We start from the raw sequence: 57,671 nt of genomic DNA on the forward strand, positions 1-57,671 counted from the left end.
GTTCCGTCTGCGGATCTGCGACGGCGAAGGCTGGAACGAGCTGTGCGCTTTCCTGGGCAAGGATATTCCGGATCACCCGTTTCCTCACGCCCACAAAGACCCGTGAATTGCAGGGGCTGAGGTGCTTGCGCCTGCAATCAAACAAAAACCGGCCTGCCCCGAGTGAACGGGACAGGCCGGGCGGATGGATCATGACGAGGCCGGGGACACTATGCGCGGGCACAGCAGGAACGGCTGATCCGTCGGTACACCGATGCGCTACCCGGCAAGCAGCGACGGATCAGGGAATGCTCGCAGCAGGTGCGAGCAGGCGGTTGGGACGACGCCGGGTCGAGCGGCACGTCACGCAGCTGCTCGACGCTCTGAATGAAATTGCGAGCACCCCCTGACGGTTCTTCCACGCCAACCTTCGAAATAGCCGGCCTGTCGTCAGATTGCAGTCGCTGACCGGCAATGCGGGGGCGCGGGCCTTGTTGCCGCCGCAAGTCGTCATCGGCGAACTGAATTCGGTACTATATGACCGCCCCGGGCAACGATTTTCCGGGGCCAATGCCATGGATTCAGGCACCCAGGCCCGAAGATTTCATTCGGAAACCGTGACAGGGTCGTCAGGGCTGTATTTACTTGCCCAGTAATTGCAGGAGAAAGTCGTTTGCAGTACTCGATCGTCATCCCCACCTACAACCGCCCGTTTCATCTCAAGGCTTGCCTGGCGTCCATAGCCGAAATGGACACGGCGGGGATCTCATTCGAGGTGCTGATTGCTGACGACGGCAGCGATTATTGCGTCAAGAGCCTCGCAGAGAGCGTTGACTGTGCCTTCCCGGTATCGGTGGCTCGCGGCCAACATGGTGGAGTCTCCGCGGCCCGCAATCTGGGCGCGGAACACGCCCGCGGGACTTTTCTCATCTTTCTGGATGACGATTGCCGGCCCAGCAGAAACTGGCTCCGCAAGATTGATACCTGGACAGACCGATTCCCCGACTCCCTGATCGGAGGGCGCTTGCGCAACGGGCTGAAGGACAACATCTGCTCGGTCACCGCCCAGCTGATTCTGGACATGGTGTACCGGCGCAGCAACCGGGGGCGCCGATCCGCGAGATTTCTCGCTGGAGCCAACTGGGTGATGAAACGAAGCGCGTACCTGGAACTCGGAGGTTGTGACACGGAGTTCCCACCGTACGGAGCGGAGGATCGGGAGTTCTGTGACCGCTGGCTCGCATCGGGCCGCGCCATGCACTTCGCCGAAGATGCCTCGGTGGAGCACCACCATACTCTGAACATCAGGAGCTTCGCGAATATGTACTATTGTTACGGTCGCGGAGCCTACGTCTACCACATGCAGCGCCGGCAGAACGGGCTGTCCGGCATGTTCGACAAGTTCCTGTTCTATGCACACGTTCCGACCTTGCTCTCGCCCGTCTCCAGGGTGAAAGGCCTTTCCAGGAAGGCGAAAGTGTGCTTACTGATGGGGCTGTGGCAACTGGCCAATATTTACGGATACCTGCGTGAAGCGGCGCGTTGGAGGTATGGGAACCCCCGATCCTCGAGCGGGTAACTTTCCACCCATCGCGTTGCGGTAAACTGGTTCCGGCTTCCAGCCTCACTCAACACGAAGCCCTTCAAGGGACGATGCCGCCAGCGGTTCGCGACGTCACCAGAGCCCTTTTTCATTGGAAACATCATGGCTCCCTGCCCGCGGAAGACGTGTTTACCGTTGCGTGATGCATATGAAACTGACAACCAATCCGTTTTTTCAGACAGCCGCTTTCTCACTGCCTCGCGTTTTCCGCATCGGAAAGGCGCTTATCATATGCATCGTCCTGGGCCAAATCCTCTCCGCCCTGCTGGCCCCGGTCTCGGCCCTGTTGCTCGGAAAAATCGCAACCGTCGTCAAGGACATGCTTGCGAGCCCAACCTCTGATCTTGCCCCCCTCATTCCCTGGATCATCCTGGCGGCCGTTATCACCGTGCTCCTGGTGACCAGCAGCACAACCGTACGCTACTGCACCAACTGTTTGCGCGACCGTCTGCAAGCGGTCATGCAGCACGAAGTGGTGAGCCACATTTCCTCGCTCAATCTCGAGAGAATTGAAGATCGGCAGGTCCAGGACATCATCGAGCGGGGACAACAGTCCCCCGGAATGAACATGCTGCAATTCACAACCGGTGTGTTCACGGTCACATCCAGCCTGCTCAGCATCGCCGGCCTGATGGGCGTTCTGATCTGGGTCTCGCCGGGCTGGGCGACCGTCATCATGCTGGTCAGCATTCCGGCTCTCGTCGGTAATCGTTATCTCTCCCGGATCAACTTCAACATTCAGCGGAAGCAGACGACCGCCCGGCGGTGGAGCCGGTATTACACGTCGACCCTGACCAACCGGAGCATGATCCCTTCGGTCACGACGCTCGGAATCGCACCGCTTTTCCTGCAGCGATTCATGCAAACCATGGGGGAGATCAACCAGGTCAAAAGAGGCTTCTACCGCCTGCGCGCTTACGTCACGCTGGGTGCGACGCTGCTGGTCGTCGTCACGCTGATCGGAGCGATTCTGACGGTCGCCCGGGAGACCACGACCGGCGCCATCGAGATCGGAAAATTCACCGCCTTCTGGGTTGCCGCCTGGCGTATTCAGACGGCGCTGGCGAAGTTGGGTGCCGCTCTCTTTACGATTTCGGAGTCGGAATTCAATATTTTCAATCTGCGCGAACTTTTCGCTTTGAAAAACACGCTGCCACCAAGTGGAGATATTCAACCCAGGCGGGAACTGGGCGATATCGACATCAGGAATCTGAGCTTTACCTACCAGGGAACCACCTGGCCCGTTCTCAAGAACCTGTCGATGTCCATTCGCGAGGGAGAGACGGTGGCCATCGTCGGCCCCAACGGGTCGGGAAAAACCACGCTGGCAAAACTCATCGCCCAGCTCTACATGCCGACCGCCGGTCAGATCGAAATAGATCACCGCCCGGCTGTGGAATACGACCGCGAGCGGCTTTACAAGCACATTTCCTTCGTCACCCAGAATGCGGTTCAGTTCGAGGCCACCGTGCGGGAGAACATCGCCTTCGGCGACTGGGAAAGACTGCACGACGCCCCGGACGTCGTGGCCGAACTGGCTCACCAGGCTCAGATAGCCGAGATGATCGCCGGAATGCCGCAAGGCTTCGACACCCTGCTCGGGCGCAAATTCGGCGATTACGACATTTCCGGAGGACAGCGCCAGAACCTCGCGCTGACCCGGGCCCTGGCTTCGAACCCCGGCCTGGTCATTCTGGACGAACCCACATCGGCCCTGGATATCCGGGCCGAATTCAATCTCTACTCAAATATCAGAAACCTCACCCGCGACAAAACGACCATTCTGATTTCCCATCGCTTCACGACCGTGCGGATGGCAGACCGGATTTTTGTCCTTAATGAAGGCCGCATCACCGAATCGGGGACGCATGACGAACTGATCGTGCAAAACGGAATTTACGCCGCCATGTTCAGGATGTATGAAGAAATGAGTGGAGCCGGTTAGCTTCGATGGGGTCCCCGGCGGGAGACACCCGCACGGACTTTTGCCTGCAGCCTGCCGAGCAGACTTTGCGTTTTCTCCGCAGGACGGGGCACTTCAGGGGAGTGCTCCACGCCCCGCCACTTGCTCCAGACCTCGTCCACCGTGTAATGCTCCGCGAGCAATTCATAGTCCTTCGCGTAATAATCAACCAGCTTTTCGAGTTGCGATTTCGTCAGGTCCCGCACGGAGTATTTTTTTCCGCCGGTCTGTCTGCGCTCGAACTCGACCGCCTCGCCGGTCAGCGAGGAGAGGTCTTTGGCAAGCCTTCCGAGTTCTTCCATTTTATAGACGTGGGTGTAGTCTTCGAGATTCCGGCCTTCAAAAAAATCCACCATGGGCCGACAATGGTGAAAAATGGGTCTGATCAGCAGATAGTCATCGAAATGCTCGATGAACTGCCCCAGGCCCGGGGTGAAGTAAGGGATATCCCAGTAGTGGTGAGCAAAGTTTTCCCTGACAAACGCTTCAGACAACTCCTGGTGAAACAGAACTCTGTTCTTGTAGGCCGACAGGACCCGCTCAATCGGATCCCTGACCACGACAAATGTCTTCTCACAGGCTGAAATCTCGCCACGCTTGTTCCGCCGCATGTAGGTGTGGACGTGCATACCCAGCTTCTTGTGACAAAATGCCTCACCTTCTTCGAGTTGATAGATCGCGGCCTTGATGCTGGTGCTGGCAACCTTGGGCAGGTCCCGGTACCCCAAGCGGCCGTTCAGGAAAACAATATGTTTCATCCAACCCTCCTCCGATCGACAGCCCCGCACCGGCGATCTGTGTCCGCCTGTGGCGCGCCATGTTCGGACCGACGTGGCAGTTCGTGACCCGCGACCCAAGGTTATCGTAAATCCTTTTCAGTCAGAGACAACATCATGACGAAAACTTTCATTCTGGGAATTGGCGCCCAACGAACCGGGTCGACCTGGCTGCACGCCCAGCTGAGAAAGAACCGATCGATCAACATGGGCCTGTGCAAGGAATACCACGTGTTCGATGTGTTGTTCACCCCCTACCTGCCGAACTATCGACGTGGACTGACGGAGAAAATCAACCGGGGCCGGGAAGCCGGTGAGCAAGTCGCCCGGGAACTGAAGTTGCGCTCTTTCCTCGAAGATCCAGGCAACTATTTCAATTATTTCCACGACCTATACGAACGTAACGCCCAAACGCAGGCCGTAGGCGACTTCACGCCGAGCTATTCGATGCTGGATGCCGATGCGTTTCGGTTTATCCGCTCGGGGCTGAATGAACGGGGATTCCGGGTCAGGGTCATTTTCATGATGCGGGATCCGGTCGAGAGAGTCTGGTCCATGTTTCACCAGGCCGCAAAAGTCAGAAAAGCGCTGGAATCCAACCAGAAGAGAGTCGCCACGCTTGTTACCTTCACAAACCCGGAAGCCAGCATGAGAACGCGCTACGATCGCACCATCGCCGAGTTGGAAAAAGTTTTCCCGCCAGACGATATTTTCTATGACTTCTATGAGCGGTTCTTCACGCCCGGCTCGTACTCGAACCTGGGGCGATTTCTGGATATGGAATTGGAGAATCCGGATTTCGCGACCGTCAGGAACAAAAGCCTGGAGAAGTCGGAAGTACCCCCCGACCTGGCAAAACAGGCCGCCCGGCATTATGCGCAGACCTATCGGTTCATTCGCCACCGGTTCGGGGAGCAAATGGTCGACCTGTGGCCGGGTTATCGGGACCCGCCTAGGCAGTCACCGCCCGCCGTCCCCGGTTCGGTGGCCGGAATTCGAACAGGTCGCCGCTTGCACCCCGATACGTCTCGTTCAGCATTCTGTTCGAGGGGGCGAAGGCCGCGTAAATTCTCCGATAGTCCTCGACGGACGGCCTGTGCCCTTGCCCGGCGAAACACGACTCCACCAGCCGGACGATCTTTCGTCGGTTTGGCCTGATAGCGTTCCCGGCGCGGGGGTATCGGCGCATGAATCGGTTTACCGACAGGAGGATGCGTTGACCCGCGGTATTGATGGATGCATTTTGACGACCGACGTCCGTGTCCAGGATACCCACCAAAGAGGGGGAAAGGCAGGACAAGAACTCACGGGTCAGGCTCTCCCGCAAAGGATCGAACACCCTGACCTCGATACGACTCCTGCCAAAAACGGACGCCCAGGTATTGAGCATCGCGTAATAATTGAAGCGACGATTCTCCGGCACGCACTTCCTGAGGAAGTCCTGGAATCCGGATGTACCCCCGCCCCGCAACGACGTGGAGTAAAGCGAAACCGCCGCATCGCACTGCTCACGCACCCAACACAGGATTCGCACACCGGAGAACCGGGGCGCAATGAGCTCACGAAACCTGGCCACTTCCTCTTCCGTTTTCAGTCGCGTCGAAAATTGCTCGCTGGACGTGATCACTGTGTGAATATCTTCACCGAGTGCCGCGCATTCGTCATGGAAACGTGACCGAAACTTCTCTCTGAACAGGGCCCGTTGCTGAGGATTCGCACTCCGTCGTCGGCCAAAAAAGTCGTCGACACTCTGGTCATCGATACAGTAAGCGGGAACTGCCCGATTATTCTTCGGGCCGGCACACTGCAGAAAGTGAAACCCCTGAGCCCTCAGGGCTTCCCGGTTGGCGAACAGCATCTCCTGAACGGTCGTCGTCCCGGTTTTCGGGGTTCCGATGTGTGCTATCAAGTTCATGTGTCATCCATTGGGCCAGGTCCGCTTGCACGGGACTGAAATCGCCAGCACGGTGCAAGCGGTTCTTCACGCGCATGAAATTTCTGTACTCTCGCACCTTCCGGGGGCCTTTGAACCGGCTTGTTGACCAGTGAGCGAATTCATCGACGGCCGTGTCCTTTATCTCGAAAGCGCAGACCTCAGCCAGGCATGCGACCGGCAGGGGAAGATCCCACGTCAGCTGTTCCCATAACTCCCCCCCGATGAAGTAAACCAGCGATGAATTGGGAAAAACCCGGATTTCATCATTGATCTCGGCCACAGCTTCGTAGGCTCTATTCTCACCGTCGATGTAAACCGTTTGAACCGGGAAGCTACCCAGCGACAAACCTGTGCCGTCCGTAAACCGCGTCAACCACCGCCGAAACTTCGACCGGGACTCTGCCACCGGCGTCAGCAACATATCCGCATCCCACTTGCAGACCACGCTGTAATGGCACTGACCAAGGCACCAGTTGTAGTAATAGGCGAGATTGCGGACCGAGTTTTCAGGTGTCGAGGCGTGCTCCGGGCCACACCGCGCCACGCGGTGCGGGTAGGAAAGAATTCTTATTTTGTCGTAATCGCCTCCGCGCTCCCTCAGAGAGCGCACCACCTGGAGCGTGGCATCTTCACTCGCGTTGTCGATGACCACGACTTCGTCGAAGACATCGATAATGGATGAAAGGCACGCCTCGATTCGACGCTCTTCATTTTTCACCCGCAGCATGGCGCTCACGCCCGCCGTCTTGCGCCGCCTGGGAAGGCGGACCGGGTATTCCTCGAGCGACTCGAGATTTTCAAAATGCCGTTCTTTGCCGAAAACCGCCCAGAAAACACCGGATAATTTTCCGGACACTCTTCGCACCACGCTCTGGAACAACCTGAAAAACCGCTCCGCATACTGGATCATGAGTTTGCCGAAAGGCAGAAAAATGACCAGGTACCGGATCAGGCGAACGAGCCGATCCATCCTGGTGAAATCGGATGACAGGAAGTATCGGTGCAGCAGCCATCCCGGCAGGTGGTGGGGTTCGAGCCAGCTCATCGAATCAGGCTGCAGTTTCAGGAAGTTGTCTTGCGCGAAAAGATACAACTTCATCCGCTCAGCCCGGGGAAGTTCACGCGCGACCTTGGGACAAACGACTGAAACCCAGTACGTATAAAGCCTGCGAAAGAGGTAATCATGAAGAGCGTCTTCATGCTGGGAGAGATTATTCGCAATCAATCGGGCCGATGTTTCCTCCTCGATAAACCGATCCAGAGACCAGGTGTTTTTCATCATCCCTGAAGGACGAATCCGGTACGCGTAGTAACACGCCGAGGTAGAGGACACGCGATCGGCCCGAGTGAGGGCGGAGGACAGGAAGATTCCATCTTCTCCGATGCCGACTTCCGGAACGAACGACAGGGCTTCGCGGTCGATGAATTCCTTGCGGAAGAGATACAAAAACACCGACCGGTAACACCACAATTCCCGGTCGCGGTCAAAAGCCCCGTTGATGAGGTCCAGCTCATTGGTGATCAGAGACGTCAACCTGCCGGATTCGTAGTTGCGGCCGTTGAAGCGCAGAACATCACAAGCTTCCGACTCCGCAAATTCATACAGATCCTGCAACAGGTTGTCTTCGAGCCAGAAATCATCACTGTCCAGATGGATGATATATCGACCGTGAGCGACTCCAACACCGGAGTTCCGGGCCTCCGGCAAACCCTCGTTGACGGGCTTGTTGACGACGACGATGCGCTTATCGCGCTGCTGGTAACCACGCACCACATCGATTGAATGATCCGGCGAGCCATCGATGACCACCACGACTTCGATTTCCCGCAGAGTCTGGCCCAACACGGATTCGAGGCAATCCGGCAGGTATTCCGCGGTGTTGTACACCGGAATGATGACGCTTACTTTGGTGTCCGTTGCCATCATCCTCAGAACCCGGCGTTATTCCTGGACCGGCTGGACTTCTGAAACAGGGAAATACCCTCTCCCAGACTCTCGATTTCCTGCAGGTCGCTTTTGTATCTCGACCTCAACCGGTTCCGGACCGATTCACCAAAGGGCGAAAACTTTCCGCCAATTCCTTTTCTGTAAAAATGCCGTGACAAGGCTTCCAGCACCACCGGCGCTCTTGCTCGCGAACAAAACGGATGAACCACACCCATGATCTTCACCGCGAAATGATTCGCCGATTCGCGCGGCCTTTCTCCGCTCAGCAAGTCCCATCCGGTGTCGACTCCGGTCATGGCAGCCACCCAGTGCGGCAGCGTCTCACGATACGTCTCATAGGGAATGACGATAATCTTCGTCTGAGGGAAAATATCACGCAGGGTCAGGATAACCGGAACCCAGCTTTGCTCATACCGGCCTGAGAAAAAGCGACCGAAGCGCCTGATCCTGAAGTGAAGCAAGGCTTCGCAGTACAAGGCCGGAATAAACTCATCCATGCTCCGCACGGCTATCCATATCGTCGTATCCTCAAACCCCGACACGAACTCCTTCAACCGTCCGGCCCGTTTGCCCAGATGGCGGTACAAGCGCCGGGCACGATACGCGTCATTCGCTTCACCGAGAATATTCTCCTCGGAAATAATCAGGCTCCGGCTTTGCGTGCTTCCCAGCCGCACCAGGTAATCATCGACCGCTCCCCGACAACGCGGGTCCAGAAACCTCGAAGCCCGGGTCACGTTTGCCCTGAATTCATTCAATGGCACGTAATGTGCCGCATGTTCATACAATCGCCGATTGCACAACATGACGCGCTGAAAGTGAGTGGACGCAGTCTTGTGGGCGCCCAGGTGCAAGTGCAATTCCATCTACAGGTCCTCGCCGCACTCACGATACAGGGTTCCGACTGACGCAATACGCCGCATTGGGAGCCGTGAACCGTTGAAAAGGGCTTCGGTGGGCAACAGACAATGGCGGCCCGCCTCGAACCACGGTATCGACAACCCGGCGATTGCCGGATACTGGAAGCCCGGATCAGCGCATATTGGCATTGATGCTGTCCAGGCGGTTAAAGAGTTCGTAGTCCTCGGTGTAGAACTCGCGCAACTGGGAGAGAGTATCTCCCGATAGCTGCGCTTCGGTCACCCCGGGCTGGCTCACGTTCACGCGGGGTAGGCGAGCGGAAACACCCAGCGCCTTGCACACCTTGCGATAATGAGGTTCCAGCTCATGGTACGGAATAATGTAGTCGGCCAGGAGCTTTCCGTCGCTGGAAACAAAAAAGTCCCGTTGCAGCCGTTTTGTGCCGTCGGTTCGAATGAAGTTCCAGTCTTTGCGTTCCCAGAATGCGTCGAACGTCATCTTCCCGGGGAGCGCGTTGGGATTATTGCGGCGTTTCCGGTAACGAAACCAGGACAGAATCCAGCTGACCGGATCTCGCATCACGCCAAACTTGAAAAACCGGTGGAACCCCACTTCGCTGAACAGGGACTCAAATTCCACCCGGGCGTTTTCAAGATTGATATGTTTCCGGTCGGGCGACCCCTGGTAGACGACGTCTGCATGCCGCGACAGGGATTTCTCGATCGACGTCGAGGCCGCCTTGGAATTGGCAACGAAAACAAACCGCCTACTGATACTGATAAGCAAGCGAGAGCTCCGATTTCTGAAAACTTCGTCAGCTTCCCTGACGCCCAGGTTTCGACTCCGTGACCATTACGGAAACGGTTGGTCGAACGATGGGCAATATGCCAAAAACCAACCCGGGCGTATACCCCGAAGGCTGGAGCCAGAGTTGGCTCAGAGTCTAATTTTCCACCCTGAACAGACCGGGGCCGCGAATACCGCGGGCCCCGGAAGCTGGTGCCACTTCCATTGCTCAGTTATCCGATTGAATATCGAAGAGGTTCAACCGGGTAACCCAGTACTCGGTATCGGGCTGCGGAAAATCGAAGTACCGGGCATTGTTCACGTAAATCGAGTCACCGAAAATGCCACCACTGGCGACACCGTCGAGGCTGTCATCGGTGAGGAATCCCACGCGCTGACCGGTAAGCAGATCATCATCCAGCACGACGACCTGGACCATTTCCGGCTCGGGCCCGAACGAAGGCGTCATGATGAACAGGACGTTATCGTGCAGGGCGATTCCATCGAGAAACCCGCTGAGCGGGGGGTCGACGATGATTTCCACGGAATCCCCCGTCGCCGGATCCACTTTGAACAACTGGGCATTGTTGGAATGTCCCACAACCAGCGTTTTGCCATCGGGTGTGGAAACGATACCGTTACCGGCACAGCAGAAGGGGTCGGCGTTAATAAAGTCGTCGGACAAGGGAATCACGGTTGCCGCGTCCGCGTGCGCTGGCAGGCGTCCGCCGGGACCCAGGGGCAAGCGGTAGAGAAACGGCTGGAATGAATCCGTGAAGTAGACCGCATCGCGCGTAATCGTCAGATCATTGATCACCGTCGACAACTCCGGCGCCAGTTGATACTGCATGAGTTCTTCGCCACTGTCCGCATCGAACACGTAGGCATTGCCATTCTGGCATCCGGCGACGAAGAGGTAATTGCTGCGCCGGTCGACACGCATACCCAGCTTGTAGCAATCCGTGAACAGGTCGAAACCCGGTTCGGCCGGCACCAGGACCTCCCCTTCCCCGGATCGCAGGTTCATCTTGTAAATGGATCCATCGATCGATCCGTTATAAGCAGTGTGAGACCGGCCGATCGCGAAGCCTTCGGGTGGGGCGCCGTCCAATGCGGGTACGATCCCGGGAAAGGAATTTCCCCCTGCGAAGGCGGCATTCGTCATCAAGCTGAGGGCGAAATAGGTAAGCAATGAACGTACGGGTGACCTTGGCATGGAATCCTCCAACCGGCTGTGAATCGGTTTACAATGACTAGCGCGCCCGGTCTCGCGGCGCAGGCATCAGTGTTTCAGGGAGACTTCCGGATTACCTGATTCAGGGCTGATTTATTGCCGATGAATCGCTGATGCGCGCGAATATGACCGCGCACCGGACAGATTCTGTGCTTGTGAAACTCCATCGGGTCGTTTGCGGAAGCCGGCGGGTGGGCAGAAAAGGGAAACACGATTTTCAAGAGCGGAATGGACACTGGGCGACATTACCGGTTCGGGCAATGGCACTTCAACGCCAATACCGGCGACCTCGCCGACGCACAATCCACCACGCGTCTTGAACCCCAGGTTGGCAAGCTTCTCGAGTATTTCCTGGGTCACCAGGAACAGGTCATCAGCCGCGACGAACTGATCGCGCACGTGTGGGATAACCGGGTCGTCTCCGACGATGCCATCAACCGCTGCATATCAATCCTGCGGCAACTGCTGTCCCCGGACGACAAGTCGGCGTATATCGAAACGGTCATCCGCCGCGGTTACATCGCTCATTTTCCACCCGCTCCGGAAGCACGACGCGGCAGCATGCGTTTTTCCGGCAGACGCAAGTACCTGGCCCTGGCACTACTGGGAACGCTCGCTGTCGTCGGCATCCTTCTGTTGATCGGGCAGTCAAAGCAAACGCCCCCGAAGCGTTTCGGGGCGTCGCGCGAGGGCCCTCCCGTGGTCGCCGTCTTGCCGTTTTCAACATCCCACGAGGAAAGCGACGGAGCATTTTTCGCCGAAGGCGTGCACGATGACCTCCTCACCCAGCTGGCGCAACTTCAGGCCCTGCGGGTAATTTCACGCACCTCGGTGCTGGGCTATCGGTACAGCGAGAAGAACCTGCGCGAGATCGGGCGCGAGTTGGGCGCCGATGCCATCCTGGAAGGCCGTGTACAGACTGTCGACGACCAGATTCGCATCAACGTGCAGCTCATTGACGCCTCTAGCGACGAACACTTGTGGGCCCAGACCTTCGATCGTGAATTATCGCCAAAGAGCCTTTTCGCGATGCAATCGGAAATATCACGCGCCATCGCGGGCGCCATGCAAACCACGCTGACCGAACGGGAAACCTCGCAACTGTCCGCATTGCCGACCGACAACATGGCGGCTTACCGGGCCTATCACGGGGCGATGAAAATCCGGGATAGCGACAGCGTCCACAGCCCGGAGTACCTGGATAACCTGGAACGCGCCGTGGCTCTGGACCCGGACTTCGTCCGCGCCTGGGCCGAACTGGCCGGGCTGCTCAGTTTCGAGTACTTCAGCCACCCCGATCCCGCGTTGATCGAACGGGTGGAAACCATCCTCGAACAGATCCAATCGCTGGCCCCCGAGTCAGCCGAATTCCTGGTCGCCCAGGCGTATTACACCTATTACATACTCAGAGACTACGACCCGGCCTACCAGTTGATTTCGCAGGCACACGCCCTGCGGCCCGGAGATGTGCGCGTCCTGGAACTGAAATCGTGGATCGAGCGCCGCCTGGGAGACTACGAAGGCAAGATCAAGTCCGTGCGCCTGGCCCGCGCCATGGATCCATTGAACCCGCTCTGGCAGAGAACCCTGGTCTGGAGCCTGGTCACCTACCATCGTTACGATGAAGCCGATCGCGAAATCGACAACGCTGCCGTTCACGACTACTCGCTGGGAATCGTCAAACGCACGCTTCAGGTTCGCCAACACCGGAACTTCGACCGCTGGGCGACAGACATGGCTGCCCTTCAGGAAGAGTTCGAGGAGAACGCCAATCCGCTGTACCTGTGGGACGCACTCGTGGCCGCCCGACAATTCGCCGCCGCGGAGGCATTAGTGCGCTCCATGCCGGCCGACCAGGAACGTATTACGGGCACTACGCTTGGGGACCTGGACGACAAGGACTTGCACCGGATTCTGACCGACTGGCTATTGCAAAAAACCGACAGTCTCCGTGAGGTGCCACCCCGCCTGCAGAACAATGCGCAGCGGGACCTGGCATTCGTCGGCACGGGCCGTGCGACGGATTCGATTCTGGTGTCGGCCCTGCGGGCAGCAGTCGCGGGCGATACACGCGAAACCGAGCAGAAGCTCCGCCGCTGGCGCCGTGAAATAGCCAATGACCTCGCGCATCTTTCCGCGCAGAGACACTTTTCCTGCCGCGTTCTCGGCATGGCGGCCGCGGCCGCGGCGGCTGCCGAGTGTATTCGCGACGCGCTGGAGGAACCCAGCGGCGTCATGCCCTTCATCGAACCCCACCTGCCCTGGTACGACCCCGTTCGGGAACAACCGGAATTCATGCAGTTACTGGCGAATCTCGAATCGCCATAACCCGCCAGGCCGGGATCAGTCCGGGCCGGTAGCCGGAACCTGCACGGCGGCGGTATGACGGTGTCCGATCCAGAATCCTGCGGCCAGTGCCACCGCGGCCATCGCCCAGACGGCCACCGCACCCGTCGGCAGGTCGAAAATGGAGGATGCGACGATGCCACTGAAGTACGACACGGCACCGATACCGTATCCGAACCACAATCGCTTCGGCCCTTTTAGGCGCCGGGTAGCCAGCGCCGGCAGGATCAGGCTGGCGAAGACCAGATACACGCCCACGACCTGTACCGACGCCGTCACCGCGAACGCGAACACGCCGTAGAACCCGATCGTGCCCAGGCGCTCGCGAAACCCGAACCACAGAACGAGCAACACCGCGTACAGCAACGCGATCATGCCGAGCATGTACCAGGTGGTCCACAGGATCTGACCCACCAGCAATTCCTTGAGGTGTTCGCCGGCGTGCGGATTCTCTGCCAGAAGCAGGATGCTGCCGGTCGCCGCGAGCACGAACAGCGTGCCAATCAGTGCTTCCTGGGTGCGCGGCCAGCGTTTTTCGGTCCAGTTCATGGCGGTGGCGGCCACCAGAGCCGCACCCACCGCCGCGATCTGCACCAGCCAGGGATTCTGCTCCCAGCCGAACGCGCTCGCGGCAATCACGCCCGCGCCGGCAACCTGGGCGATTGCCAGGTCGATGAAAATGATGCCACGCTGCAGCACGACCTGGCCCAGCGGAACATGCGTGCTCAACACCAACAGACCGGCCACGACGGCCGGGCCGATAATGCTCCATTCGACCGCAACCCAGCTCACTGGACAGCCCTCAACAGGCGGTCGATCATGTCGTCGAACAGGCTGAACAGATCGGTCGCCTCGTCGCTTCCGCCGACCGTGGTCGGCAGCAGCACGGCCGGAATGCCCGTCTTGCCCGACAGCCATTCGCTGGGCCGGGGGTTCTGGTACGCCTCGTGGATAATGAGATCCGCGCCGCTGCCGTCGGTGCCCAGCATCTCCAGCAGTTCCGCCAGATGTGAACTGGTGGGTGGAATGCCCGGCAGCGGTTCGAGCGTGGCCACTTCATTCAGTCCGAGCCAGGCTTCCAGGTAAGGAAAGCTCTTGTGGTGCGCCACCACACGTTTGCCGTCCAGAGCCTTTGCGCGCTCCTCCCAGCCGGCGACCGACTCATCCCAACGGGCCAGGAACGTCTGCAGCCGATCCGCGTAGAAATCCGCGTTTTCAGGATCGACGCGGGACAACCGCTCGGCCAGCCGTACCGCGACCGTGCGGATGTTACGCGGGTCCATCTGGATGTGCGGATTGCCCTGCACGTGAACATCCCCCTGCGAGCGGTCCACCCGGTCCGGCACCTCCAGCTTGCGCACGAAACTGCTGGCTTCGAACATTCCATCCTTGCCGGGCAGAACGTCCGGGTTGTTGGCCTTGCCGAGCAGCGCCGGCAACCAGCCGATCTCCAGTTGCGCACCGGTGCAGATCACGAGGTCCGCCCGGCGTACGCTGGCGATGAGGCTGGGGCGTGCCTGGATGTAATGCGGGTCCTGCCGGCCATGGGTGGCCGATCTCGCACTCACTTTCTTGCCCCCGAGTTCCTCAGCCAGTGACGCCCACTCGGGTTCGCAGGTAAACACGGACAATGCGGCGTGTACCGGGCCGCACAGCATAATGCCCGCGCCCAACACAAAGGTCATGAACGATGCTCGAATCATGTTGTTTTATCCTTAAAACGTGTGGGCGCCGTGGGCGCCGATGCTGTGGATGTACTGAAGGCCGAACTGGTCGTCGTCGTATGCGGCCGACTCGTCACGGTTGTACTGGAAGCGAAGCCGGCTGAACTCGCTGTTCGACCAGTCGACCATCATGCTGTAGCGCTTCGGGTCGCCGCTGCCCGGAAATAACGGGGTGTCCACCCAGTGGGCCGAAGGCAGATCGGTTTCCAACTGGTCGATACGGGCGCCAAATCGCCACTGGGGGAAGGGCTGAAACACGGCCTGTACGTACCAGCCACGCTGGCTCACGCGCCAGGGCGCGGCAAAACCGTCCGGCAGCGCGTAATCACCATCTTCATCGCGCCAGAGATACTCGGCCTGCAATTTGAAATTGCGCTCGCGCCAGTTGCCGTAGGGCGCCCACTTCCAGACGAAGCTGGCGATATAGAGATCGGTTTCACCATCGAATCCGAGGGGATCGTCCTCGTCGCCAGACTCACGGCCTTCGGCCTCGGCGTGGAGCCACGAAAACCCGGCCAGCCAGCTGTGGCTGATGCCGACATCGCCACCGCTCCTGGCCGAAAGCGTGTAGGCGCCCACCCCCGAGTTGACGGCTCCACCAGCGGGATACCGGTCGCCGCGAACCAACTCGCCACTGAGTTCCAGATAGACCGGCGTCGGAGCCAGCCAGCGCAACTGCAGGCCGTCATCGAGATACTGACCGCCGAGGAAGGCCTGATACGGCAGGGGCTGATCGGTGAAATCCCAGGAATGGGAATGCTGATTGTTGAGATAGCCGATATTGGAGTATGAACGGCCCAGGCGCAGCGACAGGCCGGCAGGCAGCGCAAGCGTTTCGACCCATGCTTCTTCGATCTCCACCGCGGCTTCGCCGTCCTCGTACACGACCGGCAGTGTCAGCCAGGCCGTGAACTTGTCGTCGACGTTGGCCGAGATGTTCAGCTCCGTCTCGGCCAGCGAAAAGCCCTCGGGTACCGGGCCGGCCTCGCCGCCCAACGGAAAACCGGGCACGGCGTAGCTTTCCGGATCCTCGCCGTACGCCCAGGCCTGCCCCTGGAAGATCACGCCAATCGCCGGATTGAAGGAATTGTCGGGTGCAACCGATACGCCGGAGGCCCGGCTCGCGGGAGCTGACAGAGCGCTACTGGCGGCCTCTTCTTTCGCCTCCCGTGCCTCATTCTGCGCCAGTTCCGCGGCGTTGTTCGCTTCGCGTGCCGACTGTTCGGCCACATTCAGTCGGCGTTCGAGATCCGCGATGCGGGTCTCGTATTCGTTCCTGAGTTCGTTCAGTTCCTCACGCAGAACCTGAACGTCGTTTGGCTGCGGCTCCGCCGCGAATGTGCTGGTCCCGGTCATGGCGACACAGGCCAGCAACACTGATTGCAATAAGCACTTCAAGGTCGTACTCCCGCTTGAAAGACAGACCAATCCATACCGTGGCGGTATGGACGGCGAATCGTCCGGCTTCAGGGGGAGACAGGCGGCGCTCTCGATCGCTTGTTGACGACCCGCGCGCACGCGACCGGCAATGGCAGGGGGCCGTCCGGGGTCAGCACCTGACCGGCTTCGACAACGACGCCTGGATCGGCCGGCAGCGGTGCGGACACCGGGCGCTCCTGGCAGACGCACCAATCGCAGCCGGCCGGAGGGGAATACAGATGCGCGGAGACATGACCCGCGAACACCAGGTTGCTCGCAACGAGCAACAGTGCGAACACCAGTGAGCGGATTCGGATGTTGTACAACACAACTTACAGTCTAGCCAATTTTTCGTAACACGCACTTGATCCAGGTACGCTCGCGCCGCACCAGGCCTCCGAGGGTCAAAAACTTCTGACCCGCCCACCCACGATCGTCATCTCCACCCGGGTGTCACGGATGGCGTCTTCGGGCACCGTCAGCAGATCCTGTGACAGCACGACGATATCCGCGTACTTGCCGGGCTCGAGACTGCCTTTGACGTCTTCCTCGAACGCGCCGTAGGCGGCGTTGATAGTGTAGCTGGCCAACGCCTCTTCGCGGGTCATCACCTGCCCCGCGACAAAGGACTGGCCATTGTTCATTTGCCGGGTGATGGCCGCATGGATGTTCGCGATGGGGTCGATCAGCTCCACCGGCACGTCGGTGCCGTTCATGACGGTGGCGCCGGAGTCGATCAGGTCACGCCACAGGTGAGTGATTCGTTCGGCGCGCTCCACACCCAAACGGGCATAAGTCCAGGGGCCGTCGGACGTCGCATGCACGGTCTGCACCGATGCGATCACGCCGAGCCCGGCGAAGCGTGGCACATCCGTGGGATCGGTATGCTGCACGTGCTCGATGCGCCAACGCAGGCCCGCGCCATCCTGCACGCCGGCGCGCCGCCAGGCGCGCTGGTAGAGATCCAGGGTCTCGCGATTGGCGCGGTCGCCGATCGCGTGCGTGTTCACCTGAAATCCGTGCTGGATGGCGAGGTCGCCCGTCCGCTCGATCGACTCCACGGTCTCGACGACCAGACCGACGGTGTCCGGCTTGTCCGCGTAGGGCTCCAGCATCCAGGCGCCGTGCGCGCCCAGGGCTCCGTCGATCATCCGCTTGATGGCCCGCACGGTCAGATAGTCGTTCCCCTCCGAAACCATCCGATAGTCAGGCAGCCGCTCGGCCATCGACTCGTTGGTCTCGGATCCAACCATCACGTACAAACGCACCGGCAATGCCCCCTCGGCCTCCAGCCTGCGCAGGAAGTCGATGGTCTCGAAACTCGAACCGGCATCCTGGAAGGACGTGACGCCATTTCTCAGCGCGGTTTCCGAAGCCAGCCGAACCCGCTCGCGGCCGACCCGCTCACGCTCGCTGTCGGGCAACGCGGCCTCGTATTGTTCGATCAGAGGTGTGAGGAGCCCCTGCGCGGTCTCCCGCATCAGGCCGGTGGCATCACCCCGCGCATCGCGAACGATGGTGCCACCCGGTGGATCGGCCGTTTCCCGGTCGATGCCGGCCAGCGCGAGGGCATGGTCGTTGTAGTAGGCGGCGTGACCGCTGGCGTGCTGGAGCTGCACCGGATGATCGGGGGAAACGGCGCTGAGGCCGTCGTTCGACGGCACCCCGTCCACGGACCCGAACGGCGTCTCGTCCCACTTCTCCTGATGCCAGCCGGTGCCGAAGATCCACGCCCCCGGCGGTGCGGTCTCGGCGGCCCGCGCCACCTTCCCGACGATCTCGTCCCAGCTCCGGGCATCCCGAAGATCCAGAACCTGCATGGCCCGACCGAGGTACATGAAGTGACCATGCCCCTCGATGAATCCCGGCATGACGAAGTGGCCGTCGAGTTCGATCACGCGCGTTTCCGGCCCCACCAGCGCCTCGATCTCATCCCGATCGCCGACAGCCTGAATTCGATAGCCCCCGATGGCGAGGCTGTCGGCGATGGTCCGCTCCGAATCCATCGTAGCGATCTTGCCACCCAGCAGCACCAGGTCGGCGGCGGGTGGCGAAGACTCTGCCGGCCCGGCTTCCGCCGGTGACGGATCCCGCCCGCAGCCGGCCACCAGCACACTGGCCAATATGCCCAGCAACGCGCCCTTCAAAACCGGGCCGGGCGGATTACGAAACAATCGGTCTTTCGTCTCTGCTGGGTTCATGCGCGCTTCCTCGGCAACACCGGCACCAAGACAATTCTGGGCTCAGAGTAAGGAGACAGAGTAAACCGGGAAAGCGTCTCGCGAAACACGCCGACGAAGGTTTCTGCACCGGGTGCTTCCGAGCTAGCTGCATCAGCTGTGTCCTCTGCCCCTTTATTCTGACTCCGAAAATTCCGCCTTTTTCGCTGCCTGCGGAAAGGGGATCCGAGATGTCTGTTCTGAGCGCGGAGTTTCGATCCGGCCGCCCGCCTGCCAGCCTCCTTTGGAACCCATATCGCCGAACTCTGGTACGGTTGGTCGCCGGGACATAGGATGAGGAGACAACGATGGCGCAGACCCGCGCGGGGCTATCTTTCGTGGTGGCTCTGGCCACCGCGCTCTACGGCGCGACCGTTCCGGCCGGCAACTCCGATCCGGCACCCACCCGTTACCCGATCGCGTTCACAACCTCGGTGACCGGAACAGCGGATTTGTCGACCTGGTCGGATGCGGGTGGACAGACAGGCACCGCGGCCGCCGATGCGATCTGCCAGGCAAGGGCGACGGCGGCGGGACTGGCCAACCCGCAGAATTTCGTGGCCTGGCTGTCGACCAGCACCGACGACGCCTACTGCCGCGCCCGGCAGGCGACGGGCAAAAAAGCCGTGTGTGAGTCAGACCCGAACAATCCGGACGCCGGCCCCTGGCAACGCACCGACGGAGTCCTGGCGGCCGGAGTACTCGACGACATGGTCAGCGACCACGTATACGTTCCACTGATCGTCGATGAGTTCGCCAACGATATCGCCGGATTCCCCGCGGCCTGGATCGCCACGCAGCCACCTGGTGTGCTTCAGGGGACGACCTGCGACGACTGGTCCGATGCCGCCGGCGGCTCCGCCAGACTGGTGTCCGTGTTCAACACGACCTGGACCACAACCGGCTCGGGGGACTGCGCGTTGGAACGCCATTTGATTTGCCTGGAATCCGGTCGATCTGCCCCGCCGCCCGAGCTTCCGCCCCCCGCGGACAAGCGCATCGCCTTCATTACCAGTTCACCCGGCAACGGAGAACTGGGCAGCTGGCCGCAAGTCGATGGCGGCGCTGCGGGTATGGCGGCGGGTGACTCTATCTGCAACACGTTCGCCCAGGACGCATCCCTGCCACACGCGGGCTCCTACAAGGCCTGGCTTTCGGACGGCACCACGGACGCCCGCGACCGCTTCGTCAACGACGGACCCATCCATCGCGTGGACGGGTTCCGGGTGGCCTACAGCATGGCGGACCTGACCAAGGGCACCATCGAGACGACCATCCACCAGTCGCAGGCGGGTGACTACCTGCGCAACCGGGCCGTGTGGACCGGCACCATGGCCGACGGCACCGCGGCCGACGATCACTGCGCGGGCTGGACCACCACCGAAGCGCAGGGCCGCAGGGGCACCAGCTACAGCACGACGCAGAACTGGACCCAGGGGCCGATTTCCGTCTGCGCGTCCACCAACGGCTACCTCTATTGCATCGCCGATGTTCCTGTCGACAACTTTTTCGACGACGGGCTGGAAACCGGGAACTTCTGAACCGAACGCGGCCCGGAGCATGACCCGCTGTGGGTCTGGCCGCCTGTCCCGCCAGGCGGTATCGAATCGCCATTCAGGCGCCGTGCGACATCAGATCCACGCCCCCGGCGGTGCGGCCAGAAAGGCAACACATGCGATGATCAGCACCACGCCCGACCACTGTTGCCAGTTCATTCGTTCCTTCAGGAAAACCCGCCCCAACACCACGGTGACGCCCCCGAAACAGGAGCCGACCACCGCCGTGATCTCCGGGTTGGCCGTCAGGCCACCGGCCAGCGTCGCCAGGAATGCACCACTGTCCAGCACGCCTTGAGCGGCAACCAACGGCCACCACTTGCGGGGCAGGCTGAACTTGCTGCGCGGCGATGCCAGGATCAGTACGATCAGCGCGGCCAGGCTGATGAGCCGGGCCATCCAGGTCGTTTGCAGATGACCAAAGGTGCTGGCCACCTGCTGACCGGTGATGATGGAAACCGCCAGACACACAGCCGCAAGCAGGGCGATCGTTACCGTTCCCCCCGGGAACGGTGTGGAGGGAATTTTGTCCGCGGCGCCCTGTGCCTCCGCAACATGGAAGAGTGAAATCACCAGCACTCCTCCCATCACCCCCAGGATCGCCAGCCATTCCAGGGGATTCGGAATTTCCCCGGCGAACACCGCAGCGACAACAACCAGTGCCGGATAACTGGAGATGATCGGCGCAGCCACCACGATGGGACCCATGGCAACGGCCTGGTAAACGAACAGGGTGCCGAACATGGCGGCGACACCGCTCGCCACCACCAACGGCATTCCTGCCTGGCCATAGACCAACGGGTCTGCGTCCAGCAGAATCCCCAGGGTCAACACCAGGCTCCCGGCACAGAGCATGCCCAGCAATGCGTTGTGCGCACCCAGGCTCCGACCGGAAAACCGGGCGGCGAAGTCCGCCACGCCCCAGCCGAATGCGGCCAGGAGGCCGAGAATCCCAGCGTTCATGGTTTGACCGAAGAAAGTGGATCAGTACGAATACGCCATCAGGAACCTGCCGAGCCATCTTGGGGCGCGCCATAGCTCACCGGATGTGCATGTTGCTCAATGACACGGTCCGGCACGCTTCGAACCCGATCGAAGTGATCGTGCCGCAACACAACGAAGAAACTGTCCCGGTCCACCAGGATCAGTCCAAAATCGACCAGCCAGTCGGCAACGTCTTCGATGATGGTTTGATGCCAGACCGGACGACCGGTGATGTGGGACAAGTCCCCGCGAGCGATACGAAAGGCGCCGCCGGTGGCGTGCCCTTCATCTCCGTACGACGAGTCGGTAAAGAGCTCGGCCAGCACGGCCGCGACCTCTTTGGGCGTTAGCATGGAAAATCTCCCTGGAACGTGGGGGTATCAAGCAGGTTGTATGTAGGCGGTTTTCACCTGAGTATAGAATTCCGCGGCATAGCGCCCCTGTTCACGTGGCCCGTAGCTGGAGTTCTTGATACCGCCGAATGGAACGTGGTAATCGACGCCCGCCGTAGGCAGGTTGACCATGACCATGCCAGCGCGGCTCTCGCGTTTGAAACGGGTGGCGGCTCCCAGTGACCGCGTGCAGATTCCCGCAGAAAGTCCAAACTCCGTATCGTTCGCCACGGAAATCGCCTCATCCAGATTGGCGACATCGATCACACTGGCCACCGGACCGAAAATCTCTTCCTGGTTGATGCGCATTTCATTGGAGGTGCCCGTGAACAGCGCCGGCGACAGATAGAAGCCCGGCGTGTCGCAGGAAACCCGCTCCCCGCCCGTGACCAGTTTGGCGCCCTCCGCTCGGCCGATTTCGATATAGTCGAGGCTCTGCTGCAGTTGCTGCTGATCGACCAACGGGCCGATCTGCACACCTTCCCCCAGCGCATGACCGACACGAATCCCTTGGAGCCGTTCAACGCAGGCCGCGACGAACTCATCCCGGATACCCGGGGTAACGATAAACCGTGAAGAGGCCGTGCAGCGCTGGCCGGTCGAGTAGTAGGCGCTGTTGACCGCGCACTCCACGGCCGTATCGAGATCGGCGTCATCGAGCACGACGAGCGGATTCTTCCCGCCCATTTCGAGCTGGAATTTCGCCCCCCGGCGGCTGCAGTCTGTCGCGACCCGCTGGCCGGTTGCCACCGATCCGGTGAAGGAAACGCCATTCACCCGACCATCGTTCAACAGGGCCGAACCCACGACGCTGCCGGCACCCATCACCAGATTGAACACACCGTCGGGAAAACCGGCCCGGCTGATGATTTCGGCAAGTGCCCAGGCACTGCCCGGCGCATTGCTCGCCGGTTTGAAAACCACGGTATTGCCGAACGCCAGCGCCGGTGCGATTTTCCAGGCGGGAATCGCAATCGGAAAATTCCAGGGCGTGATGATGCCGACGACCCCCACGGGCTCACGGGTGACTTCCACCTGAATTCCCGGACGGACGGAGGGAATCAAATCACCACCGGCCCGCAGAGCCTCACCGGAAAAAAACTTGAAAATCTGGCCAGCGCGCACCACTTCACCCGTCGCCTCGGGAAGAATCTTTCCCTCTTCCCGGGCCAGCAGCCTGCCCAGCTCGTCCTTGCGCGCCAGGATTTCGCTGCCGACCACATCGAGCGCGTCTGCGCGTTGCTGGATGCCGCCTGTCGACCAGCTTTCAAATGCCCTGGACGCGGCTTCGATGGCCGACTCGGTCTGGTTCGAATCGGCTTGAGCATACGCTCCAATCACGTCGTCCGTATCCGAAGGGTTGATGTTCTGATTGCGCTGGTCGGAATCGATCCAGGCGCCATCGATAAAATTGTGATAATCCGTCATGGTCATCTTCTCGTCGAGGTCGGTTGCGTGGCAGTCCGCCGCTCGTTCACAGGCGCGGCCGAGACTTGATCGTACTTTCGATGGTTTGCTCTACCATCCGCCGCTCCGCTCCTTCCAGGGTGAGGCGGGGGCGCCGAACCCATTCACTGCCTGTTCCGGCCAACTGATTGGCGAGTTTGATGTACTGCACGAGCTTGACCGCGACATCGAGATGAAGCGACGGCATGAACCAGCGGTAGATGTCGACCGCTTCGTCGACACGCCCCTGGCTGGCCTTCTCGAACAGCGCCACACTCTCCCGGGGAAACGTATTGGCCATGCCGCTGACCCAGCCACTGGCGCCAAACAGCAGGTTTTCGAGCGCCAGATCGTCAACGCCGCAGAACAACCGGTAGCGGTCGCCGCAGGCATTGATCATGTCCGTCATCCGGCGGCTGTCGTGGGATGACTCCTTGACCGCGACGATGCTCTCGTATTGCGCGAGTTCTTGAAAATCCTCCGGCGAGAGATCCACTTTGTAAGCCAGCGGATTGTTGTAGATCATGATGGGCAGGTCCGTGGCGCCCGCCACCGTGGCGAAATGCTGGATCGCTTCGCGGGAATCCTGCTCGTAAACCATGCATGGCAGAACCATCAGGCCGTCACAGCCCGCCTTCGCCGCCCGATCGCAATGCTCCACCGCGAGATCGGTCGTGTATTCAGCGACGCCACTGAGCACGGGCACCCGTCCGTTGACGGTCTCGACCGCCTGCCGCAGAACCGCCTCCTTCTCGTGGGGCAGCAGGGAGCTGTTTTCTCCCAGCGTTCCCAGCATGACGAATCCCGCAACGCCCTGTTCGAGGCAAACCTCGATATGCCGTGCGGTGGCATCGAGATCGAGGCTTTCGTCCCGGTTCATCTCCGTCATCAATGCGGGCATCACGCCCTGCCAAGCAACTTCCATCGTCACATCCTCTCTCAGTTTCACGAATACCGCTCAGCCCGGACCGACGGATTTCAACTCCGCACTCACACATGCCCGAACCGAATTGACACGAAATTAATATTGTATAAAATATATCATCATTGCAGCGCACGGGCAAACTGAACGATCGCTGCTTTCGCGATTCAACTTCATCTTTCGGCATCAACTGCGGATGGGGCGAAGCCGCTGGCAGCAGGCGCCCATGCGCCGGCACACTATGGTCTGGACAGCTGAGGAAAATTGAAATGTCTAAAACGAAGTACGGTTTCGGGTTGGTGGGAATTGGCATGGGTGGCGTGACCCACGCGACCCAGTTCGCGGAAATGGATGATGTCGAATTCGTCGCGTGCTACGGCCGCAAGGCGGAGAAAGCCAAAGCGTTTGCCGACAAATACGGCGCACGCAACTGGTATGACGATTTTGACGAATTCTGCGCCGACCCCGACCTGGACTTCGTCGTGGTCTGCACACCCAACGGCACACACGCCCAGCACGCCATTCCGCTGGCCAGGGCCGGCAAGAACGTCATCGTCGAAAAGCCTCTCGAAATCACCCGCGACAAAGCGCATAGCATCATCGATGCATGCCGCGAGCACGATGTTTCGCTGTCCATCATCTACCAGATGCGATTCGGCGAGGCCGCCAGGAAAGTGAAGGATGCGGTGGCCAGCGGCCTGTTCGGCGAGATTCTTCAGGTCGATGCGTACGACAAGGCGTTTCGCGAGGTCTCCTACTACCGGGACGATGCCTGGCGCGGCACCCGCGAATTCGAAGGCGGTGGGACGCTCACCACCCAGACCACCCACCTGATCGATCTGATGCAGTGGATCGCGGGGCCAGTGAAATCCGTGTTCGCCAACTGCCGTACGGCATACCACGACATTGAAGTGGAAGACCTGGCGAACGCCATGCTGACATTCGAAAGCGGCGCCACCGGCGTCATCGTCAGTTCCACCTGCTTCCAGCCCGCCATGAAGTCACGCATCGAGATTCACGGCACCAAAGGCAGCGCGATCTTCAACGGTGAATACGATGAACTCTACTTGTGGGAGGTGGAAGGCGACCCGCAGAAAATCGACGCGCCCGAGGGCTTCCGGTTCCGGGATACGACCGATCCCTACCTGTTCCCGATGGAGCGGCATCGCGCCAACCTCCAGGAGATCATCGATGCTCATCGCGAGAAACGCACCTCGATGGTCACCGGCGAGGAAGCTCTGAAATCCGAGGAGATCATCCTGGCGATTTACGAGTCGTCCGACAAAGGACACATCGTCGAGGTGAGAAACCCCTGACGCCGGACGTTACGATGCGTCGTAAGCCAGCCCCGCCGCGACCAGATCACTGAGCGCGGAGCCGACGGATTTGAACAGCGTGATCTCCTTCGGGTCTTCCCGAAGGGGAGCGTTGCCGGCACAGAGGTCGGCAAGCTGGCCTGCAATGCGATCCTCGCTGAACACGCCTTCCGCAATGGGAACGAGAATTTCACCTGCCTCGCGCAGGCAGTTCTCCCGGCTGTCGACATAGACACGGGACCGGAGCACGAGTGCGGTATCGCATTCGCGCTTGGTCGCATGGTGATTGCCGATAAAGTCCGTGTGGCTGCCTTCCCGGATCCAGGCACCCTCCACCAGAGGTTCGGGCGAACCCGTCGCACAGACAACGATATCGGCCCGCTGACAGGCCGTTTCGACCGACGGGGCGACTTGCACTTGCAAGTCCGGATGCCGGGCGCACAGACGATGTACCAGCGAATCCGCCTTCGACGAGTCGCGACCCCACACGAGTACCTGCTCCAGGGGGCGCACACTGGCGTGCGCGGCGACCAGGTAAGGTGCCAAGTTGCCGGTACCCACCAGCAGCAGGGTTTTTGAATCGTCCCGCGAAAGAAAACGCGACGCGAGAGCGGATACAGCGGCCGTCCGCCAATAAGTGACACTGGTGCCGTCCACCAGTGCCAGCGGAATGCCATGGGCACGTTCGAACAGCAGGATCTTGGAGTAAAGGGACCGGTAGTCCGGCGCCGGATTGTCCGGGAAATACGTAAACGCCTTGACGCCGATAAAACGATCCGTCCACGCAGGAAGCAGCGCGAAGGCCTCATGTCCCGAGGCATGTTCGTCCAGCGGGAAAACAGTCCGCGGAGGCATGGTGAATGGACCGGCGAACGCCTGTTCGATGGTGTCGATCAGGGCCGGATAGCTCAGCGAGCCATTGACCTCATTGGCACTGATGACTTTCATCAGGGCGCCGGAAGCCGGTAATCCGTCCGGAGTGCGGCCCATTTCATAACCGTTGTTGGCATCTTCGTGTCGGACGACTCCGTCAGGTTAAAACGTGGTGCGCACGGACATGCCTACCGTCAACGGCCGCACGACCAGCGATTCCAGGCGCTCGGTCCAGTCGATGTACTGGAAGCTGGTGGCGTGTTTGTCGAACAGGTTGTTCACATATAACGCCACTTCCCACCTGTCATTGCTGACGCCGGCCCGAACGTTGGCGAGCGTGTATTCTCCGGCGGAAGGACGATCCAGGGTCGGATCGGTATTGAAGTTTCCGAGAATTTCGCCGGTATAGGAGACTTCCGCACGAACAAAACCGGTCCATTGACCGGACAGCGGAAAGTTGTAGACCGCCGAGCCGTGCAGGCTGAGGTCGGGGTGGCTGGGCAGGCGGTCGCCCTCGGCCGCGTTCAGAAAGGGTACGTCTTCATCCAGCGTGAAATCAACGTAGGAACCGGAGAAGGACAATTCGACCTGGTCCGTCACCAACCACGCCACGTCGAACTCGACACCGTTACCCGTCGCCTCGCCGACATTCTGGTTCAGCGCGACGAACAGGTTGCAGTTGTCGGTGCCCGAGTCAATGATGACCTCCACCTGAATGTCCGACCAATCGTTGCGGAACACGCCCGCGTTGAGGCTCAGCCGGCCGTCCTCGGAGCGGAACTTCAGACCCGCTTCATAGGCCCACAGGCTGTCTGATTTGACGCCACCGGGAATGAAGCCCAGTTGATCGAGCACTTCCGCTTCACAACCCGGGCTGAAGTTCGCACCGGCCGAGCCGGAAGCGACGCGGAATCCCTCAGCCGCCCGGGCATACAGCGTTGTCGTTTCAGTCATATCGAATGACAGATTGAACATGAAGTTGTCATGAGTCTCATCAAATTCGGGAGACTCTTCCACCTCATTGAACACCTCGGGTCCGAAATCAGCGATCTGGGCTTTGAGCAGGCCTGATTTCGATTCCTCGGTATGGCGATACCCGATCGTTCCCGTCAGGCGGTCGGTAAAGTGATAACTGAGCTCGCCGTAAAACGCCAGCTCGTCGTACGGCAGCCGCTCATGCTCCCGGTACAGACAGGAAGGATAGACCCCTTCGGCCACACTGTCCTGCGGGCCGAACTCGGTACCGGACGCGAAGATATCTTCATGATTGGCGGGATAGGGATAGACCAGATCCTGGCCCGGAACCGCATCCGCAAACCGGGGTCCCGCATTCGCATAATTGACGGCAATGGAGTCGAATCCGTCCTCGTCGATCGAGAAGCAATCCCTGAAGTCCTCCCGGTTTTCCCGGTCCGCATAATAGAGACCGGCGATCCAGTCGACTTTTTCGAATTGCTCCGGGTCCGATACGAAACGCAGTTCCTGCGTAAACGATGAATCGTCGAAGAACCCCTGGGTTCCGAATCGAAGCGGCTCCCAGTATTCGTCAAACCCGAAGAAGGAAAAGTCCTTGCGGTAGTCAGACTCGATATTCAACTGCGATGTAACAGACGTGATGGTTACCCAGCCGACATCCCATTCCGCGGTCAGCGAAAGTACCTCTGCATCCGCGGATAGTTTCTCCGGTATCAGGTTCACCTGGTCGAGCGCACGCCAATCTTCGCCGTGGGCGCGGCTCCAGCCATCCTGATCGCTGTTGTCCGTCAGGTACATCCCGGTCAAGGTGAACGTATCGGTGGGCGTCCACCTCAGGGACACGCGCCCACCTGTCTGATCGTAGGAGGCCTGGTCGTCGAGGTCGAACTGGCTGTTCTGATAAATGCCCGGATTGTCCGAATGGAACGCCACGAAGCGCAATCCCAGAGTGTTTTCGATCAGCGGGACATTAACCATGGCATCGACAGAATAACCCGTGTCCGCATCCTTGGAGTTATTGATATCCGCCGCGAAATTGGCCTCGAACTCATTCGGGTTGGGTTTGTTCGTAATGTAGCGGACCGAACCGGCAATGGAACCGCCACCGAACAGGGTTCCCTGCGGCCCCCGTAGCACTTCGACCCGCTGCATGTCGAAAATCCGGGGATCGAGATTGCTGAAATTTCCGGATACGAGTGTTTCATCGACATAGATGCCGGTGGCGGCCTTGGCTTCCGCCGAAGCCTGAACCGTCACCCCCCTGATGATCATCTGCTTCTGCTGCGCACCACCGTCCAGAAGACTGACCGAAGGCACGGACCGATAGAAGCTCTCCATGTTGGTGTAGCCGAACTCTTCGATGTCCTGCTGACCGACGGCGGAGATGGCCAGCGGCACCTTGCTCAGTGACTCGGCGCGTCTTGTGGCCGTCACATAGACTTCTTCCAGAACTGCAGTGGGATCTTGCTGGGCGGCTGCCGTATCCCACATTGCGAGAATCGCCAGGAGAGTAACAAGCGGCGATGCGAATTTTGCGGTCGAACGAAATGTAGCTGAGCTCATATTCATTCCTGCCTGGTCGGGAGAATTGGACCGGTCAACTCTCTTGCTTGGGTATCGAGCCAATAACTTGGGCATCGAGCCATTAATTTATATTGTATAAAATATTCATTCAAGTCTCAAGACCATTCAGTTCGCAAAATAAAAGCGGATGGGAACACATATCGATTCGAACCAAACGCCCAGGCATGCGTTAGTGGTGAGCTGCGATCGAGGAACGCCCCGGGCAGCGCAATATGCCGTGCGACCAATAACCGCCGAAGGCGTCCGTGTTGACACAGGGAAATCGGTTCGCCCTGGAACAGGGCAGCGGGTAATAGCACCACGCCGTGACGTTCAGGATGCGAGCGCCCCGGGAACGCGCGCAAGACTCCGGTTCCTGTAGTACAGGAATGCGAGAAACAAGGTGGAAACAAGGAAGATCGTACCGTTGATGGTTTGGGTAAAGGCCACGCCCACGGTACTCGCCAGATACCCGATCTCGAGTTGCCCCAACGGCCCAAAGCCACGACTCAGATTCCAAATACCGACCACGGCACCACGGTCGCAATCCCGAACACCACATTGAAGTACGGTAGGCAGGAGAACATCGACGAGCGACCATGCCATTCCGACTAAAATGATCACGACAGCAGCGATGGCAAACACAGGTGCAAGCGAGAACAGCACCAGACTCAAACCGAACATGGCCGCGGAGACGAGCAGCATCTTCTCCGAATCGATTCGCGTCGCGAAGGCGGCCATAACCAACAACGCGATGACTCCACCTGTATTGCTCAGGGCAAACAGGGTTCCCAACCCCACCTCGCCGACCTGGTGGATATCCCGAGCGAACGAGGGCAGCAGCACATCACTGGAGCACGCGAACACCTCCGCCAGCAGGGCGATGCTGGCGAAGATCAGTACGATGGGGTTACGCAGAAGGCCGGTAATGATCTGCCAGTCAGGCAGGCGGCTGTCTTCCACCAGACCTTCCTCATCATGCCGGCGCGAGCCATCCAGACAGAATCTGGGTATGGCGTGCAGAATGGCAGCGCTCAGAAAGTACGCCACACCCATCGCGATGAAGGTAGCCATCCCGCCAAGAGACTGCAGCAGAAATCCTGAAGTGAATCCGCCAATAATGCCGAATACCCGGTTGGCCAGCATTTCCATGGTCATGCCATTGACTGCCTCGTCCCGTCCCACGAGGTCGATCACATAGGCCTTGCAGAACGTGGTCTGCGCCGCATCGAACGCGCCCACGCACACCGCGAGCACCAGAACCACGTATATGTTCACCCCGCCGGCAATACTGATTACCACTGCCGCCGCGGCGGTGGCGGCCCCCGCATAGTTGGTCATCTGAATGAGCAACCGTCTGTCCATCCGATCTGACAGCATGCCGAGCGGCAGACTCAGCACCAGTTTGGGAATGGTTCGCGAGGCGATAACCAATCCCACCCCGAGGGGTGATCCCGTGAATTCCAGAGCCATCCAGCTCAAGGCAACCAGACTCAGGGTATTTGAATACCCATTCATGGCGATGGATAGCCACAGGTAACGAAATCGGACTTCCCGAAAAGAGGAGAAAACTCTTGCGAGCAGCTCACCCACTAACAATAAAGCTCGAAGTAATCTACGACGCCTTCCTGGGGCTGAAGATTGACCAGATGCCCATCCTTCATGACCAGCCGCACATCCCGAACCGCTGAAATATCAGCCAGAGGATCAGAGCCGAGCACAACCAAATCAGCAAGTTTCCCCGACTCGACGGTGCCGAGATCGTGAGCAACACCACACAGATCCGCGGACGTTCGCGTGCCCGCGATCAGGGTATCCATGGGGCTGATTCCTACCTTGACCATGAATTCGAACTCACGCTTGTTGAATTCGTTGGTCGGTGTCGAATCACTTCCCAGCGCGATCTTCACGCCCGCCTCGACCGCCATCAACAGCCCTTCCCGATGAGCGGTCGCGGCTCCCAGGGCCTTTTCGATCTGGTATTCAGGCAGCTCGTTGATGAAGTCCACATCCTGAGTGGCGCAGATGGTGGGGACATAAAAGGCCTCCTTGTCCAGCAGCATCTCGATGGCCTCGGCGTCGAGCAGCCCGTGTTCGATTGAATTGGCTCCGCCGCGCAACGCCGTTTTCACACCCTTCGCGCCCCAGGTGTGAACGACGAGTTTGATGCCTTTTTGTCTGGCGACCTCTGAAGCCGCCTGAATCTCATCCAGCAGGAACTGGGACTCGTCCATACCCTCGCCTTCGGTCATGATGCCGCCCGTGACCATCAGCTTGATCTGATCCGCGCCGTGCTTGATGTTGTCCCGCACCGCTTTGCGCATCTCCATGGGACCATCCACTTCCAGCGCCCCCAAGGTGCCATGTCCGTGCCCTCCCGTTATGGAAATGCCTTTTGTGCAGACGAATAGCCGGGGACCCATCATCACACCCTTGTTGAAAGCTCGCTTCCAGGCGACGTCGGAAAATCCATCATCGCCAACACAGCGAATTCCGGTGATGCCGGAGCGCAGGGCGTCCATCGCATTGCGTCCGGCACGTATGACGTAATCGTTCAGCGATTCTGTTTCCAGGTAATTGTGCGGGTCCGGAATCAAGTCCCCCAGGTGCGTGTGCACCTCCCAGAAGCCGGGCAACAGGTATCCGCCCTGCAGATCGATGACACGCGTATCGTCATGGGTTCCTACCGGGGCATAAGGTACCGCGCTGGCTCCCGATTCCGGCACTTCAACGGAGCCCGGCCGCAGTTCCTCGATTTGGTTTCCGTCAACGACCACCGTCACGTCTTTTTTCGTGGCCGCTCCCGTGCAATCGATTACCGAGCAGTTGGTCAACAGGGTTTTCACGAAAGCCCTCCCAGTCCCAGATCTGCATTGAGTTCATTATCTTTGCAGAGAATTTGACCGTCGCATTCAATCGTTCCCGTGGTCAGCACCAGATCGCAGTGCACCCCGCAAGGCGGAACATCCCCACCGAACCCCGGGTCCTGCTCACCGAATCCAAAGGTGATCGCGCCGAGAACATGCTCGTCCTGGTGAATACTCCCGGACGTCCGGGCCCGGGGGTTGAGACCGAGAGTGAAGTGGCACAGATGGGTGGCAATGGGATCGCCCGTCCGCTCGAAATGCGACCGCAGCGCGGCCGCATCCGCCCCACCCGTGATCTCTGCGATTACACCGTTCTCGATGCGCACTGTCACCGGCGAACGCACGAGGCGACCTGGCGGGATGTTTCCATCAACAACCAGAGTGCCGTTGATCGTGCTCTCGATGGGCGCGTTGGCCACGGATATTCCGGGGAAGAAGTTGGATTCCCCGGGTTTTGAAACCATGCCGTTGCCAATGTCGATCGGCCGATCGAGCAGACTGAATTCGATGTCGGTTCCGGCTGGGGAAGTGACTTTGCAATGCCGGGTCTTGATCCAGATCTCACCGATCCGTTCCGCGATCTCGTTCATCCGCTGATAGTCCACGCCGGTAATGCCTTCAAGCGCGAAGTCTTCCATGCCGATGACATCGGTCGCGGTGACACGGGCGCCGTTCTCGCGCGCCACCCGGACTGCGTCCTTCTCCATGAACATGGTGGGACACACACCCAGGATCACGTCCGCGCCGACCAGTGCTCCCGTTATGGATTCATTGAACTCAGTGGTGTCGGTAGGGTCCATGCGCGGGATGACGAGCAGTTGCGCGTCGGCGCCGGCATTCAGCCCCGCCACCAGACACGCCTCGGCGACATCCATATCCGTCCAGGTGTCCGCCAGCACCAGCAAAGTTTCGCCGGGCTGCACGTTGGCCATCTGGCGTACAGCCGCATTTCCGAATTCACCCCATCTCAAACTACGCATTGTTCATTCTCTCCAGTTAATTTGGACTTCTGTGGCCGGTTCATCTGCGGGGCGTCAGCACTACCCGGAAACTGTCGGCATCATCACGATCCTCGGGCTTGACGGCATCACGATACCGGCTGCTCGCCCGCGCCGCCTCCACCGGGAAACCACCTCCCCGCATGCAACGGAGCAGATCGGAAGGGGCATCGATGTTTTCGCGACCGTCTTCGGCCTTGTAAGGCCAATCGTACAGCGGCTCCTCCAGACTTGGTCCCCACACGGTTCGCTGCCAGTCCCAGGCGTTGCCGGACATGTCGAGCACGCCGTAGGGGCTGGCCCCTTCGGGAAATGTCCCGACCGCCACGGTGGAATCGAGCTCACTTTCCTTGTAGTTGCAACGCGTGGTATCGATATCATCGCCCCACGGGTAGGCCCATCCCGAATCACCCACGGCCGCTTTCTGCCATTCGGCTTCCGACGGCAGGCTGCACTGCAACGAACCGTCCGCGAGACCAGCCCACAAGGCCCGGCTCTCCGCCGAATCTCCACCCGGATGCTCTTTGGCCAGTTCCTGCAGCCTGTTACCCAGCCACTTTGTATACGCAAGCGCTTCGAACCAGTTAACCCACGGCACCGGATGGTTGTCTACCCCGCGAAGGCATTCAGGGTTGCCGGGGCTGAATTCGGCATCCGTTACAAAGGCGCGGAACTGGGCCACGGTTGTCTGGAATCGCGCAATATAAAAACCGGGAAGAAACACCTCGTCCGCGTTCTCGCCCAATGCACAAGGACCTTCGGGGATATGAACAAAGCCAAGATCCGGCTCGTCGGGCAGAAACCAGCGATCCTCACGGAACCTCGGATCCCCGATCATGGCGAGCGCGTTGCCCATTTGCTGGCGTTGCCGCGGCGTCAAGCGATTGTCGCTCATGCCCTCCAGCAACCGGGCCCGAAGATCACCCGCGATTTCTGAAAACGACCCTGATTCCTGCACATCCACTCCTTACCCATTTCCAGTTGTGTTCTGATGGCATGAAGCAGGAAAGCCGCCCATGCCGCTATAGTGTATATTTTATCCAATCTTGATTTTTAATCAACCACTGAATTGCGTATGGCCCCTGAACAAGAACTCACAGGACACCTGTTAATCTCGAACTAGATATTATATTTTATACATTTGTTGAACCCAATTACCGTACAGCGGGACTCGCCTGCTTACAGGAACTATTCAGATGAGCACATATCACACTCGATCCGTCCGCACCGTCGACTCACACACCGAGGGCAATCCCACCCGCGTGATCGTGGGTGGCGTTCCCGTGCCTCCCGGAAATACGCTGCTCGAAAAGCGTGCCTGGCTCAGGGATCATGACGACGGCCTGCGCCGCATGCTGAACTTCGAGCCCCGGGGATCGGGGCTCATGTGTTCCGTACTTCTGTTGCCGCCGGAAACGGACTCCGCTGACTTTTCGGTCATCATCATGGAACAGCGCGAGTACGTCCCCATGTGCGGGCACTGCATTATCGGAACGGCGATGACCGTGGTGTCCGAGGGCATGGTCCCGGTGGTCGAACCCGTCACCACGGTACGCTTCGACACTCCGGCGGGCCTGGTGACGTGCGAAGTTTCGGTCCGGGACGGCCAGGTGGGTGCCGTGAGCTTTGAGAACGTGGAGAGTTTCACGCTGTGCTCCGACGCCTCACTCGATGTGCCGGATCTGGGCCGGATTTCCGTCGACATTGCTTATGGCGGGGATTTCTACGTCATCGTCGACGCCGACAGCCTGGATCTGGACCTGTCGCTGCAGAACGACCAGCAACTGATCGACTTCTCGATCAGGATCCGGGAAGCCGTGGCGGATCAGATCGAAACCGTTCATCCGGAAAGGCCGGACATCAACACGTGCTACCAGGTGCTGTTCACCTCCAGCAAGACATCGCAGGGAGACTACAAGCAGACCATCCTCTGCCCACCGGGCTCGCTCGACCGGTCGCCCTGCGGAACCGGAACCAGTGCGCGCGTGGCATTACTGCACGACAGGGGCGAGATCGGACTTGGCGAAACCCGGGCGTTCGAAGGGCCGCTGGGCACTTGCATGCACGGGGAAGCGGTTCGGGCCGAGCAACGGGGCGGCACGACCTTCGTCACCCCACGCATCACAGGCACCGCCTGGATCACCGGTTATCATCATTTCGTCATGGCGCCGGACGACCCTCTGCAAATGGGCTATCGGGTCGGACCCGCATGATGGGCGCGATGCAGCTCCACATGGCCAACACTCAGGGCCCGCCACTAACTAAGGACAATACGGAAACCCAGAAATGAAAATCGGATTCATCGGCACGGGAACCATTACCACCGCGGTTGTCACCGGACTGCTGAGAGGCGGGGACGTGCCTTTTCGCGTCGTCGTTTCACCGCGCAGCCCGGACCGCGCCGCCCTCCTGGCGTCGAGTTTTCAGGAAGTCGAGGTCGCACCGGACAACCAGGGCGTGATTGATCAATGCGATATCGTCTGCATAGCGGTCAGGCCACAGATCGCCACTGATGTCCTGGCCGAACTGTCCTTTCCGGAAAGCACAACCGTGATCAGCTTTATTGCAACGTACTCTGTTGATGAAGTCCGCTCGATGGTGGCCCCGGCTTCCCGGGTTTTCCGCATGGGGCCCATTCCATCCGTGGAGCGCGGGCTCGGCCCGGTGATACTTTATCCCGATGACCCGGAACTGCGAACTTTTTTCGATCCGATAGGGACCCTCGTCGCCGCCGAATCCGAAGCGCAATTGAGTGCATTCTGGGCCGTAACGGCAATGATGGCGCCATTCTTCGGCCTGCTCGACAGCACCTCGGAGTGGCTCAGGCGGCACGGCATCGCACCGGCGCAGGCCGATGCCTACGTGGGGGCGCTGTTCCACTCCTTGTCCGATACCGCACTTTCGGTGCACGGAGAGGGATTCGGGGAGATGGCGATTGAACATGCAACCCGCGGCGGCCTGAATGAACAGCTACTGCGCGAGCTACGCGCCGCAAACTGGCTGAATCTGCCTGCCGACGGACTCTCGCTCATTCTGGACCGTCTGGAAGGCCGGGCAGACCTCGAGGATGGCCTGGAATCAGGGTCACGGAAGTCCGCTGGCACGTCAGCCGGGTAACCCGGGCGCATCCATGTTATTGATTGCAACCTGGCAATAGCCGCCCCCAGCCTGACCGAATCAAGAGGAGGAAAGTCGTGGCCCGCAAGACCTTTTTCTGCATAGATGCTCATACCTGCGGTAACCCGGTACGTGTCGTCGTCGCCGGCGGCCCCCAATTGCAGGGCTCCAGCATGAGCGAACGGCGCCAGGATTTCGTCGCTCACCATGACTGGATACGACGCAGTCTGATGTTCGAACCACGGGGCCACGACATCATGTCGGGAAGTATTCTGTACCCCCCCATCAGCCCGAATGCCGATATGAGCCTGCTGTTCATCGAAACCAGCGGCTGCCTGCCCATGTGCGGTCACGGCACCATCGGGACGGTGACCGCCATACTCGAGCACGGACTGGTGTCCACGCCCAGGGAACCGGGTCAGTTGACTCTCGATGTTCCGGCCGGTCAGGTGATCGCGCAGTTTGATCGCGACGGGGACACCATCGAATCCGTGCGGATTCATAACGTGGCCAGTTACCTCGCTGAGACGGACGTCGAAATCGAGTGTCCCGAACTGGGGCCGATCCGGCTCGACGTGGCCTACGGCGGAAACTACTACGCCATCATCGATCCGCAGGACAATTTTGCCGGCCTCGAGAGTCTGTCGGCCGGTGACATACTGAGGCTGAGCCCCGTCGTGCGGGAGCGCATCAACGCGAAAATCGAGTGTGTTCACCCCGACGATCCAACCGTTCGCGGAGTCAGTCACGTGATGTGGACCGGACGGCCACAAAGGGATGGCTCCACCGCTCGTAACGCGGTGTTTTACGGCGACCGCGCGATCGACCGATCTCCCTGCGGAACCGGGACGAGCGCAAGAATGGCCCAATTGCACGCCCGCGGCCAACTGGCCGCGGACGAACCGTTCACTCACGAGAGCATCATCGGCAGCCAGTTCGTCGGGCGCATAGAATCTCTCGATCAAGTGGGGCCCTATCCGGCTATTCGTCCGAGCATTCAGGGTTGGGCCAGAGTCACTGGATTGAACCAGATTTTCGCTGACGATCGCGACCCCTACGTTCACGGGTTCCAGTTGACCTAGTGGGCCATGCGGTTAATCACGTAACGCTCAGAGCCCACCTGGCGGGCGGAGGAATCATCCAGTGACCCGGACAACCCATGATGTCGTCATCGTCGGCAGCGGCATTATTGGCATCACGATCGCGTGGGAGCTCAGAAAAGCCGGCCGGGAAGTGTTACTGGTCGATCGTGGCGAACCCGGAATGGAATGCTCTTACGGAAATGCCGCGCATTTCGCCACCGAGCAGATCTTCCCCATCGCCAATCCCGACAATCTGCGCAGTCTGCCCCGTTACCTGCTGTCGCGCGACAGTCCGCTCACATTCAGGCTCTCCAGCATCCAGCACGTTCTGCCGTGGGGCATCCGTTACCTGCGTGCCTGCCGCGAGCAGGCGTTCCGGCACGGGAGTCGCGCGCTGGCTGCTTTGAACGAACAGGCATTGCCAGCCTGGAGGGCGCTGCTGGAGGAAATCGGATCCCAACACCTGCTGCTGACACCGGGAACACTGCAACTGGCCGAAACGCCCAGGGGCGGATCGGAGCTGGAAACATTGCACCGAAACCTGCTGGACCATGAGGTCGAATCCCGGCTGCTGGGATCCAGCGAAGTATCGGAACTGCTTCCCGATCTTCCACGCCGAAGCTATACCGGACTGTACTTCCCCCATACCGCGCATTGCCATGACCCCTTTCGGTTTCTCAAGGAGGTTTACAACGCCTGCCTGGACCGACAGGTCGGTTTCCTGCGCGAGGAGGTACACACCCTGTCGCCCCGGAGCGACGGCTCCGTCGACGTTGTCGGTGCAGATCAGACGCTTACCGCTGGTAGCGTGGTGATCGCCTGCGGGGTCCACAGCGCACGGCTTCTGAAGCCACTCGGATACCGGGTCCCCCTGATCGCGGAACGCGGCTACCACCTGATTCTGTCCGAGCCCGGTATGGATTTGGGACTGCCCGTCACCCTGCACGAGCGGCAGTTCATCATGACCCCGACGGAAACCGGGGTCCGGCTTGCCGGAACCGCTGAATTCGCTCACCCCGAGGATCCGCCAACCATGCAGCGTGCCTCCATGCTGTTTCACCAGGCGAAGCACGTTTTTCCGGAACTGATTTTGAACAGCAGTTCGCAATGGATGGGGTGCCGACCCACCCTTCCGGATTACCTGCCGGTCATCGACCGGCTCGAATCCGCCCCGCGCGTGTTTGCATCCTTCGGTCACGCACATCTGGGACTGACCCAGGCAGCGATTTCGGCACAACTGATCACCGATATGCTGATGGACCGTGAATGCACCATCGACCCGAGTCCCTTCACGGTGAACCGGTTTTGACGAAAGCTCGCGAATGGCACGTACCGGCTGTAGATTTGTGCATGCAGCCGGCCGGAACGAGCCAATTACCGTCGTTCTTTGCTCTTAATAAAATATACAAATACAATTACACCAACGGCGGCATCACCTGACAAGCATTGAAACCCGATGGCTGGACTGGAAAAAAAGACAATCACGACGCTGGTTCTCGAGCAGATACGCGAAATGATCCTGTCGCAAAAACTCAAGCCGGGAGAACCTCTGCGGCAGGTCGCGATTGGCGAAGAACTCAACGTGAGCCGAATTCCCGTTCGTGAGGCATTGCTTCAACTCGAAGCGGAAGGACTGGTCAAGTTCACGCCCCACAAAGGCGCCGTCGTCACCGAAGTGGAACCCGACCAGGTCGAAGAGATTTTCGACCTGAGAGAAACACTCGAGAGCCGGATATTCAGTCTCGCCTTTCCGCGTATTACGACCGAGGACCTGGAAGAGGCACAGGGTGTTCTGGACCGCTTCGAAACCCTGCTACAGCCGGGTGCGGACATCAGTGAGTGGAGCAAGCTCAACTGGGAGTTCCACGAAGCACTTTATCGGCCCGCCCACCGCAAACGTACCCTGCAGTTCATCAAGATGTTGCACGCCGATTGCGACCGCTACCTGCGGATGCAGATTTCCCTGTCAGGCAGTTACGAAGATGCGGATCGCGAGCACCGTCAACTCCTCAAACTCTGCAAGGCTGGCAAGAAACGCGAGGCCGTACAACTGCTCAAGAGTCATATCCGCAAGACCGGCTCCGATCTGGTGCAGGCTCTCGACCGGGCCGACTGACAGTCCTCCTCACATCGGGAAATCACGATCGCAGTCATGCATCTGGATTCCTGATTCGGATCGATACCACCAGGAATGGTGGCCTACGAACATTGATAGGATTCATGAACGCCTGTGCCTCCGGCATCGAACTGTGGGTCATCGCGCAAATGAATCTGGCTCGCTGACGGGCCGACCTGTGCCACGTAAAATGGGGCGTCACCAGCGCCCCAGAGCGGGTGACCGGGTTTTTCAGTGCCGGGTATCGCTCCCCGTTCCCGCTCTGGCCGGTGAATCCCCCACCTGTTTGAGGTCCCGAAACAGCTGCGCGTTGGGGCAAAAATCATTCGCCCCGGGAAGTTCGCCCGCCAGCCAGCGTTCACAGACATCTTCGGACTGACACTTCTCGCAACGATGCCGGACCCGCTTCGCGATCGTCTCGAAGTCGTGTTCATCGAGGATTCTCGGATTGAGCCCGTTGCGCCGCAGCATCCGTCGCATGCGCCGCTGCGACATGTCGGACTTGTACAGCAGGAACAAACCGGTAAACGCCGCGGCGGTGAACACCAGTGTGATTGCGATAACGTAGCCGTTCATGTGGGAGAGCCTGTGTAAACCACCTTTATTAACGGTGAACCAATCCCACAGGACTGCCATGACTCAAGTCACCCAATGCGCGGTTGAGCCTGCCCGCATTCGATCGCGGCGGCGCCCTTGCAGCGCCGCCGCTGTTACCGTGGTTTCGATCAGAGATCGAAGCGGTCGAGGCGCATCACCTTGGTCCAGGCCGCCACGAAGTCCTGCACGAAGCGGTCATCCGCGTCGTCGGCCGCATAGGCCTCGGCGACCGCGCGCAGCTCGGAGTTCGATCCGAAGATCAGGTCGACCGGGGTGGCTGTCCACTTCACGGTGCCGCTCGCGCGACCACGGCCTTCGTAGATGCCTTCCGTGGTCGACTTCGACCAGGCGGTGGACATGTCCAGCAGGTTGACGAAGTAGTCATTGGTGAGCTCGCCCGGGCGATCCGTGAACACACCGTGTGCCACGCCGCCGGCATTGGCGTTCAGCGCGCGCAGGCCACCGACAAGCACCGTCATCTCCGGTACCGAAAGCGTCAGCCGGTTGGCCTTGTCGACCAGCATTTCGGCCGGCGAGTGCCGGCTGCTTTCGCCGTAGTAATTACGAAAACCGTCCGCGGTCGGCTCGAGGACCGCAAAGGAGTTCACGTCGGTCTGTGCCTGGGTGGCGTCGGTCCGGCCGGGCACGAACGGTACCGTCACCTCGTAGCCGGCATCTCGGGCGGCCTTTTCGATGGCCGCGGCCCCGCCCAGCACGATCACGTCGGCCAGCGAAACCCGCGTGTCGCCGGACTGTGAGCGATTGAAGTCCCGCTGTACCGATTCGAGCTGTTTCAGCACTTTGGCCAGCTCAGCCGGATCGTTGGCCTGCCAGTCGTTTTGCGGCGCGAGGCGGATACGCGCCCCGTTGGCGCCGCCGCGCAGGTCGGTGCCACGAAAACTGGAGGCCGCGGCCCAGGCCGTGCGCACCAGTTGCGGCACGGTCAGGCCGGAATCCAGGATATCGGCCTTGAGTTGAGCAACGTCCCCGGCGCCGATCAATTCGTGATCAACCGCCGGCACCGGATCCTGCCACAGCAGGTCGGTATCCGGGACTTCGGCACCCAGGTAGCGGGTGCGCGGGCCCATGTCGCGGTGCGTCAGCTTGAACCAGGCCTTGGCGAAGGCCAGCCGGAACGCCTCCGGGTCTTCCTGGAACCGCTTGGCGATCTTGCGATACTCGGGATCGAACTTCAGCGAGAGGTCGGTGGTGAACATGATGGGCGCATGCCGCTCCGAGGCGACGTGCGCATCCGGCACGATGCGCAGCGCATCGGCGTTCTCCGGCACCCACTGGACGGCGCCGGCAGGGCTGCGGGTCTGCACCCACTCGTGGGCGAACAGGTTGTCGAGGTACTGCGAGGTCCAGGCGATGGGGTTGGCCGACCAGGCACCTTCCAGGCCACTGGTGATGGTGTCTTCCGCGTTACCCTTGCCGCATTCGCTCATCCAGCCAAAGCCCTGCTCCTCGATGCCGGCGGCCGCCGGCTCGGCGCCCACGCAGTCGCCGGGCTTACCGGCTCCATGGGCCTTGCCAAAAGTGTGCCCGCCGGCGATCAAGGCGACGGTCTCCTCGTCGTTCATGGCCATACGGCCAAAGGTGTCACGAATGTCTCTGGCCGCCGCCACCGGATCGGGGTTGCCGTTGGGACCCTCCGGATTCACGTAGATCAGGCCCATCTGCACCGCGGCCAGCGGATTTTCCAGCTCCCGCTCGCCGTGATATCGCTCGTCGGCCAGCCATTCGTCTTCCGGGCCCCAGTACACGAGGTCCGCTTCCCAGTCGTCCTCACGCCCGCCGGCGAAGCCATAGGTGGTGAACCCCATGGACTCCAGGGAAACATTACCGGTCAGCACCATCAGGTCGGCCCAGGAAAGGCTGCGGCCGTACTTCTTTTTCACCGGCCACAACAGGCGCCGGGCCTTGTCGAGGTTGGCGTTATCGGGCCAGCTGTTCAAGGGTTCGAATCGCTGTTGCCCGCCCCCTGCGCCGCCGCGGCCGTCCGCCACCCGATAAGTGCCGGCGCTGTGCCAGGCCATGCGGATCATGAAGGGGCCGTAGTGGCCATAGTCCGCGGGCCACCAGTCCTGGGAAGTGGTCAGGACGGTTTCAATGTCCTGTTTCACCTCGTCGAGGTCCAGGGCGGAAAATGCTTCGGCGTAGTCGAAGTCCTCGCCCAGCGGGTTGGACTCCGCGCCATGCTGGCGCAACGGACCCAGGTCGAGTTGCTCGGGCCACCAGAAACGATTGGTCTTCGTCATGGATTCGGCGAATACGGGCGCCGTCGCGACCGTGGTCGACAACGCGATCGCCAGAGCGGCGATCAGATACATGCTTCGATTGATCATCATTGGACTCCCGGTTCAGGATGCCTATCGGCTTACCTTAAACATAGTCCCACTGGCGACACGAAAGCGAATTGTTATTTCAGATGGAGGCAATCGCTGGAAGCTATCGCCCTCGTCCTCATGGCGTCTGAATATTTGGCGACGCCGATCGGCTTCAGCGGACCCAGGGTGTCCGGGCCGGCCCGGCAGCCGGCTCACCGCACGCTGATCTGCACCTGGCTCGGCCGGCCAGAACGGTGCATCATTGATCTGAATGCAAGGAAACGCTGACCTGCTTTGACCCATAACATCATTCTAATCCTGGTGGCCCTGGCGACGGCTACCTGGCTGTTCCGGCCCGCGCTACTTCATTCAAAGACCTGGCGCGCCACCGTGACGCCACTCGCATCGATCATCGGGTCTGGTTTTCTGGTGGCGGGTCCGATTCTGGCGCACGCGGCAGGGAATTTTGCCGTGCTCGCCATGCTCGGGCTGTGCGGACTTGGATACCTGTTCGGCGCGGCCATTCGCCACAACATCGCGCACATCGAAAATAACGCGAATTGGGCCCGGCTGCCGCTGGTCCGAAGTCTCGAACTGACTTCTGACCTCGCACTCACTGCAGCCTATTTCATTTCCGTCGCCTACTACGTGAGTCTGTTCGCGGCCTTTGGATTGCGCCTTGGCGGGATCGTCGACCCGTTGTGGATTCGCATCGGCGCCACCGCGACGATTGCCCTGCTTGGGCTGGTTGGCATGTCTGGCGGCCTGAGGGCACTGGAAGATCTCGAGGTCTTCACGGTGGGCATCAAACTGGCCGTCATCGCCGGCCTGATCTCCTTGCTCGCGTTCGTCGAAACCCACTCCGCAGTTACCGGCGCTTATGTGTGGCCAGACATCTCGGGCACGTCGAACGGCGACAGTGTCCGCATTCTTCTGGGTCTCGTGATTCTGGTCCAGGGATACGAAACCTCGCGCTACCTCGGCAACTCTTATGATGCCGGCCTGCGTATCCGAACCATGCGCCGTGCCCAGTGGATCTCGACGCTGATCTACATCACTTTCATACTGTTGTTGACACCCTATTTTACCGGTGACCTTCCCGAGCAGGGTGGCGAAACAGCCATCATCGACATGTTGCGCCCGGTCGGACTCGCCGTTGCCCCGGCAATCATCCTGGCGGCCCTCGCCTCCCAATCATCGGCCGCGATCGCCGACATGAACGGCGCAGGCGGCCTGATCTACGAAACTTCCGGGAAGCGCGTTTCGGTCAATGTCGGCAATCTCATCGTGGCCACCATCTCGATCGGCATCATCTGGGTGGCCAACATCTATGAAATCATCACCTACGCCTCGAAAGCGTTCGTTGTTTACTACGGTTTGCAGGCCGGATTGGCGGCATTTTCCGCCCACCGGCTGAAACAGCATGGCCGAGCCAGCCTGTTTGCGTTCTGTATTCTCTGCGCCGCCCTCATCATCGTCCTCGCCAAACCGCCTGCAATCTGAATCCCCGGCCCCGGCCCATGCCAAACCGGACCCCAGGCCCGCAGCGGGCATCGTTGGGGCCCGGCATCCGCGCCCGGAGCAGACCCGGAAGACCTTTTCCAGCCTTAAGGCTTCCTTAAGGTTCGGCACGTAGGCTGTCCAACATCGTTATAGCGAGTATGCCTGCGATGGTTGCAATAAACGCCTGTGTGCAAGATGGGGTTTCACCCCGAACCCTGAAGCGTGTTTCGCGCTTACTGTCGCCGTGCCCGGAATTTGATCTGTGCCTGCCGCGATCCACGGATCGCCTTGATGTCACCAATTACATCGCGGGCCAGTTTCGCCGGGCGCACCAGGCGGAAATTCACGACTTCATGCCAGCCTTGCTGACCATGCGCTGCCAGGCACACATCACCGCTGTAGCCGGGATACGGCCGGCAGCTCAAAGCCGTCTTTTTCTCGAGAATTACCTGGACACCACCGTGGAAACGAAGCTTGGCAAGCGAGTTGGCGAGCCCGTGACGCGCGAGGGGATCGTTGAGCTCGGCAACCTGGTTTCGACCGAGGGCGGCGCCAGCCAACTGCTGTTTCTGCTGCTCACGGGTCTTTTGCACAGCGCCGGATTCTCCTGGGCCACGTTTACGGCGACACTCCAGGTCAGAAAGGGTGTTGAACGTCTTGGCCTGAAACTCCACACACTCTGCCCGGCAGACCCGGCACGGCTGGAGGGTTCGCAACAGTCGGACTGGGGTTCTTATTACGACAGCAAGCCGATGGTCTACGCCAGTTCGGTGAAAGCCGCCTTGTCCAGACTGACCCGCAGCCGTTTGCATGCAGCACTGCTCGGCTTGCTGCAGCAGCGAATACAGGTGCTGACGCCATTGCTTCAGACCGGACAGCCACTGGTGTCCACCCGTGCTTTCACCGCTTGATTCGGCGGCAGCCTCGCAACGAATCGTTGCCCGCGATGTCAACGGCGCCCTGACCGGGCAGGCCCTCGCCGCGCGCGTCCGGCAGCTGGCCGCTGAACTGAACGAGCACCGCATCAGGATTCTGGCCCTGCAGTCCGACAACGGTATTGCCTGGCTGATGGTGGACCTGGCCTGTCAACTGGCCGGTATCTGCCTGGTGCCACTGCCGGGCTTTTTCAGCTCCTCCCAGCGCAAGCACGTGATACACAAGGCGAGCGTGGACGCCGTAATCACCAATGCGATCCCGGAGTATTCCGGTGACCCGGAAACCCGCGTTTCGGAACTGAAAACGCCGCTGCCAGACGCTTTGCAACTGCTCCGATTGCCGCCTGGCGATACAGATCCGGAGATGCCCCCGGGAACACAGAAAATCACGTTTACGTCCGGTTCAACCGGCCAGCCGAAAGGGGTTTGCCTGAGCCTGGAACAACAGCTGATCGAGGCGCGGGCACTGGCCGACCGAGTCGGGCTCGCACAGCCACGGCACCTTTGCCTGCTGCCGCTCGCGACCTTGCTGGAAAACATTGCCGGCATTTACACGCCACTGCTCTGCGGCGGTGAAGTATGCCTGCCCGGCCTGGCCGAAGTGGGTTTCACCGGCAGTTCGTCGATTGACCCGCAACGATTCCTGACCACGCTGGAACGATGGCGGCCCGACAGCATCATCCTTACGCCACAGCTTCTGCAGCTGACGGTCAGCGCCGCCGAAAGCGGCTGGACGCCGCCTTCCTCACTGAAGTTCGTAGCCGTGGGCGGAGCCCGCGTCGCGCCGGGCCTGCTGCAGCGCGCGCAGCGACACGCGATTCCCGCTTTCGAGGGTTACGGTTTGTCTGAATGCGCTTCGGTGGTCAGCCTCAATACACCAGCGGAACGGCAGACGGGCAGCTGCGGCAAGGTCCTGCCACATCTGCAGGTGGGCATCGAGAACGGAGAAATCATGGTTTCCGGAAACCCCATGCTCGGATACCTCGCTGAGCCGCAATCCTGGGGGCAGAGCCACATCGCGACCGGTGATCTGGGCCGTGTGACGGACGACGGTTTCATCCAGATCAGCGGGCGGCGCAAAAACCTGCTGATCTCCAGCTTTGGCCGCAACATCAATCCGGAATGGGTCGAGAGTGAACTGCTGGCCGATGGTGACCTCACCGAGTGCATCGTCTTGGGTGACGCCCGCCCCTATTGCGTTGCCCTGCTCTCGCCTCGGGATTCGGGCACCAGCGACCAAAGCATCGAACAGGCCGTCGAACGCGCGAACAAACGTCTTCCCGATTACGCCCGGGTCAGGCGCTGGAGTCGCCTGCCCCGGCCACTGCACAGCCAGACCCACTTGTTGACCGCCAACGGCAGACCGCGCCGCGCGGCCATCCAGAGGCAATTCGCGCCGCAGATCGACTCCCTTTACGCAAACGCGGATGGCCTTGGCCAATCTCAAACAATGGATCGATGGAAAACCGCATGACTTTTTTTGAAGAACTGCAAAACGAAACCCGGGCTCAAAGGCAGGAACTGCTGGCCGCGCCGCTGATTGGCAAAGCACTCGCCGGCCGGATTTCGCTCGACGAGTATGTCGCATTTTTGAGCCAGGCTTATCACCACGTAAAACACACTGTGCCCTTGCTGATGGCCACGGGAGCCCGCTTGCCGGAACGCTACGAATGGCTGCGCAACGCGGTCGCCGAGTACATCGAGGAGGAACTGGGCCACCAGGAGTGGATACTCAACGACATCGCGGCCTGCGGCCACGATGCTGAAGCGGTCAGAAACGCCTCGCCGCTGATGCCCACCGAACTGATGGTCAGCTATGCCTACGACACGGTACAGCGTGGCAACCCCGTCGGCTTTTTCGGCATGGTTCACGTGCTCGAGGGAACCAGCATCAGCATTGCGGACGAGGCGGCCAATCGCATCCGCGAGTCCCTGGGATTGCCCCGCAAAGCATTCAGCTACCTGTACTCCCACGGCGCGCTGGACGTGGAGCACGTGAAGTTCTTCGAAAACCTGGTCAATCGGATCGACGACTCGCGTGATCGCGCACGGATCGTGCACTGTGCCCGGGTGTTCTACACCCTGTACGGGAACATCTTCCGCGCGCTCGATGCTCCCTCCGGACACACCCTGGCGGCCTGATGATGCCCGCGACCCCCATTCCGGAAGGACTCCATGAACGTTGAAAACACGAAGGCACTGCTTACGGGCGCTTCGGGAGGCATTGGCCGGGCCATTGCGAACCGGCTGGCGCAAGGCGGGGCGCTTCTGACCCTGGTGGGAAGAAACCAGGAAACCTTGCAGGACCTCAATCGGTCCCTGCCCGGAAAACACAGGGTATTGGTGGCCGATATCACCACCCAGACCGGCCGCGCAGCGGTGCTTGAACACGCGCGGGCGCAGGAAACTGCAATGCTCATTAACGCGGCCGGCGTGATGGACTTCCAGTTTGTCGAGCAGCAGAGCAGCGCCTGCATCGAGCAGATGATCACCACGAACATGCTCGCGCCGGTCTTGCTGTGCCACAGCCTGATCCCCGTCCTCAGGCAGCACGAGCAGGCGGCCATCGTAAACATCGGCTCGATATACGGCAGCATCGGCCACCCTGGCTTCAGCGCTTACTGCGCCAGCAAGTTCGGCCTGCGCGGATTTACCGAGGCATTGCAGCGTGAACTGGCCGACAGCCCCATCCGGGTGCTGTACCTCGCCCCACGCGCCACCCTGACTGACCTGAACACCCGGGCGGTTGACGATTTGAACAAAGCACTGGGCAACAGCGTGGACCGTCCCGAACAGGTGGCCGAGGAACTGATGAACGTTCTGGCCCGATCCCGCAGGCAACGATTCATGGGTTGGCCTGAGAACCTGTTCGTGCGGTTGAACGGACTGTTCCCCGGCCTCGTGCACAACGCACTGGTCAGGAAACTGGCCATTATTCGTCATCACGCACAAACCTGATTGAAGGAGCGTATCGAAATGAGTAAGTCAAAAACCCTCTCCTGTTTACTGCTGTTGGCGCTGCTACTCTGCTTCCAAGGGCCTGCCCTGGCGCAGTTGGACCCGGATGTTCAGCGCTTGCAGAAACGCTGGGCCGAAATCAACTATCAGCTTGCCGGAAAAACCCAGGAAACGGCCTTCAAATCGCTGGTCGAGGAAGCGGAACAGGTCACCCAGGCTCATCCGGACCAGGCAGAGGCGTGGATCTGGAGCGGCATCATCAAATCCACTTACGCCGGCGCCAAGGGCGGGCTGGGTGCACTCAAGTACGCCAAGGCTTCCCGGAAAGAGTTGGAACACGCGCTGGATCTGGACTCTGACGCACTGCAAGGATCGGCTTACACCAGCCTGGGCACTCTGTACTACAGCGTTCCGGGCTGGCCCGTGGGTTTTGGCAATGACGAAAAAGCCGAATCCCTGCTCCTCAAAGCCCTGGACATCAACCCGGACGGCATCGACAGCAATTATTTCTACGGCAGTTTTCTGCTCGACCAGAAGCGCTATGAAGAGGCCCGAAAATTTCTGATGCAAGCCCGTTCCGCCGCGCCTCGCCCGGACCGCCCGATTGCTGACGCCGGGCGACAAGAGGAAATTGCGCTGGCACTATTGGAGGTGGAGAAACAGCTTTCTCCGTAATGCGCCCTGACGGGCGCCGTGAATGGTGGCAAAACGTCCGGTTAGCCGGGTTTACGGGAGTGGTTCATGTTGGTTTTACTGGTCGAGGACGATCCTTCGCTCGCCACGGCCCTTAAGCTGGCACTGCAAAATCAGGGTTACAGCGTCAATGCGGTGGCCACGGGCGCCGCAGCGCTGCATGTAGTGGAGTCCGAAACACCCGACTGCGTCATACTGGACCTGGGTTTGCCCGACGTGGACGGTATGCAGGTGCTGAAACGCATTCGTGCTCATCACGTGGATTTGCCGGTTCTGCTGCTGACCGCGCGATCGGACCTGGAAGACAAGATTGCCGGCCTCGACAGCGGAGCCGACGACTACCTGGCCAAGCCTTTCGAAATGACCGAGCTGTTCGCGCGCCTGCGGGTCCTGGAACGGCGGCTCAGCACCACCCGATCGTCCAAGATCACCATCGGCGAGGTCACCCTGGACATTAACAGTGGCCAGGTTTCAGTCAATGGCGAGGAAATTGAGCTGGCACGCCGCGAGTACATGCTGCTCAAGAGCCTGATGGAGAGTGCCGGGCGGGTATTGACCCGCAGCACCCTGGAATCCCGGCTCTACAGCTGGGGCGAGGAAGTGAGCAGCAATACGCTCGAAGTTCATGTACATCACCTGCGCAAGAAGCTGGGTACGCAATTCATCTCTACAGTGCGCGGGGTGGGGTACAAGGTCAAAGCGGCATGACCTCCATTCGGGTGTTTCTGGTTGTCGTCATTCTCGCCTCTCTCACGCTCTTCAGTTTCATTTCCGCCTTGCGGGGATACCAGTCCAGCATGCAGGAAGCGGATCGGCTGTTTGACAAGCAATTACTGGATACCGCCCGTCTGATCGCGAATATTCACACCGAAGAAACATCCAGAAACATCAACCATGACAGCGATATCGCATTTCAGGTCTGGCAGGGCGACCAGTTGCGGGCACGCTCATCCAACGCGCCGGACCAACCTCTGAGCCCCAGAAAGGCCGGCTTTGGCTATACCAATTTCAACGGATTTCGCTGGCGCACCATCGCGTACGCGGATATTGCCTCGCACAACTGGGTTTTCGCCGCGGAGCGGACCGACCTGCGTTACACGCTGGCAGAAAATATTATTCTGAAATCCATTTTCCCGATACTGATGGGTTTGCCGATTATCGGGTTCCTGATTTGGTGGATCGTCAGCCAGGGTTTGCGCCCGTTGCGCAAACTGGCCGACGAACTGGCTGGCAAGCAACCCGAGGACCTCAGCCCCGTGTGTCTCGATACGCCGAAACACGAGCTGGCGAAAATCATCACCTCGACCAATGACCTGTTACGGCGCCTGGAGTCGTCTTTGCAGCGGGAGAAACAGTTTGCATCGGATGCCGCGCATGAATTGCGTACACCCATCAGCACACTCAAGGTACAGCTCTATAATCTGCAGCAGGAACTGACTGTGCCGGCCGGGCAACTGGATGAACTCAAGGCCACGGCGGATCGGCTGACCCATATCATCGAACAGATACTGACGCTTTATCGCTCATCGCCGGACCAGTACAACGCCACTTTCGTGCCGCTGGACCTTGCCGCACTGGCACAGGAAGTGGTGGCGTCGGAATACGCGGGTTTCGATCTGAAGAACCAGTTGGTCGAGTTCGAGGGACACTCGTGCATGATACGCGGCGACCGTTTCGCACTGGTCAGCCTGCTGCAGAACCTGTTGTCGAACGCTGGAAAATATACGCCACACGGGGGTCGTATCGAGGTGAGGGTCATGCCGGCCTCTGCCGCCGACATACCTGCAACGTCCTCGCCTTCGTTGGCGGAAGTCGTTCTCAGTGTGGAAGACTCAGGGCCAGGCATTCCAGAAGCCCTGCGCCAGAACGTTTTCGAGCGCTTCTATCGCGTGGGGGGAGATCGGCACCCTTCGGGCGAGACGGGCTGTGGGCTCGGGCTCGCCATCGTGCGGCGAATTGCGGACCTGCATCATGCCCGGATCGAATTGTCCGTCTCCCGGCTTCACGGCGGTACCGCCATCCGGGTGTATTTTCCGGCCCTGATGGCCGACACCACGGATAAGCAGCGCGGCAAGAAAAGCGAGGGCCTGCAACCGATGGGTTCGACATGATCAGGGCGCGGTATCGTTGTGTTTCCGACCGGTCCGGATTCGTCCGGGCCATCATTTTGATGTGGATGACAATGCTGGGCAGCGCATCAGCATATGCGGCAACGCCCATTGTCGAGATTGTGATCCGCGACCACCTGTTTTTCCCCGATACGGTCGAGGTCCCCGCCAACACCAAGGTCAAACTGCTCATCGACAACCAGGACCCGACGCCTGAGGAATTCGAGAGCTACGAACTCAACCGTGAGAAAGTGATTGGCGGAAACAGCAAATCCGTTCTTTTCATCGGTCCCCTGGCGCCAGGTGAATATCCGTTTTTCGGCGAGTTCTACCCAAAGACGGCCCAGGGCAAGGTGGTGGCCAAATGAAAACTGATCCGGCGGCCGGATTTCCAATGATGGCGACCCGGGGGTCGGCATGCTGCTGAGTTCCGTCATTCTGGTTTTGCAGGAAACACTCGAGGCCGCTTTTTTGATCGGCGTGTTGACCGCCCTGGGACATCTGCAACACCGCCCCGCCCGATGGCTGCTCGTCGGCATCGGTGCAGGCCTGATATTCGCCAGCGTCTATGCGCAAAACATTCAGCTTGTTTCCGAATGGTTCGATTACGTCGGCCAGGAACTGGTGAACGCGGGTTTGCAGATCATGATTGCGCTGTTGCTGACGCTGTACCTGTGGAGGGCTCTCGACGGTTCACCGGCTGGTGAGGGTGTGTCCGGGCCCTCTGGTGCGCGCCATGGCTGGCTAATTTCCACGGCCGCTGCCTTGACGGTTCTGCTGGCCATTACCCGTGAAGGCTCGGAAGTGCTGATCTATCTTTGGGGCGTCATCCATCAAAGCGACAGTTACCAGGCCGTGCTGATTGGCAGCAGCATCGGTTTCGGTATCGGCTTGAGCATGGGTTGCCTGCTGTTCTATGCGCTGGTCAGTCTGCCCTTCCCATGGGCGATGAGGCTGGCCATTATCCTGCTGGCCCTGTTTACCGGCAATATGCTGGCGCAAGCGGTGCTGTTGCTGATCCAGGCCGACTGGATTCCGTCGACTCAACCGCTCTGGGATTCCTCCGGCTGGCTGCCGGAACATGCCCTGATGGGCCGATTGCTGTATGCGCTGGTTGGTTACGAAGCCACCCCTTCGGCCTGGGAAGTGGCGGCGTATCTGGTGGGTTTCACCGGGATCATGTGCGTCGCATGGCGCAGGCGGGCATCCCTGCGGCCGACCCTCATTCACGTGGCGAATTGAACCATGCCTGCCGTCCCCCCATCACCGCAAAACCAGCCCTCGACTCAACTGATCACCGTTACGGCCTTGCTGACGGCTCTTTTCACACCGCCCACCGCCCGGGCCGACGGCGTCGTCATCGACAAGATTTATCACCCTTATGTGCAACCGCTGGAACAGGAACTGGAATGGCGCGCGATTTTTCAGAACGACCAGCCCGGTGTATCCGACAACCTGCGGCTGTATCGCCTGGCCTACGGACGTTCGCTGGGTGACGCCTGGTTTGCCGAGATCTATCTGACCGGTCAGGCTTCAGACGACAACAGTTTCAGCGTCGATTCCTACGAGTTCGAAGCCCAGTGGCAGCTGACCGAGCAAGGAGAATACTGGGCAGACTGGGCGTTGTTGTTCGAATTGGAAAGAGAACGCGACCTCGACGCCTGGGAGTACTCCACCGGTTTGCTGGTTGAAAAAGAATGGGGGCGCTGGAGCGGCACGGCCAATTTCTTCGTCGCCCGGGAATGGGGGCCGGAAATCGTCGATGAAACCGAAACCAAGCTGGGTCTGCAAGCGCGTTACCGGTATTCACGCGCCTTTGAGCCGGCAGTGGAGCTCTACAGCGGAGAGGACACGCGCGGCATCGGCCCGGCGATGCTCGGCCAGGTCCGACTCGGCGGCCGCAAGGCGCTGTCCTGGGAAGCCGGCGCGATATTCGGCCTTGGCAGCGAAAGCCCGGATGTCACTCTGCGATTCCTGCTCGAGTTCGAGTTCTGAGCCACGCAAGACTGATCGAACGCCCGTTTGCAGTACGCATTGACGGGTCGTGTCTCGCCCCGCTGGTCGGCGGTCAGCGGCGCGCCCAGCGCGCCGAGGCAGGTGTTCAGCTCGCCGGCATCCACGGCGGCGCCACCCGGCAGCAGGGTGGGCAGATCGAAGCCCGGAACGTCGTCACCATAGTAACCCAGCGGAGCGAGTCCGGGATCGGTGCCGGGGTAGTCCGTCGCCTCGGTGGCGCAGGTACCGTCGCTGTCGATGTTGTAGCCCAGCGAGGTGTAGCCGACACCGGGCTCGAAGTCGCACTCCGAAGACACCGTACCCTCGTGCCAGGCGATGGCGCCACGCAGGGTCACGGTCGCCGCCGACACGCCGACGATGCTGCGCTGACTGTTGTCCACGAGGGTCGAGTACTGCACGGCCAGGGTCGAGCTGCTCCGCGCCTCGAACGCCGGCGCCTGGTTGTCGTACAGCGTGGTATTGTCGACGGTCAGCACGCCGTCGTTCAGCACGATGACCCCGCGGTCGTTCTGGGTGGCGTTGGCGATGAAACTGGTGCCAGTGATCCGGGACGGGGCGGCCCCGTAGAGCCACAGAAACACGATACCGCCGAAATCGCCAAAGCCCCCGTGCACGGCGTCGTAGTTTTCCTCGAACAGGCTCTCGCTGATGAAAACGTCGGTATCCCCCTGCACATAAACGGCGTGACCGCCCCGCCCGGCGGCGTTGCCCCGGAATTCGGTGCGGGTGATCGTCAGCGCGGCCAGCGGCCGGTTCACCACCGACTCGCCCAACTGGCCCTCGCGCGCGGAGATGGCGGCGCCGAGCCCGTCGCCCCCGTCGTCGGATCCGGGAATGCCCCGCGCGATGTTGTTGTCGAACACGCTGTCTTCGATGATGAGGCGCGGGTCAGGGCTGCTGAGCAACGGGCCGGCGAAAATCGCGGCCCCGCCCACCCAGTAGAGATCCGGGTGTTCGATCTGCGTGAGATTGTCGCGAAACGCGACGTTGCTGATCGTGAACTGGTTGCCGTCCATGAGTTGCAGGGCGCCGCAACAGTACTGGAAGGCGTCGGGCCGGGCCCCGCCCCCTTGCAGGGTGATATCGCTCAGTTCGAAATCGTGCGAGGTGTCTGCCATGTCCACCTTGATGAACTGGGTCAGGTAGTCCGGCCGGGACTTGAGAAACAGGGTATCCCGGCCGCCGCCCGTGATCGTCACCCGGTCGGTAATGACCAGCGGGGTCTCCAGTTCGATATCGCCGGCGAGAAACACGAAGATATCGTCGGTCTGGACCGACTGGCCGGTCTCGCATTCGTCCACCGCGATGTTCTGGTTGGCGGATTCCACCGCTTCACGCAGCGAGCAGTCGCCATCGCTGTTGAGTTCGTCTTCCAGCGTGTCGACGAAAATCAGGTTGGCATGCCCGTCCGAAATGGAAAACACGGCCAGCAGAAGAACAAGAATGTAGTACCGCATGCAGGTGGTTCCTTTGAGTCAACTCGGCTCTTACTCTTAACCTAACGACCCAGGCCGCGATTCACTGACAAAATCGCAATTTTTCTACAGCCGACTCGCCGTTGGTCCGGATTTTCTGTGGAATTCCGGCCCGTCCGTTACACTCATCATGGAACCGGTTCCAGGCGCGCAGTCCCGAGGCCGCGCGTTCATTCTGGCTGTGGTGAAGACATGACGGATTCACGTGACAGGCCCGACGATCAAAGCGAAGCGAGCGAATCCCTACGACAGGCAGCCGCTCTGCTGGAACACCATCCGGTTGAAGCCCTCCGAACCCTGCAGTCGGTGACCGGGAAGGACGCGGCAAGCGCTACTTTCCATATTCTGCAGGCACGGATACTGATTGCCCTTGAGCGGTTCCTGGCGGCGGCCGAAGCCGCGCGGCGGGCGTTCGAGCTGGACGGAATGTCGGAGGAGGTGCTGGCGCTGCGCCTGCATGCGCTCAGCCACGGCGGGGACTACGCGGCTCTCGAGTCCGAACTCGGGCAGGCCATGACCCAGCGGCGACACGAGTTCCGCAACCTGCTCGCCATGGCCCAGTGCGCACGCCTGCTGAACCAGAGCGAGCGCGCGGTCCGGCTGTACGAATTGCTGACCCGGCACCGGCCCGACGATGCATCCCTGTGGGCCCGGCTCGGCGTCATCCATGAAAGTCGCGGCGAGATGGAAACCGCCGAATCCTGTTTGCGCGAAGCCATCGCCCGTGACCCGCCGGCAGCACAGTCTCGGTATCTCCTGAGCTGCCTGCGCAGACAGTCCCCTGACGACAATCACCTGCCCACCCTGCATCAGGCCTGGTCGGAGGCGGAGGGCCGCGATAGCGCGCATGCCCGCGAAAAGGCCTGCCTGGCCTACGCGCTGGGAAAAGAGCACGAAGACCTGGAGCAGTTCGAGCCGGCTTTCTCCTGGTACGCCCAAGGTGCGCGCATCGAGCGCTCTCGAATCCACCACTCGAGCGATGAACAAGACCTCCTCTACGAAGAGATCAGTCGCCTGAGCCTCGAAACCAATCCGGGCTCAGCGGAAAGCCATAACCACACCGCGCCCATCTTCATCGTCGGCCTGCCGCGCACCGGCTCGACCCTGCTCGATACGCTCCTGACCCGTCACAGCCGGGTGGCCAGTGCCGGCGAACTCCCCACGTTCCGCGAGGCACTGAAGGCACAGCTGGGAAATGATGATGCCCGCGGCTTTCTCGAACAGACCGTGGCCCGCGACTGCAGTGATCTCGACTTCCAACAACTGGGCGAACGATACCTGAGCATGGCGCGTACCTCCGCGTTGTCCGGCAAGTGTTTCACCGACAAGATGCCCGGCAACCACCTGTTGCTCGGTTTCATCGCCCGCGCCCTGCCCGACGCCCGGCTGATCTGCGTCGAACGAGACCCGGCGGACAGCTGCATGAGCGTCTTCAAGCAACTGTTCACACCCGGAAGCTATCCTTATTCGTACGACCTGGCCGAAGCCGCCCGGCACTGCCTGCGGCACCGCGAACTGACCCGGCGCTGGCTGACCCAGCTGTCAGGGCATGTACTGAAAGTGAACTACGAGGATCTCGTCACGGCAACCGAAGCCACCATGCGCCGGGTGCTGAAATTTTGCGGGCTCGACTGGGAAGCGGCCTGTCTCGACCCCAGCGCTGGCCATGCCGTCATCAACACCGCCAGCGCCGCGCAGGTTCGCCAGCCCATCTACCGCACGTCGGTCGGGCGGTGGCGGAAATATGAGCCGCAGATGGCGCCGGCACTGCGGATTCTCGCCAACGAGGACTCGCAGACACGCGAAGCCCTGAGCCCCGAGGATTCATCGTGAACGCGTTCAGGATACCCGCCACGGTCCTCGCTGCATCAGGCTCGACTGCCGAACTGATTCAATGGGATCATCCTGCACCGAGTGAATTCGAAGCCCCGCCTTTCTCCACCGGACCGCCGAGTCAGGTGGATTGACGCTCCGAATCGCACCGTGCTAACTTGTATAAATAGACTGATGATGGGCCGGACTCCGAGGTTCTGAATGGCGTACGACAGGCTTCACCGTAAAGGGCCTTCGGCCTGACTGCGCAAACTGCCGGCGAGCAGCCGTACCCCAAGCCGTTGGTTGCCTGGTTTACGGTTGCGTCTCTGTTCATCGCCTACATTTTTTCCTTTATCGACCGCATGATCATCGGACTCCTGGTGGAGCCGATGAAGGCCGACCTGGAAATATCCGATACCCAGATCAGCCTGCTCCAGGGCCTGGCCTTCGCCGTTTTCTACACCATTGCCGGCATACCGATCGCGCGGCTCATCGACCGTGCGACGCGGGTGCGGATCGTGTCCACCGGCATTGCCGTGTGGAGCCTGATGACCATGGTCTGCGGGCTTTCCCAGCAGTACTGGCATTTGTTCCTGGCCCGCATTGGCGTCGGTATCGGCGAAGCCACCCTGTCCCCGGCCGCGTACTCCATCATTTCCGACAGCTTCTCTCCGCGCCGACTCGGCGTGGCGATGGGGGTTTACGTACTGGGCTCTTCGGTCGGCGCCGGCCTGGCCTTTCTGATCGGCGCGGTTGTGATCGCGTTGATCTCGAGTACGGGCGAAGTCGTGGTGCCGTTTCTGGGACCCGTGCGAGCCTGGCAGGCCGCCTTTCTGTACGTGGGAGCACCTGGCCTGCTGATCAGCCTGCTGTTCGTATTCATACCCGAACCGGCTCGCCGGCTGACGGGAAAGTCGGCACATGTAGCCGCCACCACCCTGGAGGTGTGGCGTTTCAGCCGGGCCAACGCCCGTTCCCTGCTCGGCATTTGTATCGGCGTGGGTCTGGTCAACATGGCGGCGTTCGCAGCCATTTCCTGGCTGCCCGTTCTGTACATGCGGGCGCACGGCTTCGAACTGGCCGAGGCCGGCTACATGGCCGGGGCGGCGCTGATCGTGGGCGGCATGATCGGTCTGCTCGGAGGCGGCTGGATTTGTGACCGGCTGGGTGGAACGCCACGCGACCGGGTGCGGGTTTCGGCGTGGGCGGTGGCGATCGGAATTGCCGCAGGTGTCACCTTCCCGCTGGTGAGCAGTGCAACGCTATCTGCCGCGCTGTTCGTGCTGTTCTTCTCCGCCTGTTCCGTGCCCGCGGGCTCGGCCGTGTCCGCGATTCAGCAGATCGTGCCCAACGACATGCGGGCGACCGTTTCCGCGGTTTATCTTTTCTTCGTCAGCATCATCGGCATGACGCTCGGCCCCACGGCAACCGCGATGATCGGCGACATCTACTTTCCCGGAGGCGACGGCATCCGCTATGCGGTGTCCATTGTCGCCGGCCTGGGAATGGCCGTTGCCACTGGCTTACTCTTGCTGGCCGGATCGGTCCTGAAGCGTCCCGTCAATGACCCGAGAAGTCCCCTGCCAGAGGCTGGCTCCCCGTCATGACCGGATCGTGCGAGCCCGGTCCGGCCGAATCGGCCGGACCGGGTATGGCCCAGGGTCAGGCTGCGCCGAACGCCCCCGCTTACGACGCGCTACTGAACATGCGCTCGGACAACGGCCGCAGTCCTGAACCACCGGATCCGCCACTCGCCTTGCGGCTGCGGTTGCGATTCCGGCTGCGATCTCCCGCCACGGCGGGCTGCTTCGATGACGCGGCTTTGCCCTGCCCCCGGCGGCGCTGTCCGCCAGCCTCTTGGGATCTGGCGGCCTTCGGCGACGAAGAGTTGCCCGAATTGCCCCGGCGGCGGCCGTTGGGGCGGGACTCATTCTGACTGCGGTTTCGGCGGCCGCGCCGTTCCTGCGGTTCGGCGGCCTGCCGGCCGTTCGATTCGTAACCTGCCACCACTTCCTGCGGAATTTGCCGCCGGATCAGGCGCTCGATATCACGCAACTGACCGCGCTCGGCGGCGGACACCAGCGAAATCGCGGTTCCTTCCTTGCCTGCCCGGCCGGTACGGCCGATCCGGTGCACATAGTCTTCCGGCACATTGGGCAGTTCGAAATTGACCACGTGAGGCAGCTGGTCGATGTCGAGGCCGCGGGCCGCGATGTCGGTGGCCACCAGCACGCGTATGT

The 57,671-nt window shown here is 60.5% G+C and carries 48 protein-coding genes (2 of these 48 running past the window's edge); 24 read left to right on the top strand and 24 right to left on the bottom strand.

The window, feature by feature from the left end:
- The 3 genes from V3330_RS08990 to V3330_RS09000 form a co-directional block, all read left to right on the top strand.
- Positions 1-106, top strand: the 3' end of a protein-coding gene (locus V3330_RS08990; RefSeq protein ID WP_354695077.1) for a sulfotransferase family protein. Its footprint begins 449 nt before the window's first position; the window shows 106 of its 555 coding nt (coding positions 450-555); its start codon lies off the left edge, out of view; its stop codon occupies positions 104-106.
- A gap of 546 nt (positions 107-652) precedes the next feature.
- Positions 653-1,558: a glycosyltransferase family 2 protein gene (locus V3330_RS08995; RefSeq protein ID WP_354695078.1), complete on the top strand. Its 906-nt coding sequence runs from the start codon at positions 653-655 to the stop codon at positions 1,556-1,558.
- Positions 1,559-1,730: 172 nt separating this feature from the next.
- Positions 1,731-3,527, top strand: a complete 1,797-nt coding sequence (locus V3330_RS09000; protein ID WP_354695079.1) for an ABC transporter ATP-binding protein — start codon at positions 1,731-1,733, stop codon at positions 3,525-3,527.
- Here the strand turns inward: V3330_RS09000 and V3330_RS09005 are convergent.
- The gene (locus V3330_RS09005) at positions 3,524-4,303 is read right to left on the bottom strand and encodes a sulfotransferase family 2 domain-containing protein (protein WP_354695080.1); all 780 of its coding nucleotides are present in this window, start codon (positions 4,301-4,303) and stop codon (positions 3,524-3,526) included. The two genes, V3330_RS09000 and V3330_RS09005, sit on opposite strands and share 4 nt — an antisense overlap.
- Positions 4,304-4,438: 135 nt before the next feature.
- Here V3330_RS09005 and V3330_RS09010 point away from each other — a divergent pair, with 135 nt between their 5' ends.
- Positions 4,439-5,479 (top strand): sulfotransferase domain-containing protein, encoded by a 1,041-nt coding sequence (locus tag V3330_RS09010; RefSeq protein ID WP_354695081.1) that lies wholly within the window; start codon positions 4,439-4,441, stop codon positions 5,477-5,479.
- A 626-nt stretch (positions 5,480-6,105) separates the two neighbouring features.
- Here V3330_RS09010 and V3330_RS09015 read toward each other — a convergent pair.
- The 4 genes from V3330_RS09015 to V3330_RS09030 form a co-directional block, all read right to left on the bottom strand.
- On the bottom strand, positions 6,106-8,184 hold the full coding sequence (locus V3330_RS09015; RefSeq protein WP_354695082.1) for a glycosyltransferase family 2 protein: 2,079 nt from the start codon (positions 8,182-8,184) through the stop codon (positions 6,106-6,108).
- Between the two features lie 2 nt (positions 8,185-8,186).
- A complete protein-coding gene (locus V3330_RS09020) occupies positions 8,187-9,071 on the bottom strand; it encodes a hypothetical protein (RefSeq protein ID WP_354695083.1) in 885 nt (294 codons plus the stop codon).
- A 166-nt stretch (positions 9,072-9,237) separates the two neighbouring features.
- Entirely contained in the window at positions 9,238-9,852 is a 615-nt protein-coding gene (locus tag V3330_RS09025) for a sulfotransferase family 2 domain-containing protein (RefSeq protein ID WP_354695084.1), read from the bottom strand.
- 229 nt (positions 9,853-10,081) lie between these two features.
- Complete coding sequence (locus V3330_RS09030) at positions 10,082-10,879, bottom strand: SMP-30/gluconolactonase/LRE family protein (protein WP_354695085.1); 798 nt, start codon at positions 10,877-10,879, stop codon at positions 10,082-10,084.
- Positions 10,880-11,314: 435 nt separating this feature from the next.
- Between V3330_RS09030 and V3330_RS09035 the strand changes: the two genes are divergently transcribed.
- Entirely contained in the window at positions 11,315-13,414 is a 2,100-nt protein-coding gene (locus V3330_RS09035) for a winged helix-turn-helix domain-containing protein (RefSeq protein WP_354695086.1), read from the top strand.
- Between the two features lie 15 nt (positions 13,415-13,429).
- Here the strand turns inward: V3330_RS09035 and V3330_RS09040 are convergent, their stop codons facing one another.
- The 5 genes from V3330_RS09040 to V3330_RS09060 form a co-directional block, all read right to left on the bottom strand.
- Positions 13,430-14,224 carry a metal ABC transporter permease gene (locus V3330_RS09040; protein ID WP_354695087.1) on the bottom strand — a complete coding sequence of 265 codons (795 nt, stop codon included), beginning with the start codon at positions 14,222-14,224 and terminating at the stop codon, positions 13,430-13,432.
- Positions 14,221-15,135, bottom strand: coding sequence for a metal ABC transporter substrate-binding protein (locus V3330_RS09045; protein WP_354695088.1), 915 nt, complete (start codon positions 15,133-15,135; stop codon positions 14,221-14,223). Before V3330_RS09045 ends, V3330_RS09040 begins: the two co-directional genes overlap by 4 nt.
- Before the next feature lie 12 nt (positions 15,136-15,147).
- Positions 15,148-16,554 carry a putative porin gene (locus tag V3330_RS09050; RefSeq protein ID WP_354695089.1) on the bottom strand — a complete coding sequence of 469 codons (1,407 nt, stop codon included), beginning with the start codon at positions 16,552-16,554 and terminating at the stop codon, positions 15,148-15,150.
- Between the two features lie 68 nt (positions 16,555-16,622).
- Positions 16,623-16,904 carry a hypothetical protein gene (locus V3330_RS09055; protein ID WP_354695090.1) on the bottom strand — a complete coding sequence of 94 codons (282 nt, stop codon included), beginning with the start codon at positions 16,902-16,904 and terminating at the stop codon, positions 16,623-16,625.
- Between the two features lie 75 nt (positions 16,905-16,979).
- Positions 16,980-18,776, bottom strand: a complete 1,797-nt coding sequence (locus V3330_RS09060; RefSeq protein ID WP_354695091.1) for an amidohydrolase — start codon at positions 18,774-18,776, stop codon at positions 16,980-16,982.
- 326 nt (positions 18,777-19,102) lie between these two features.
- Here V3330_RS09060 and V3330_RS09065 point away from each other — a divergent pair, with 326 nt between their 5' ends.
- Positions 19,103-20,335: a hypothetical protein gene (locus V3330_RS09065; protein ID WP_354695092.1), complete on the top strand. Its 1,233-nt coding sequence runs from the start codon at positions 19,103-19,105 to the stop codon at positions 20,333-20,335.
- Between the two features lie 90 nt (positions 20,336-20,425).
- Here V3330_RS09065 and V3330_RS09070 read toward each other — a convergent pair whose 3' ends face one another.
- The 4 genes from V3330_RS09070 to V3330_RS09085 are packed head-to-tail and all read right to left on the bottom strand — an operon-like array spanning position 20,426 to position 24,097.
- Entirely contained in the window at positions 20,426-21,313 is an 888-nt protein-coding gene (locus V3330_RS09070) for an EamA family transporter (RefSeq protein ID WP_354695093.1), read from the bottom strand.
- A gap of 38 nt (positions 21,314-21,351) precedes the next feature.
- Positions 21,352-21,687: a hypothetical protein gene (locus V3330_RS09075; protein ID WP_354695094.1), complete on the bottom strand. Its 336-nt coding sequence runs from the start codon at positions 21,685-21,687 to the stop codon at positions 21,352-21,354.
- Positions 21,688-21,714: 27 nt separating this feature from the next.
- Positions 21,715-23,154 (bottom strand): aldehyde dehydrogenase family protein, encoded by a 1,440-nt coding sequence (locus tag V3330_RS09080; RefSeq protein ID WP_354695095.1) that lies wholly within the window; start codon positions 23,152-23,154, stop codon positions 21,715-21,717.
- A 46-nt stretch (positions 23,155-23,200) separates the two neighbouring features.
- Entirely contained in the window at positions 23,201-24,097 is an 897-nt protein-coding gene (locus V3330_RS09085) for a dihydrodipicolinate synthase family protein (RefSeq protein ID WP_354695096.1), read from the bottom strand.
- A 266-nt stretch (positions 24,098-24,363) separates the two neighbouring features.
- Here V3330_RS09085 and V3330_RS09090 point away from each other — a divergent pair, with 266 nt between their 5' ends.
- On the top strand, positions 24,364-25,410 hold the full coding sequence (locus V3330_RS09090; protein WP_354695097.1) for a Gfo/Idh/MocA family protein: 1,047 nt from the start codon (positions 24,364-24,366) through the stop codon (positions 25,408-25,410).
- A 9-nt stretch (positions 25,411-25,419) separates the two neighbouring features.
- Here the strand turns inward: V3330_RS09090 and lhpI are convergent, their stop codons facing one another.
- The 6 genes from lhpI to V3330_RS09120 all read right to left on the bottom strand — a co-directional run bounded on the left by lhpI (position 25,420) and on the right by V3330_RS09120 (position 33,644).
- On the bottom strand, positions 25,420-26,400 hold the full coding sequence (gene lhpI, locus V3330_RS09095; RefSeq protein WP_354695098.1) for a bifunctional Delta(1)-pyrroline-2-carboxylate/Delta(1)-piperideine-2-carboxylate reductase: 981 nt from the start codon (positions 26,398-26,400) through the stop codon (positions 25,420-25,422).
- 45 nt (positions 26,401-26,445) lie between these two features.
- On the bottom strand, positions 26,446-28,692 hold the full coding sequence (locus V3330_RS09100) for a TonB-dependent receptor (RefSeq protein WP_354695099.1): 2,247 nt from the start codon (positions 28,690-28,692) through the stop codon (positions 26,446-26,448).
- Positions 28,693-29,154: 462 nt separating this feature from the next.
- Entirely contained in the window at positions 29,155-30,414 is a 1,260-nt protein-coding gene (locus tag V3330_RS09105; RefSeq protein WP_354695100.1) for an MFS transporter, read from the bottom strand.
- The gene (locus V3330_RS09110) at positions 30,414-31,667 is read right to left on the bottom strand and encodes a metal-dependent hydrolase family protein (protein WP_354695101.1); all 1,254 of its coding nucleotides are present in this window, start codon (positions 31,665-31,667) and stop codon (positions 30,414-30,416) included. The genes V3330_RS09105 and V3330_RS09110 overlap by 1 nt, the downstream gene beginning before the upstream one ends.
- On the bottom strand, positions 31,664-32,668 hold the full coding sequence (locus V3330_RS09115) for a 2,5-dihydroxypyridine 5,6-dioxygenase NicX family protein (RefSeq protein WP_354695102.1): 1,005 nt from the start codon (positions 32,666-32,668) through the stop codon (positions 31,664-31,666). The genes V3330_RS09110 and V3330_RS09115 overlap by 4 nt, the downstream gene beginning before the upstream one ends.
- A gap of 40 nt (positions 32,669-32,708) precedes the next feature.
- A complete protein-coding gene (locus tag V3330_RS09120; RefSeq protein WP_354695103.1) occupies positions 32,709-33,644 on the bottom strand; it encodes a formylglycine-generating enzyme family protein in 936 nt (311 codons plus the stop codon).
- 238 nt (positions 33,645-33,882) lie between these two features.
- On the opposite strand from V3330_RS09120, the gene V3330_RS09125 reads away from it, so the two are divergent.
- From V3330_RS09125 to V3330_RS09145, 5 genes are all read left to right on the top strand, one after another.
- The gene (locus V3330_RS09125) at positions 33,883-34,899 is read left to right on the top strand and encodes a proline racemase family protein (RefSeq protein ID WP_354695104.1); all 1,017 of its coding nucleotides are present in this window, start codon (positions 33,883-33,885) and stop codon (positions 34,897-34,899) included.
- A gap of 73 nt (positions 34,900-34,972) precedes the next feature.
- A complete protein-coding gene (locus tag V3330_RS09130; protein ID WP_354695105.1) occupies positions 34,973-35,803 on the top strand; it encodes a pyrroline-5-carboxylate reductase in 831 nt (276 codons plus the stop codon).
- Positions 35,804-35,880: 77 nt separating this feature from the next.
- Positions 35,881-36,885 carry a 4-hydroxyproline epimerase gene (locus tag V3330_RS09135; protein WP_354695106.1) on the top strand — a complete coding sequence of 335 codons (1,005 nt, stop codon included), beginning with the start codon at positions 35,881-35,883 and terminating at the stop codon, positions 36,883-36,885.
- A gap of 61 nt (positions 36,886-36,946) precedes the next feature.
- Entirely contained in the window at positions 36,947-38,194 is a 1,248-nt protein-coding gene (locus V3330_RS09140; protein ID WP_354695107.1) for an NAD(P)/FAD-dependent oxidoreductase, read from the top strand.
- 147 nt (positions 38,195-38,341) lie between these two features.
- Positions 38,342-39,001 carry a GntR family transcriptional regulator gene (locus V3330_RS09145; RefSeq protein ID WP_354695108.1) on the top strand — a complete coding sequence of 220 codons (660 nt, stop codon included), beginning with the start codon at positions 38,342-38,344 and terminating at the stop codon, positions 38,999-39,001.
- Between the two features lie 231 nt (positions 39,002-39,232).
- Here the strand turns inward: V3330_RS09145 and V3330_RS09150 are convergent, their stop codons facing one another.
- Both V3330_RS09150 and katG read right to left on the bottom strand, forming a co-directional pair.
- Entirely contained in the window at positions 39,233-39,577 is a 345-nt protein-coding gene (locus tag V3330_RS09150) for a DUF6455 family protein (protein WP_354695109.1), read from the bottom strand.
- A 149-nt stretch (positions 39,578-39,726) separates the two neighbouring features.
- Positions 39,727-41,931, bottom strand: a complete 2,205-nt coding sequence (katG, locus tag V3330_RS09155; protein ID WP_435791747.1) for a catalase/peroxidase HPI — start codon at positions 41,929-41,931, stop codon at positions 39,727-39,729.
- Positions 41,932-42,222: 291 nt separating this feature from the next.
- On the opposite strand from katG, the gene V3330_RS09160 reads away from it, so the two are divergent.
- The 10 genes from V3330_RS09160 to V3330_RS09205 all read left to right on the top strand — a co-directional run bounded on the left by V3330_RS09160 (position 42,223) and on the right by V3330_RS09205 (position 51,367).
- Positions 42,223-43,431: an Aq_097 family APC-type transporter gene (locus tag V3330_RS09160; RefSeq protein ID WP_354695111.1), complete on the top strand. Its 1,209-nt coding sequence runs from the start codon at positions 42,223-42,225 to the stop codon at positions 43,429-43,431.
- A gap of 167 nt (positions 43,432-43,598) precedes the next feature.
- Positions 43,599-44,342 (top strand): thermostable hemolysin, encoded by a 744-nt coding sequence (locus V3330_RS09165; protein ID WP_354695112.1) that lies wholly within the window; start codon positions 43,599-43,601, stop codon positions 44,340-44,342.
- On the top strand, positions 44,326-45,840 hold the full coding sequence (locus tag V3330_RS09170) for an AMP-binding protein (RefSeq protein ID WP_354695113.1): 1,515 nt from the start codon (positions 44,326-44,328) through the stop codon (positions 45,838-45,840). The genes V3330_RS09165 and V3330_RS09170 overlap by 17 nt, the downstream gene beginning before the upstream one ends.
- A complete protein-coding gene (locus V3330_RS09175) occupies positions 45,837-46,508 on the top strand; it encodes an iron-containing redox enzyme family protein (protein WP_354695114.1) in 672 nt (223 codons plus the stop codon). The genes V3330_RS09170 and V3330_RS09175 overlap by 4 nt, the downstream gene beginning before the upstream one ends.
- A gap of 33 nt (positions 46,509-46,541) precedes the next feature.
- Positions 46,542-47,324 (top strand): SDR family oxidoreductase, encoded by a 783-nt coding sequence (locus tag V3330_RS09180; RefSeq protein WP_354695115.1) that lies wholly within the window; start codon positions 46,542-46,544, stop codon positions 47,322-47,324.
- Between the two features lie 18 nt (positions 47,325-47,342).
- A complete protein-coding gene (locus V3330_RS09185) occupies positions 47,343-47,999 on the top strand; it encodes a tetratricopeptide repeat protein (protein WP_354695116.1) in 657 nt (218 codons plus the stop codon).
- 66 nt (positions 48,000-48,065) lie between these two features.
- Entirely contained in the window at positions 48,066-48,725 is a 660-nt protein-coding gene (locus tag V3330_RS09190) for a response regulator (protein ID WP_354695117.1), read from the top strand.
- Positions 48,722-50,128 carry an ATP-binding protein gene (locus tag V3330_RS09195; RefSeq protein ID WP_354695118.1) on the top strand — a complete coding sequence of 469 codons (1,407 nt, stop codon included), beginning with the start codon at positions 48,722-48,724 and terminating at the stop codon, positions 50,126-50,128. The genes V3330_RS09190 and V3330_RS09195 overlap by 4 nt, the downstream gene beginning before the upstream one ends.
- A gap of 59 nt (positions 50,129-50,187) precedes the next feature.
- Entirely contained in the window at positions 50,188-50,493 is a 306-nt protein-coding gene (locus V3330_RS09200; RefSeq protein WP_354695255.1) for a cupredoxin domain-containing protein, read from the top strand.
- A 49-nt stretch (positions 50,494-50,542) separates the two neighbouring features.
- Positions 50,543-51,367: an FTR1 family protein gene (locus V3330_RS09205; protein ID WP_354695119.1), complete on the top strand. Its 825-nt coding sequence runs from the start codon at positions 50,543-50,545 to the stop codon at positions 51,365-51,367.
- Between the two features lie 593 nt (positions 51,368-51,960).
- On the opposite strand, the gene V3330_RS09210 is transcribed toward V3330_RS09205, so the two are convergent.
- Entirely contained in the window at positions 51,961-53,598 is a 1,638-nt protein-coding gene (locus tag V3330_RS09210) for a right-handed parallel beta-helix repeat-containing protein (protein WP_354695120.1), read from the bottom strand.
- Between the two features lie 210 nt (positions 53,599-53,808).
- On the opposite strand from V3330_RS09210, the gene V3330_RS09215 reads away from it, so the two are divergent.
- Both V3330_RS09215 and V3330_RS09220 read left to right on the top strand, forming a co-directional pair.
- A complete protein-coding gene (locus V3330_RS09215) occupies positions 53,809-55,449 on the top strand; it encodes a tetratricopeptide repeat-containing sulfotransferase family protein (RefSeq protein ID WP_354695121.1) in 1,641 nt (546 codons plus the stop codon).
- 281 nt (positions 55,450-55,730) lie between these two features.
- Positions 55,731-57,038 carry an MFS transporter gene (locus V3330_RS09220; protein ID WP_354695122.1) on the top strand — a complete coding sequence of 436 codons (1,308 nt, stop codon included), beginning with the start codon at positions 55,731-55,733 and terminating at the stop codon, positions 57,036-57,038.
- A 79-nt stretch (positions 57,039-57,117) separates the two neighbouring features.
- Here V3330_RS09220 and V3330_RS09225 read toward each other — a convergent pair whose 3' ends face one another.
- Positions 57,118-57,671: the final stretch of a DEAD/DEAH box helicase gene (locus tag V3330_RS09225; RefSeq protein ID WP_354695123.1), read on the bottom strand. Its footprint extends 886 nt past the window's final position; the window shows 554 of its 1,440 coding nt (coding positions 887-1,440); the start codon falls outside the window, past its right edge; the stop codon is at positions 57,118-57,120.

Origin of the sequence: Elongatibacter sediminis, assembly GCF_037892215.1 — a bacterium.
Taxonomy (GTDB): domain Bacteria; phylum Pseudomonadota; class Gammaproteobacteria; order Xanthomonadales; family SZUA-36; genus Elongatibacter; species Elongatibacter sediminis.

Bases quoted from the DNA above. Each gene is read 5' to 3' on its own strand.
- V3330_RS09010 (WP_354695081.1), top strand. From the start codon at position 4,439: ATGACGAAAACTTTCATTCTGGGAATTGGCGCCCAACGAACCGGGTCG.
- V3330_RS09205 (WP_354695119.1), top strand. From the start codon at position 50,543: ATGCTGCTGAGTTCCGTCATTCTGGTTTTGCAGGAAACACTCGAGGCC.
- katG (WP_435791747.1), bottom strand. From the start codon at position 41,931: ATGTATCTGATCGCCGCTCTGGCGATCGCGTTGTCGACCACGGTCGCG.
- V3330_RS09020 (WP_354695083.1), bottom strand. From the start codon at position 9,071: ATGGAATTGCACTTGCACCTGGGCGCCCACAAGACTGCGTCCACTCAC.
- V3330_RS09015 (WP_354695082.1), bottom strand. From the start codon at position 8,184: ATGATGGCAACGGACACCAAAGTAAGCGTCATCATTCCGGTGTACAAC.
- V3330_RS09210 (WP_354695120.1), bottom strand. From the start codon at position 53,598: ATGCGGTACTACATTCTTGTTCTTCTGCTGGCCGTGTTTTCCATTTCG.
- V3330_RS09080 (WP_354695095.1), bottom strand. From the start codon at position 23,154: ATGACGGATTATCACAATTTTATCGATGGCGCCTGGATCGATTCCGAC.
- V3330_RS09145 (WP_354695108.1), top strand. From the start codon at position 38,342: ATGGCTGGACTGGAAAAAAAGACAATCACGACGCTGGTTCTCGAGCAG.
- V3330_RS09065 (WP_354695092.1), top strand. From the start codon at position 19,103: ATGGCGCAGACCCGCGCGGGGCTATCTTTCGTGGTGGCTCTGGCCACC.
- V3330_RS09075 (WP_354695094.1), bottom strand. From the start codon at position 21,687: ATGCTAACGCCCAAAGAGGTCGCGGCCGTGCTGGCCGAGCTCTTTACC.
- V3330_RS09195 (WP_354695118.1), top strand. From the start codon at position 48,722: ATGACCTCCATTCGGGTGTTTCTGGTTGTCGTCATTCTCGCCTCTCTC.
- V3330_RS09125 (WP_354695104.1), top strand. From the start codon at position 33,883: ATGAGCACATATCACACTCGATCCGTCCGCACCGTCGACTCACACACC.
- V3330_RS09045 (WP_354695088.1), bottom strand. From the start codon at position 15,135: ATGATTCGAGCATCGTTCATGACCTTTGTGTTGGGCGCGGGCATTATG.
- V3330_RS09060 (WP_354695091.1), bottom strand. From the start codon at position 18,776: ATGAACCCAGCAGAGACGAAAGACCGATTGTTTCGTAATCCGCCCGGC.
- V3330_RS09190 (WP_354695117.1), top strand. From the start codon at position 48,066: ATGTTGGTTTTACTGGTCGAGGACGATCCTTCGCTCGCCACGGCCCTT.
- V3330_RS09185 (WP_354695116.1), top strand. From the start codon at position 47,343: ATGAGTAAGTCAAAAACCCTCTCCTGTTTACTGCTGTTGGCGCTGCTA.
- V3330_RS09200 (WP_354695255.1), top strand. From the start codon at position 50,188: ATGTGGATGACAATGCTGGGCAGCGCATCAGCATATGCGGCAACGCCC.
- V3330_RS09165 (WP_354695112.1), top strand. From the start codon at position 43,599: ATGGTTGCAATAAACGCCTGTGTGCAAGATGGGGTTTCACCCCGAACC.
- lhpI (WP_354695098.1), bottom strand. From the start codon at position 26,400: ATGGGCCGCACTCCGGACGGATTACCGGCTTCCGGCGCCCTGATGAAA.
- V3330_RS09175 (WP_354695114.1), top strand. From the start codon at position 45,837: ATGACTTTTTTTGAAGAACTGCAAAACGAAACCCGGGCTCAAAGGCAG.
- V3330_RS09090 (WP_354695097.1), top strand. From the start codon at position 24,364: ATGTCTAAAACGAAGTACGGTTTCGGGTTGGTGGGAATTGGCATGGGT.
- V3330_RS09000 (WP_354695079.1), top strand. From the start codon at position 1,731: ATGAAACTGACAACCAATCCGTTTTTTCAGACAGCCGCTTTCTCACTG.
- V3330_RS09035 (WP_354695086.1), top strand. From the start codon at position 11,315: ATGGACACTGGGCGACATTACCGGTTCGGGCAATGGCACTTCAACGCC.
- V3330_RS09215 (WP_354695121.1), top strand. From the start codon at position 53,809: ATGACGGATTCACGTGACAGGCCCGACGATCAAAGCGAAGCGAGCGAA.
- V3330_RS09070 (WP_354695093.1), bottom strand. From the start codon at position 21,313: ATGAACGCTGGGATTCTCGGCCTCCTGGCCGCATTCGGCTGGGGCGTG.
- V3330_RS09030 (WP_354695085.1), bottom strand. From the start codon at position 10,879: ATGAACCTGCGATCCGGGGAAGGGGAGGTCCTGGTGCCGGCCGAACCG.
- V3330_RS09180 (WP_354695115.1), top strand. From the start codon at position 46,542: ATGAACGTTGAAAACACGAAGGCACTGCTTACGGGCGCTTCGGGAGGC.
- V3330_RS09115 (WP_354695102.1), bottom strand. From the start codon at position 32,668: ATGCGTAGTTTGAGATGGGGTGAATTCGGAAATGCGGCTGTACGCCAG.
- V3330_RS09150 (WP_354695109.1), bottom strand. From the start codon at position 39,577: ATGAACGGCTACGTTATCGCAATCACACTGGTGTTCACCGCCGCGGCG.
- V3330_RS09130 (WP_354695105.1), top strand. From the start codon at position 34,973: ATGAAAATCGGATTCATCGGCACGGGAACCATTACCACCGCGGTTGTC.
- V3330_RS09005 (WP_354695080.1), bottom strand. From the start codon at position 4,303: ATGAAACATATTGTTTTCCTGAACGGCCGCTTGGGGTACCGGGACCTG.
- V3330_RS09085 (WP_354695096.1), bottom strand. From the start codon at position 24,097: ATGGAAGTTGCTTGGCAGGGCGTGATGCCCGCATTGATGACGGAGATG.